A 55115-nucleotide genomic window follows, 5' to 3' on the forward strand; every position below is an offset into this window, starting at 1 on the left:
CGTCGGCCCCGTACAGGGTCTCAGGCTCTGCGGTCAACTGGTCGTACTCCCAGGTCTCGGAACCGGGGCGCCGTCCTCCGCTCCCCAGGGGGCGTCGTCGTCCGGCAGGTCGGCCTCGAGGGCCCGGACCGCCCCGGGCGGGTCGCCGGCCGGACGGCCCGCCTCCAGCACCCGGCGCAGGTCGGCGAGCAGGCCGAGCCGCTCGGCGGAGTTGTGGTCGGACTCGGCCGCGTAGATCGCCACGGTGTCGTTGCGGTGCTTGGCGTCGTACATCGCCACGTCGGCGTGGCGCATCAGGGTCGCGAAGTCCTCGCCGTGCTCGGGGAAGAGCGCGATGCCGATCGAGCCGCCCACGTCGAGCGGCAGCCCGTCCAGCGACACCGGCTCGGCCAGCGCGCGGACCACCCGGCCGGCGAGCTCACGGGCCTCGTCGACGTCGGCCAGGCCGGTCATCACGATGGCGAACTCGTCCCCGCCCAGCCGGGCGACCATGCCATCACCGACCACGCCGGTCAGCCGGGCGCTCACCTCGACCAGCAGCCGGTCCCCCACCGCGTGCCCGAGCGCGTCGTTGACGTTCTTGAACCGGTCGAGGTCGATCAGGAGCAGGGCCAGCCGGGCGTCGGGCTCGCCGCGGGCCGCCCGTTCGGCGTGCAGGTGCACCTGCTCGCCGACCTCGGCCAGCAGCGCCTTGCGGTTGGGCAGGCCGGTGAGCGGGTCCAGGGAGGCGAGCTGCTGCTGCTCGACGCTGAGCCGGGCCATCCGGTAGACGGCGAACAGCGGCACCAGCACCAGCGGGATCAGCGCCGCGCTGGCCCGCGCCGCCGCGACCAGCACCGGGGCGAGCAGCAGCAACGAGCCGGTGGAGAGCAGCTCGAAGCCCAGCCCCTGCCGCAGGCTGGGCCACCACCGGTCGCCGAAGCGCAGCCGGACGGCCGCGCTGACCAGCGCGTAGTTGACGGCGAACCAGGCCACCGTCGCGCCGCCCACCGCCAGCACGTCCGTCCCGCGCAGCCGGTCACCGTCGAAGATGGTCCCCGGCCCCAGCCAGGTGACCGCGTACGCGGCGCCCAGGGCCGCCGCGTACTGGGCGGCGTTGAAGGCGGTCCGCCACGGGGCGTGGCCCATCCGCCAGCCGGAGACGACGACGGCCACCGCCTGCACCAGGATCGCCGGGCCGAACCCCCAGCCGAGCAGGATGGCGAAGGTGAAGCAGGTGGACGGGAAGACGGCCGAGGTCTGCCGGCGTCCGGGCGGGACGAACGGGCGCGCGTCACAGCCGACGGCCAGGGCCGCCATCACCCAGAACGCCACCGGCAGTCGCGGCAGCTCGGCCGGGAGGTCGAGCAGCGGGCGTACGCAGAGCACCGCCGCCAGCGCGACCACCGACCAGACGAAGGCGAAGAACGGGCGTGCCCGGCCAGGCGGAACGGAGTTTCGCGAGTCTGCGGCCTCCATCACACCTCCCGAGGGCTCGGTCCACGGGGCGTGACCGGGTGGCACGCCGTGCCACCAATGAAACGCCCTCCGTGTCGCAATGCCCGGCACGACAGTCGCGAATCGGTCGTAGTCGTAATTAAGTTGGTATCTCGACCCGCCCCGCCGGGCCGGTGGCCGCTCCCGCCCCCGGCGTCACTCCTCGGTGCGGGCGACCTCCCGGGCGGCCTCCGGGCCCGCGTCGAGCAGCACCCGGAAGCCGTCCTCGTCGAGGATCGGCAGCTTGAGGCTGGCCGCCTTGTCGGCCTTCGAGCCGGGGTTCTCGCCCACCACGACGAAGGACGTCTTCTTGGAGACCGAGCCGCTCACCTTGCCGCCCCGGCTCTGGATCGCCTCGGACGCCTGGTCGCGGCTGAACCCCGGCAGCGTGCCGGTCACCACGACGGTGAGCCCCTCCAGGGGGCGCGGCCCCTCGTCTCCCGCCTCCTCGGCCATCCGTACGCCGGCCTCGCGCCACTTGCGGACCACCTCGCGGTGCCAGTCCACGGCGAACCACTCCCGGATGCTCGCGGCGATCGTCGGCCCGACGCCGTCGACCGAGGAGAGCTCCTCCTCGCTGGCCCGGTCGATCGCCTCGATGGAGCGGAAGTGCCGGGCGAGCGCCTGCGCGGCGGTGGGGCCGACGTGCCGGATGGACAGGCCCACCAGCACCCGCCACAGGTCGCGCTCCCTGGCCACGGCCAGGTTGTCGAGCAGCTTGGCGGCGTTGCTGCCGAGGGTGCCGTCCTTGTTGACGAAGAAGGGCGACCGGGCGAGCTGCTTCTCGTCCAACGAGAACAGGTCGCCCTCGTCGGTGATGACCTGGGCGTCGAGCAGCGCCGCCGCGCCCTTGTGGCCGAGCGCCTCGATGTCGAACACCTTGCGGCCGGCGAGGTGGAAGACCCGCTCCCGCAGCTGCCCGGGGCAGGTGCGGGAGTTGGGGCAGCGGATGTCGACGTCGCCCTCCTTGGCCGGCGCGAGCGGCGTGCCGCAGGCCGGGCAGGTGGTGGGCATGACGAACGGCCGGGCGTCGGCGGGGCGCAGGTCGACCACCGGGCCGAGCACCTCGGGGATCACGTCGCCGGCCTTGCGCAGCACCACGGTGTCGCCGATCAGGACACCCTTGCGTTCGACCTCCCGGGCGTTGTGCAGGGTGGCGTAGGCGACGGTGGAGCCGGCCACCTTGACCGGCTGGAGGACGGCCCGCGGCGTGACCCGGCCGGTGCGGCCGACCTCGACGTCGATGTCGAGCAGCTTCGTGTTCACTTCCTCCGGCGGATATTTGAAGGCGATCGCCCAGCGCGGGGCCCGGCTGGTCGAGCCGAGCCGCCCCTGGATGGAGACCGGGTCCACCTTGACCACCACGCCGTCGATCTCATGCTCGACGTCGTGCCGGTGCTCGGCGTAGTAAGCGATGTATTCCGCGACACCGGCCAGGTCGGGCACCACCCGCCAGCGGTCGCTGGTCGGCAGCCCCCACGCCTTCAGGGCCGCGTAGGACTCGGACTGCGTGACCGGCTGGAAGCCGCGGCGGGCCCCGATGCCGTGCACCACCAGCCGCAGCGGCCGGGACGCGGTGATCCGCGGGTCCTTCTGGCGCAGGCTGCCGGCGGCGGCGTTGCGCGGGTTGGCGAACGGGGGCTTGCCCTGCTCGACCAGCCCGGCGTTGAGGTCGGCGAAGGCGGCCACCGGGAAGTAGATCTCGCCGCGGACCTCGACGAACTCCGGCACGTCCCCGAACTCGGCCGACGTGGCGAGCTGGCTCGGCACGTCGGCGATGCTGCGCACGTTGGCGGTGACGTCCTCGCCGGTGCGGCCGTCGCCCCGGGTCGCCGCCCGGACCAGCCGCCCGCGCTCGTAGGTGAGGTTGATGGCGAGCCCGTCGACCTTCAGCTCGCAGAGGTAGGGCACCGGCCCGCCCGCGTCCCGCTCGACCCGCTCGGCCCAGGCCGCCAGCTCCTCGTCGGCGAAGGCGTTGTCGAGGGAGAGCATCCGCTCGGCGTGGGCGACCGGGGTGAAGTCGGTGGAGAAGGTGCCGCCGACGCGCTGGGTCGGCGACTCGGGGGTGCGCAGCGCCGGGAACTGCTCCTCCAGCGCCTCCAGGTCCCGCAGCAGCCGGTCGAACTCGGCGTCGGGGATGAGCGGCGCGTCCAGCACGTAGTAGCGGTACTGGTGATCCGTCAGCTCCTGGCTGAGCGTGGCGTGCCGTTCCCGGACGTCGGGGGTCGGTTCGGCGCCCGCCGCCGCCTCCTGTGCCGGAGTGACCTGCTGGGCAATGGCTTCCTCGGACACCGTGCGACCTCCCGTGATTCCGCTACCTCGGAACCGTATCGGGCCGGTGGGACAATCCGCCGGCCGCCCGCCGCGCCCGAGCGGCGACGGGGCCGCCGGCGTGCGAGGATCGCCGGACGGCGGGGCCGCGCGGGCAGGTCCGCCCCGCCGTCGAACCCGCGGCGTCCGCGCCGCGCCCACTGACCAGGCGGGGGTACGGATGCCGGATTGGCTGCTCTGGGCGGCGGGGATCGTGCTGGCCGTGGCCGCCGGCTGGGCGTGGGACGCCCGGCGGCGGGACGACCGCGACGCCGCCGGACGTCCGCCCCGGCGGCCGCGTGCCCGCCCCGGCCGCAGGACGCCGCCGGGCGGTCCCGGCCGGTCCACCGCGCCGCCCCGACCGCGTACCGCCGAGCGGGCTCCCGCCGGGGCGCCGCGTCCCGGCGACATCTGGTGGGCCGACGTCCCGTACGCCGACGGCACCGGCTCGAAGGTGCGGCCCTGCCTCGTGCTGCGGGCCGACAGCGGGGGCGCCGACGTCCTGAAGATCACCAGTCAGGACAAGAGCGCCCGGGACGACCACGTCCGCATCCCGACCCGGGAGTGGGATCCCGACGCCGGGCACGACAGCTTCGTCGACCTGGCCGAGCCGGTCCACGTCCCGCTCGCCGACTTCTCCCGCCGCGCCGGCGCCTGCGATCCCGCCCTGTGGCGCCGCATCCGCCGCCTCCCCCACCTGCCCGGCGCCTGACCGCACCCGTCAGGGCCGACCGCACCCGCGGGCCGACGGATTCCACCCGTCCGACCGGGCCGGACGGGTGCCGGCCTGGTCGGAGCGCGGGGTCAGTCCCAGGCCAGGGCGAGGGTGGTGAGCTGGTCGGCGTACTCGATGCGGGCGGCCCACGGGGCGGGCCAGGCCGCCATGCCCAGCGCGGCGCCGACGAAGGCGCCGGCCAGCGCGGCGATCGAGTCGGAGTCGCCGGCGGTCGTGGCGCCCCGGGCCAGTGCGGCCACCGGGTCGTCGGCGTGCCGGATCGCGCAGAACAGGGCCGTGGCCAACGCCTCCTCGGCGATCCACCCCTCGCCGGTGTGCCGGCACGGGTCGCCGCCGTCGTCCGGGCCGGCGAGAGCGGCGTCGAGGCGGCCCAGGACCGCGAGGCACTCGTCCCAGCCCCGGGCGATGAAGTCCTCCGGTGCGTCCACGCCGGGGCGCTGCCAGAGGTCGCCGAGCCAGTCCGCGCGGTAGACCCGCCGCTGGTCGCGGGCCCGGTCGACGAGCAGCAGGGGCAGCTCCGCCAGCGCCGCGCCGTCGCGCAGCAGCCGCACCGCGTACGCGGTCAGCTCGCTGGCCGCGAGGCCGGTCGGGTGGCCGTGGGTCAGCCCCGCCTGGAGTTGGGCCAGCCCGGCGAGGGTGTCCAGGTCGACGTCGACCAGGCCGACCGGGGTGACCCGCATGTTGGCCCCGCAGCCCTTCGAGCCGGCCACCGTCGCCTCCTGCCAGCGCATCCCGCGCTCGAGTTCGGCGCAGGCGCGCAGGCACGTCATGCCCGGCGCCCGGTTGTTCTCCGGGCTCGCCGCCCAGTCGAGGAAGCGCCGCCGCAGCAGCGGCTCGACCGCCTCCGGAGTCGGCGCCGGCGCGTCGTGCAGCGCCCAGCCGACCGCCAGCGCCATCTGGGTGTCGTCGGTCACCAGCGCCGGGTCGCCGGCGAGGTCGCGTGGGCCGGCCGGCCCGTAGCGGCGAACGATCTCGGCGACGGTCAGGAACTCGGTCGGCTTGCCCAGCGCGTCACCGTAGGCGAGGCCGAAGAGGGAGCCGGCGGCCCGCCGGAGCGGAGTGTCGATCATTCCCGCGATCATGCCGCCCGCAGGCAACCCGCACCACCCGGCGGCCTCGCCGGCCCCCGCTCGCGACCGCGCGGTGGCGAGCGGGGTGTCGGCCCGGGCCCCGGTGCGGGACGCGCCCGGCAGCGCCGCTCGACCGGCTCGACGGTTCGACGGCCGGACGGCTCGGCTCAGGCGGGGAAGACCAGGCAGAACGGGTGACCGGCCGGGTCGGCGTAGACCCGGAAGTCGTCGCCCTCGCCGGGCAGCCGCCGGGCGCCGAGCTCCAGCACCCGCTTCTCGGCCGCCGCCACGTCCGGCACCTGCACGTCCAGGTGGAACTGCTGGGGGCGCTCCGGGTCGGGCCACGCCGGCGGGCGCAGGTGGGGAGCGGCCTGGAAGGCGAGCCGGTGCCCCGAGCCGGCGATCACGACCCAGTCGTCGTCGCTGGCGTCGGCGTCGACGGGCAGGCCCAACAGCTCGGAGTAGAAACCGGCCAGGGCCCGCGGGTCGGGGCAGTCGATGACCACGGTGCGCAGTTGTCCGATCATGTCGGCCTTCCTGCCCCGCCCGTACGACGGGAAACCTCAGTCCTCGGCGAGCCGCCGTCCCGCGTCCCGGCAGGCGGCGAGCACCGCGCGCGCGTACGGCTCGGTGGCGTGGGCCAGCCCGCAGGCGGGGGTCACCACGACCTGCTCGGCGAGCTGCCGGCGGGGGAACCCGAGGCGGTCCCAGAGCTGGCGTACCCGGTCGGCGACCTGCGCCGAGGTCGGCGCGCGACCGGCGGCCGACGGCCCGGTGGGCGCGGCGCCGGCCAGCAGCCCGAGCCCGGCGTCGATCGCCTCGCCCAGCGGGTCCAGGTCGGTGACGAGGCCGAGGTCGAGCGCCACGCCGACGGCGCCGGTCGAGCGGATCAGCTCCAGCGGCACGTCCGGCGCGCAGCAGTGCACCACGGTCGGCACCCCGGCCGCCTCGACGACCGTGCGCAGCAGCGACGCGGCGTCGGCCGGCTCCACGGCCCGGTACGCGCCGAGCCCGCTCTCGGTGGGCACCCGCCCGGCGAGCACCGTCGGCAGGGACGGCTCGTCGAGCTGGAGCAGCACGGTGGCGCGCGGCAGCCGGCGGGCGACCGCCGCGACGTGCCCGCGCAGCCCCTCGGCGAGCGAGCCGGTGAGATCCCGGACCGCGCCGGGGTCGCGCAGCATCCGGCCGCCGATCGGCAGCTCCAGGGACGCGGCCAGGGTCAACGGCCCGCCGGCCTGGATCTTGACCGGCCCCGCGTACTCCTCGGCCTGCTCGGCGAGCTGGTCGAGGTCGCGTTCCATGAGGTCGCGGGCGCGGCGCAGTTCCCGTCCCGGGCGCGGCGCGATCCGCCAGCGGGCGGCGTACAGCTCCACCGGCAGCTCGACCAGCAGGCCGGCGGTCCTGCCGATCAGGTCGGCGCCGGGGCCCCGGGCCGGCAGCTCCGGCAGGTGGGGCAGGGCGGGAAGCTCACCGAGGACGATCCGCTGCGCCTCGGCGATGTCGGTGCCGGGAAGCGAACCGATGCCGGTCGCCGCGCCGGCTGGCCAGGGCCACACCTGATCTGTCACGGCCGAAGACTATCCGGTCCGCGGATCGGCGGATGAGTCGTCAGCCGGCGATGGTGGCGGAGCCGAGCACGACGTCGCCGGCCGGGTCCGGCCGGTACGCCACGATCGCCTGCCCGGCGGCGACCCCGCGGACGGGGCGGCGCAGCTCGGCGCGCAAGCCGTCGGCGGTCAGCTCGACCGTCGCCGGCACCACGTCCCCGTGCGCCCGCAGCTGCACCTCGCACTCCAGCGGCGCGTCGGGGCGCGGCCCGCCCGTCCAGACCGGACGCTCGGCGCGCACCCGGGAGACCTCCAGCGCCTCGGCCGGGCCCACCGTCACGGTGTTGGTCTTCGGCGTGATGGAGAGCACGTAGCGCGGCCGGCCGTCCGGCGCCGGGCGGTCCAGGTGCAGGCCGCGCCGCTGCCCGACCGTGTACGCGTACGCGCCGGTGTGGCTGCCCACCACGGCGCCGGTGGTGGCGTCCACCACCTCGCCGGGCGCCTCGCCGAGCCGCTCGGCGAGGAAGCCGCGGGTGTCCCCGTCGGCGATGAAGCAGATGTCGTGCGAGTCCGGCTTGTCGGCCACCGCCAGCCCCCGTCGGGCGGCCTCCTCGCGGACCTGCGCCTTCGTCGAGTCGCCGAGCGGGAAGATCGACCGGTCCAGCTGCGCGCGGGTGAGCACCGCCAGCACGTACGACTGGTCCTTGGGCAGGTCGACGCTGCGCCGCAGCAGGCCGTCCGCGCCGAGCCGGGCGTGGTGGCCGGTGACCACGGCGTCGAAGCCCAGGGCCACGGCCCGGTCCAGCACCGCCGCGAACTTGATCTTCTCGTTGCAGCGCAGGCAGGGGTTGGGCGTACGGCCGGCCGCGTACTCCGCGACGAAGTCGTCCACCACCTCGGAATGGAAGCGGTCGGCCATGTCCCAGACGTAGAACGGGATGCCGATGACGTCGGCGGCCCGCCGGGCGTCCCGGGAGTCCTCCAGCGTGCAGCAGCCGCGCGCCCCGGTGCGGTAGGTCTGCGGGTTGCGGGCCAGCGCCAGGTGCACGCCGGTCACGTCGTGCCCCGCCTCCACGGCCCGCGCCGCCGCGACCGCCGAGTCGACCCCGCCCGACATCGCCGCCAACACCCTCACCGGCCACTCCCTTCGCCCCACCGACCCTATCCCCACCCCCCGCACCCCCCGCTGACCCGGCCCCACCCCCTGCTGCCGCCGATCATGCAGTTGCGGTGGGGGACGAATGCCGCGCAGGGCCGAGATTCGGGCACCACGACTGCATGATCGCCGGACGGTTGGGGGCGGGGCGGGCAGCGGGGGTCGGGGCGGGGTGGGTCAGCGGGGGGTGCGGGGGGTGGCGGCGCGGCGGGCGCGCTCGACGGCGGCCGGGAGGGCGGCGATGAGGGCGTCGACGTCGGCGGAGGTGCTGGTGTGGCCGAGGGTGAAGCGCAGCGAGGAGCGGGCGCGGTCGTCGTCGGCGCCCATGGCGAGCAGCACGTGCGAGGGCTGGGCCACCCCGGCGGAGCAGGCGGAGCCCGTCGAGCAGGCGATGCCCTGGGCGTCCAGCAGGAGCAGCAGGGCGTCGCCCTCGCAGCCGGGGAAGGAGAAGTGCGCGTTGCCCGGCAGCCGGTCGGTCGGGTCGCCGTTGAAGACGACCTCGGGCACCGCGTGGCGGACCCGCTCGACCAGGTCGTCGCGGAGCGCGGCGATCCGGGCCGCGTACTCCTGCTGGCCCTTGACCGCCGCCTCCACGGCGACCGCGAAGGCCACGATGCCGGCGGTGTCGAGGGTGCCGGAGCGCACGTCGCGCTCCTGGCCGCCGCCGTGCAGCACCGGGGTGGCCGACACGTCGCGGGCGAGCAGCAGGGCGCCCACCCCGGTGGGCCCGCCGAGCTTGTGCCCGGTGACGGTCAGCGCGGCGACCCCGCCGACGGAGAAGTCGACCGGCACCTGCCCTATCGCCTGGATCGCGTCGGTGTGGAACGGCACCCCGTGCTCGGCGGCGACCGCGGCCAGCTCGGCGACCGGCTGCACGGTGCCGACCTCGTTGTTGGCCCACATCGCGGTCACCACCGCGACCCGGTCGCCGTGCGCGGCCAGCTCGTCGCGCAGCTCGTCGGGGCTGAGCCGGCCGGCCGCGTCGACGGAGAGCCAGCCCACGCCGGCGCCCTCGTGGTCGGCCAGCCAGTCCACCGCGTCGAGCACCGCGTGGTGCTCGACCGCGCTGGAGACCACCCGGTCCCGCCGGGGGTCGGCGGAGCGGCGGGCCCAGAAGATGCCCTTCACCGCGAGGTTGTCGCTCTCGGTCCCGCCGCCGGTGAAGACGACCTCGGAGGGCCGGGCGCCCAGCGCGGCGGCCACCCGTTCCCGGGACTCCTCCACCCGCCGGCGGGCACGGCGGCCCGCCGCGTGCAGTGAGGACGCGTTGCCGACCTCGCGGGCGGTGGCGACGTACGCCTCCAGTGCCTCGTCGAGCATCGGAGTGGTCGCCGCGTGATCCAGGTAAGCCATCACGGTCCAGCCTACGACCGGCGCCCGACCCGCCGGAGGCCGGAGTACGCCGTGCGGGGCTCGGGGTGCGGTCAGGCCGGCACGGCGGTGACCACGATGTTGTCGCGGTACCGGCGCGCCTCGGCGTCGAACGGCCCGCCGCAGGTGATCAGGGTCAGCCGGGGCCTGCCATCCCGGGCGAAGTAGCGGTCCAGCGGGATCTTCGTCTTCCGGTACTCCTCCCGGGCGACGACCCGGTACTCCCTGCGGACGCCGTCGCCGCCGGTGGCGGTGAGGGTGTCGCCGCGGTCCAGCTCGCGGAGCCGGAAGAAGGCCCCCTCGCCCTGGGTGGCGCTGTCCACGTGGCCGGCGACGACCACCGACCCGGCCCGCGCCTCCAGCCCGGGGCCGTGGCGGTACCAGCCGATCCGGTCCACGCTGGGCGGCACCGCGAACTCGCCGGTCGCGCGGTCGATGCCCACCGCGTCGACCGTGGCGGTCACGCCGATGGCCGGGATGACCAGCCGTACGGGCGGGACGGTCCGCGTACCTGCGGGCAGCTCGCCCCGGGTCACCGGCACAGACGGGCCGGCGGCCGGCGGTGCCGGGGCGGTGCCCGCCAGGTCGGCGGCCTCCGCGGCGCCGACGTCCCCGGCCGGCCGGGAGCCGCAGGCGACCACGGTGGCGACGGTGAGCGCGGCGACGCCGGCGGCCATCGCCGCCAGCGCCCCGCGGTGGCGCACCGTCACCTGCGGGCCGTCCGGGCCGTGGCCACCCGCACCCCGCCGCCGACCAGGAGCAGCGCGCCGGCGCCGGTCAGCACGTACCACCAGGTGTCCACGCCGGTCCCGGCCCGGCCGCCGTCGCCGCTGGGCACCCCGGCCGGGGCCGAGTGCAGGCCGGTGATGGTCTGCGCCACGACGCCGAGGTTCTTCGCCTCGGCCGAACCGATGGCGTAGACGATCGTCGCGGTGCCCTCCTTGAGGTCGAGGTCCGCCGGCCCGATCGCCACGGTGTCGGTGCCGGCGAGCACCACGTCCGCCTTGACGGCGCCCGCGTCGACGTCGCCCTTGGCCTCGTTCGGGTTGGTGAGGTCCTCGAAGACCGGGGTGCCGCCGGCGCGCACGTCCACCGCCGGGGCGGCGGCGGTGTGCCGGACGATCAGCCGGGCCTTGCCGGCGTCGACCTTGCCGGTGTCGTTGACGAACGGCGTGATCTTCGGCTTGCCGGCGGCGTCGAGGTGGGCGGCGAGGCTGATGTTCGCCCCGCCCGGCACCGCGGCGTCGTCGACGCTGAGGATGGCCTGGGCGATCGGCTCGCCGGGCTTGGTGAGGGCGATGTCGTACGCGCCCTCCGCCAGGTCCAGCGGGCCGGCCACGTCGCCGGGCTTGAAGTTGTCCAGCGTCTTCTTGCCGTTGACGTACACGTCGACCGGGGTGTCCGGGATGCCGTGCACGACGGAGACCTTGGCCGAGGCGGCGTACGCGGGGGTGGCGGTGAGGGCGCCGGCTCCGGCGAACGTCAGCGCGGCGACCGCGCCCCCCGCGGCGACCCGACGGAAGTACGAGAGCTGCATGTCTGCCTCCTGGTGGTTGGTGCTGATTCGTCAGGCCTGGTGTGCAAATCGAGTTACGCCCGGCCCACCGCCGCCGGATGCGGCCGGGAGCAACTTCTTTTCGTCCGTCGAAGCCGCATCCGTCCGCCGCCCGCGGAGCGAAGAGCTGCTGAGACAAGACCGACCGGAGAGGTGGGGCGATGGCTGTGGGAGCTACAGTCGGGCATGCCCCCTGGAAGGCGAGCCGCCCTGTGACAGCGGCACGGCAGGAGCCGGACCCACCCGAGGACGACCTGGCCGCCCGCTTCCGCGGCGGCGACGAGTCGGCGCTGCGGGAGGCGTACGACCGGTACGGCCGGGCGGTCCTGCACCTGGCCGCCAGCACGTTGGCCAACCGCAGCGACGCGGAGGACGTGACCCAGACCACCTTCGTCGCCGCCTGGCTGGGGCGCGACACCTTCGACCCGGCCAAGGGCTCGCTGGTCGGCTGGCTGCTCGGCATCGGCCGACGCAAGGTGATCGACCGGCTGCGGGCCTCCGCCCGGGAGACCCGGGTGGTCGAGACGGTCCGGCAGTTGCCGGAGGCGGCGCGCACGGCCCCGGGTCCCGACACGGTGGTCGACCGGCTGGTGGTCGCCGACGAGCTGGCCCGGCTCCCCGACGACCAGCGGCGCATGCTGGAGTTGGCGTTCTTCGACGACCTGACCCACCAGCAGATAGCGACGGTGACCGGGGTGCCGCTCGGCACGGTCAAGAGCCACATCCGGCGCGGCATGGCGAGCTTGAAACGCAGATGGGAGGTGGACGGTGCCACACCTGGAGCACGACCGGCTGATCTTCCTGGCGCTCGGTGAGACCGAGGCGGACGCCGGAGAGAGCACCCACCTCGACACCTGCGCGCACTGCCGGACCGAGATGGACGCCCTCCGGCACGTGGCCGGCCTCGGCGCCGGCGCCCAGGGCCTGCACGCCCTGCCCGACCCGCCGGAGCACGTCTGGCAGGGCATCGTCGCGGAGATCCGGGCGGCGGAGGCCCTCCCGGCGCTGCCCGGGCCGCGCGCCGAGCGCGCCCTCGACGAGCGCCCCTCCGACGGGCAGCCGTCGGAGGGGCCGGGCAACGCAGACGGCGTGGGCGGAGTGGTCCTCGCGCCGCCGCGCGGTCGCTGGTCGCGCTGGGCGGTGACCGCCGCCACCGCGGCGGCCGCCGCCGTGCTCGGCGTCGTCGGCACCGTCGCCGTGCTCGACGCGACCGAGCCGACGCCGGAGCCCGCCCCGCAGCGGGTGGTGCTGGCCAGCGCGCCGCTCAAGGCGTACGGCGCGACGCCGCCGGACGCCAACGGCGAGGCCCGGGTGTTCGACAACGGCAGACTGCACCTGCACGTGGCGAATCTCCCGGACGTCCCGGGGTACTACGAGGTCTGGCTCATCAACCCGCAGAACATGAAGATGTTCTCGGTCGGCGTGCTCGGCGACGCGGCGGACGAGCTGCTGCCGTTGCCACCGAACGTCGACCTTGAGGCATACTCGGTTGTCGACGTCTCCGCCGAGGCGTACGACAACAACACCGCCCACTCCGGCAAGAGCCTGTTGAGGGGCACCCTGACGGGCTGATCGGCGGGCCGGCTCAGCTCCCCGGCCCGCCGATCAGCTCCCATCGCCGCCCCGCGCAGCTCCCATCGCCGCCCCGCCCGCCGGCTCCCGCCGCTCAGCCGAGCCGGCGGCCGAACCGGCCGAACCGCTTGTCGAGCGCGACGATGGCGGAGACCACGACGGCGATGCCCAGGATCCGCAGCCACGCCTGCCCGTCGATGGGTGCCGTGCGGAACAGGTCGTTCATCACCGGCAGGTAGGTCAGGGCGAGCTGGCCGAGGGCCTGCACCAGCACCCCGACGATCAGCCAGCGGTTGCTGAACAGGCCCAGCCGCCACGGGGAGCGGGTCAGCGAGCGGCAGCTGAACAGGTAGAACGCCATCACGGTGACGAAGAGGTTCACCGCGGCGGTCCGCGCCTGCGCCAGGTCGGCCCCGCCGGAGCGTTCCCACTCGAACAGCCACCAGGCGCCCACCACCAGCAGCGCGGAGACCAGCAGGACCCGGACCACCAGCGCGACGGTCAGCAGGGGCTGGCCGGGGTCGCGGGGCGGCCGGTCCATGATCCCGGGCTCCCTCGGCTCGAAGGCGAGCGTCAGGCCGAGGAACACCGCCGTGGTCATGTTGATCCAGAGGATCTGGCTCGGCAGGATCGGCAGCGCCGAGCCGAGCACGATCGCGACGAGGATGACCAGTCCCTCCGCCGCGTTGGTGGGCAGCGTCCAGGTGATGAACTTGGTCAGGTTGGCGAAGACGCCCCGCCCCTCCGCGACGGCCGTCTCGATGGTGGCGAAGTCGTCGTCGGTGAGCACGACGTCGGCGGCCTCCTTGGCCACCTCGGTGCCGCTGCGCCCCATGGCCACCCCGATGTTGGCCTGGCGCAGGGCCGGGGCGTCGTTGACCCCGTCACCGGTCATCGCGACCACCTGGCCATCGGCCTGCAACGCCTCCACCAGCCGCAGCTTCTGCTCGGGCGAGACCCGGGCGAAGACCGACGCCCGCCGTACCGCCGCGGGCAGTTCCCCGGCGGGCAGCGCCGCCAGGTCGGCGCCGGTCAGCACGTCGCCCGGGCCGGGCTCGGTACGCAGCAGCCCGAGCCGGCGCGCGATGGCGCTGGCGGTGGCCAGGTGGTCCCCCGTGATCATCTTCACCTCGATGCCCGCGCGGTGGCAGGACCGCACGGCCGCCGCGGCGGCGGCCCGGGGCGGGTCGAGCATCGCGTGCAGCCCGGTGAAGACCAGGCTGCCGGCCAGGTCCTCCTCCACGAGCCCGTCCGCCGGGCCGACGGGCCGCATCGCGGTGGCGAGCACCCGCAGCCCCTCGGCGGCCAGCTCGTGGGCGGCGGCCAGCACGACCGGGGCGTCGAGCGGTCCCGTCGCGCCGTCGGGGCGCGCCGCCGAGCCGGACCACTCGACCACCCGCTCCACCGCCCCCTTGACGAGCACGATCCGCCCGCCGTCGGGACGGTCGTGCAGGGTCGCCATGAACTGCCGCTCCGAGGTGAACGGGACGGCGGCCACCCGGGGCAGCTCGGCGGCGACCTCGTGCGCGTGCAGCCCCACCTTGGCGCCCGCCACCAGCATCGCCCCCTCGGTGGGGTCCCCCAGCACGACCCACCGGCCGTCCTGCTCGTCCAGCCGGGCGTCGTTGCAGGCCACGCCGGCCAGCAGCGACCAGCGCAGCGCGCCCTCCCCGGTCGGGGCCGGACCGCCCCCGGGGTCGCGGATCTCGCCGGTCGGGGCGTAGCCCGTCCCGCCGACGTCGTAGCGGCCCTGCGGCGTCCAGAGGACCTGAACGGTCATCTGGTTCTCGGTGAGGGTGCCGGTCTTGTCGGTGCAGATCACCGTGGTGCTGCCCAGCGTCTCCACCGCCGGCAGCCGCCGGATCACCGCCCGGCGCCGGGCCATCCGGGACACGCCGATCGCCAGGGTGATCGTCACGGCGGCGGGCAGCCCCTCCGGGATCGCGCCGACGGCCAGCGCCACGGCGGCGGTGAACGTCTCCCCCGCGTCCTGCCCCCGCACCACGCCGACGCCGAAGGTCACTGCGGCGAGCAGCAGGATCGCCACGGTGAGCAGCCGGCTGAACCGGGCGAGCTTCACCGTCAGCGGCGTGTCCAGCACCCGCGCCCCGCCGACCAGGCGGTGGATCCGGCCCAGTTCCGTCTCCGCCCCGGTGGCCACCGCGACGCCGACCGCCGTGCCGCCGGTGAGCAGGGTGCCGGAGTAGAGCAGGTTGCGGCGGTCGGCCACCGGCGTCTCGACCGGCACCACCAGCTCGTCCTTGCGTACGGGCAGCGACTCGCCGGTCAGCGCCGACTCGTCGGCCCGCAGCTCGGCGGCGCGGACCAGCCGCAGGTCGGCGGGCACCTTCTCCCCCGCCTCCACCAGCACCAGGTCCCCGGGGACCACGACGTCGGACGGCACGTGGCGCTGCCGGCCGCCGCGCAGCACCCGGGCCTGCGTACGCACCATGGCCCGCAGCGCGTCGAGGGCCGCCTCGGCACGGGACTCCTGGAGGAAGCCGACGACGGCGTTGACGAGCACCACCCCGAAGATCACCGCCGAGTCGACGTACTCGGCGAGCACCAGGGTGACCACGCCGGCGGCGACCAGCACATAGATCAGCGGGTTGTGGAACTGCCGCAGCAGGCGGCGCAGGGCTCCGCCCTCGGCCGCGGTGGGCAGCACGTTGGGCCCGTACCGCTGGAGCCGGGCCGCCGCCTCCTCGTCGGTCAGCCCGTGCTCGGTGTCGGTCCCGAGCAACAGCACGACCTCGTGCACGGCGAGCGCGTGGTGATCGCCCTCGGGCGTCCTGGCCGGCATCGGCACACTCCTGTTCCGCACGGGGGCGGGCGCACCCGGTCACCCGGGGAGAGCGTCTCCATCGTCGCAGGCCGGCAGGGGGGCCGTGGGTCGTTCGGGCCGCGACCGGAGAACCGGCGGGGGCCGGGAACCGCCGAGGCGGCGAGGGCCGGGAACCGCTGAGGCGGCGAGGGCCGGGAACTCCGGAAACGGCGAGGGCCGGGAACCGCGTCGCGGTTCCCGGCCCTCGCTCGGACGGGCGTCAGCTCACTTGCGCTTGCGGATCTCGTCCGCGGCCTGCGGGACGATCTTGAACAGGTCGCCCACCACGCCGAAGTCGGCCAGCTCGAAGATCGGCGCCTCGCCGTCCTTGTTGACCGCGACGATGGTCTTCGAGGTCTGCATGCCGGCCCGGTGCTGGATGGCGCCGGAGATGCCGAGGGCGACGTAGAGCTGCGGGGAGACCGTCTTGCCGGTCTGTCCCACCTGGAACTGGTGCGGGTAGTAGCCGGAGTCGACGGCCGCGCGGGACGCGCCCACGGCGCCGCCGAGCAGGTCGGCCAGCTCCTCGACCAGCTTGAAGTTGTCGGCGTTGCCGACGCCGCGACCGCCGGAGACGACCACGCCGGCCTCGGTGAGCTCCGGGCGGGAGCCCTTCTGCTCGGCGACCCGGTCGACGACCCGGGCCAGCTTGTCGGTGTCGGTGACCGCGACGGTGAGCTGCTCGACGGCCGGGGTGGCCGCCGCCGGGGTCGGGTTGACCGAGTTCGGCCGGAGGGTGACCAGCGGCAGGCCGCGGGTGACCTTGGACTTGACGATCGTGGAGCCGGCGAAGGCCACCTGGGTGGCGGTGCCGTCGGCGGCCAGGCCGACCACGTCGGTCAGGATGCCGTTGTCCAGCTTGACGGCCAGCCGGGCGGCGATCTCCTTGCCCTCCTGGGACGAGGCCAGCAGCACGGCGGCCGGCTGCACCCGCGAGACCAGTTCGGCCACGACGGTCGCCTTGGGCGCCACCAGGTAGCCGTCGATCTCCTCGCTCTCGGCCGCGTAGATCTTCTCCGCGCCGTACTCGCCCAGCTTGGCGCTCAACGCCTCGGCGGCGCCGGGGCCACCGAGCACGACCGCGCTCGGGGTGCCCAGCTCGCGGGCGAGGGTGAGCATCTCCAGGGTGACCTTCTTGACGCCGAATTCCCGGGTGGCTTCGACGACGACGAGAACCTCAGACATGTCCAGACCTCTCACACGAACTTCTCGGTGGCGAGGAACTCGACCAGCTTGACGCCGCCGTCGCCCTCGTCGGTGATCTTCGCGCCGCCGGAGCGCGGCGGACGCTTGGTGTGCTCCAGCACGGCGCTGGTCGCGCCCTCGAAGCCCACCTCGGCCGGGGCGACACCGAGGTCACCCAGGGAGAACGTCTGCACCGGCTTCTTCTTGGCGGCCATGATGCCCTTGAAGGACGGGTAGCGCGGCTCGTTGATGGTGTCCCAGACGGAGACCACGGCGGGGGTCGAGGCGGTGACCACCTCGTAGCCCTCCTCGGTCTGCCGCTCGACGGTCAGGGTCGCGCCGTCGACGGTGAGCTTGCGGGCGCCGGTCAGCGCCGCGATGCCCAGCCGCTCGGCGATCATGTGCGGCATGACCTGCACCCGGCCGTCGGTCGACTCGCTGCCGCAGAGCACCAGGTCGGCGTTCAGCTGGCCGAGCGCGGCGGCGAGCACCTTCGAGGTGGCGACGGCGCAGGAGCCGTGCAGGGCGTCGTCCACGACGTGCACGGCCTTGTCCGGGCCCATGGAGAGCGCCTTGCGGATCGACTCGGTCGCCCGGTCCGGACCCATGGTCAGGACGGTCACCTCGCCGCCGTGCGCCTCCTTGATCTTCAACGCCTCCTCGATGGCGTACTCGTCCATCTCGTTGATGACGTTGTTCGCCGAACCGCGGTCGACGGTGTTGTCGTCAGTGCGCAGGTTGCGGTCCGCGCCCGAATCGGGCACCTGCTTGACGAGTACGACGATGTTCATCGCGCTTCGACGACCCTCCTGTTGGTGTTGCGATCGCTCGCCCGGTCTGGGGCGCAGCCTCGCGCGTCCGTTGACGCCGGTCAACCGCGCGGTGCTGTGCAGTTGCCCACGGCGCAATGTTACCTGCCAGTAGCATTCGCCTCCGGCGACCTCAGGGTGACACAGCTCACCGAGAGCCCCGCAGGCGGGTAATCTGACGAATCGGGAGGTGTCACGAAATGTCAGAAAACCCCAGTAGCGGCCATCCCGACGTCCCGCGGCACCTCTGTCGCCGGACGCGACCCGAGGCGTACCGGTGCGCCTGCGGCCGGCTCCGCGACCGGTGCGTCCGGGCCACCGTCCGGGCGCTCTGGTCGCCGGCCCGGCGGGCCCACGGCGAGACCGCCCGTCCCGACGCGCCCCGCGCCGTCGCGCCCGAGGGCGGCCACCGGCACCGGGCCGCCGGCACGGCTCACGCCGGCTGATCCAGCGCGCCCCTGATCCGCTCGATGACCGCCGCCTCGGCCGGGGCCACCCCCCGGTGCGCGCCGGCCACCCGCTCGGCCGCGGAGAGCACCACCTCGCGGTAGCCCGCCACGTCCCGGGGCGACTTCTCGCGCAGGATCCGCATGGAGCGGCCCAGCGCCGGCAGCACCACCGACTCGATCTCCAGCGCCGAGTCCCGGGGCAGCTTCGGCAGCGGGCCGCTGGTCAGCGCCTCCTTCACCACCCCGCTGCTGTCGGCCATCGCACCGGAGGCGGCGAAGCTCTCCCGGAACAGCGCGAGCATCCCCGGGTCGGCGTTGGCCACCAGGAACACCGCCCCGAACGCGCCCGTCTTGAGGGTCAACCGTTCCTCGGCCGTCAACCGCTGCTCCATGATCACGGAGTGTAGACGTAGGCGGTGGCCGTGGTGACCGCTACGAGCCCCAGCCGCTCCAGGATCGGCCGGCTGTCCGGCGAGCAGTCCACCTGGAGCAGCGTCCTGCCGCGCTGCTGGGCCAGGCGCGCCCGGTACGCGACCAGCGCCCGGTAGACGCCACGCCGCCGCCACCGGGGCAGGGTCGAGCCGCCCCAGAGGGTGGCGAAGCTGCTGTTCGCCTGGTAGCGCACCCAGCCCGCGCTCACCACCTCGTCGCCCGCCTCGGCCACCACCACGGTGATCGACTGCGGGTCGGCCTCGATCTCCTTCGCCAGGCCGGTCGCCAGGTGGCCGCGGTCGTCGTGCCAGACCGCCTCCTCCATCGCGGCGATCCGCCCCAGGTCCTCCCGGGCGCTGACCTCGCGCAGGCGTACCCCCTCGGGCAGGACGGGGACGGCGGCGGCCAGCGCCGCGACCGGACCGACCACGACGGTCTCCTCGTCCTCCGCGACGAACCCGGCGGCCCGCAGCCGGTCGGGCAGGTCGGCCGGCTGGTCGTGGCCGTTGAGCTTCCACTCCACCGCCTCGCCGCGCCGGCGGAAGAACTCCACCTGCCGGGCGATCAACGCGTCCAGCTCGGCGCCGGCGAGCCCGTCCAGCGTGCGGTACGTGAGGAAGCCGCGCCGGTCGAGGCCGAGGACGCGGACCAGCGGGCCGTCCCGTTCCACGGTGACCCCGGCCGGCAACGGGTCCGGGATCTCCGGGCGGACCTGGGCGTCGTAGGCGTCCCGCAGCGTGCGGGCGTCAAGATCGGTCATCACCTCAGGCTACGGCCGGAAGGAAGCGGATAATCGGCGGCATGTGGCAGGTGATCAGGCGGTGGTTCGACCCGCGGGAGCTGCGCGCGGTCGGCAGCACCCCCGACTACCGCTTCTCGCTGGCCAACGAGCGGACCTTCCTGGCCTGGCTGCGTACCGGGCTGGCGCTGGTCGCCGGCGGGCTGGCCGCCGCGCAGTTCCTGCCGCCGCTGCCGCTGGCGCACCTGCGCGAGGTGATCGCCGTCGCGCTGCTGCTGCTCGGCGGCACGGTCGCCGTGCGGGCGGTCGACCACTGGGCGCGTACCGAGCGGGCCATCCGGCTCGGCGAGGAGCTGCCCGCCTCCCGTTTCCCGGCGGTGCTCGCCCTCGCCGTCGGCCTCGGCGCGCTGCTGCTGGTGGTGGCGGTGCTGGCCCGGGCGGTCGGCGGCGCGTGAGCCACGGGGCGGAGCCGCCACGGCGGGAACGGCCGGCGCGCGACCCCGGGCTGCAACCCGAGCGGACCCGGCTGGCCTGGCGGCGGACGGCGCTGGCGCTCACCGTGATCATGGTGTTGACCGTGCGGCTCGCGCTCACCGGCCCGCCGGCCGGCGGGCCGCTCGGCGCGCTGGTCGCCGGGGCCGCCGTGCTGGGCTGGGGCGCGGCGCTGGCGGTCTGCTGGCGGCGGGCCACCGGCGTCCGCCCGAGCCCCGGCTACGGGCGGTCGCTGCCCCTGGTCGCCCTCGCCACCGCCGGCTTCGCGCTGCTCGGCACCCTCCTGGCGGCGCGCGGACTGGGTTGACGGGAGCCGGTGCGCCATGATTGACCCATGGCCCGGCTCTACGTCCTCCTCTTCGTGGTGCAGATCGTGCTAGCCGTCTGCGCGCTGATCAGCTGCCTCTCCGCCGAGGAGGGCGAGATCAGGGCCCTGCCCCGGATCGCCTGGGTGCTGATCATCCTGTTCTTTCCGCTGCTCGGCTCCCTCGCCTGGTTCGCCGCGGGGCGCGAGCGCGTCCCCGGGCGAACCACGGGCCAGACGCCAAAGGAGCGGATCCTGCCGTCCCGGGGGCGGCCCCGCCCGGTCGCCCCCGACGACGACCCCGAGTTCCTCCGCTCGCTCGGCGAGCGCTCCCACCGCGAGGACCAGGAGCTGTTCCGTCGCTGGGAGGAGGACCTGCGCCGCCGCGAGGACGACATGCGGCGGCGCGACGGCGAGCCACCGCGCGAGGAGGACCGCCCCGAGGGGTCCACGCCGGGCGCCTGAGTCCGCCGCCGTCGCCGGCCTCCCGGCGACGGCGGCGGGTCCGGCTCAGGCCAGGTTCGACGAGCGGGGGTACGCGTCGGCCGGGTCGGTGAGCACGTTGACCAGGTACGGCACGCGGGCGTCGAACGCCCGCCGCAGGGCCGGCCCGAGGTCGCCGGCCTTCGCCACCGTCTCGCCGGCCCCGCCGAGGGCGCTCACCACGTGGTCGTAGCGCAGCTCCGGCTGGAGGTCGGCGGCGACGTCGTAGCCGTACATGGCGCGCATGGGGTGCTTCTCCAGGCCCCAGATGCCGTTGTTGCCGACCACGATCACCACCGGCAGCTTCTGCCGGGCGAGGGACTCGACGTCCATCAGCGAGAAGCCGGCCGCGCCGTCGCCCATGAGGACGCAGATCTGCCGGTCGGGGTGGCTGACCCGGGCGCCCATCGCGTAGCCCATGCCGGTGCCGAGGCAGCCGTACGGGCCGGGGTCGAGCCAGGTGCCGGGCTGCGCGGGCTCCAGGTAGCGGCCGGCGTACGAGACGAAGTCGCCGCCGTCGCCGATGGTGATGGCGTCGCGGGCCAGGACCTTGCGCAGCTCGCCGTAGACCCGGGCGGGCCGGATCGGGTCCGTCTCGGCGGACATCTCCTCGGCGTCGCGCGCCTTCGCGGCGTCCTCGGCGGTACGCAGGTCGGCGATCCAGTCGGCGTGGTCGGCCCGGTCGCCGCGGTGGTCGGCCAGCGCGGTGAGGATCAGCCGGAGGTCCCCGGCGGGGGCGGCGGCCGGCTGGACGTGCCCGGCCCGCTGGCTGGGCGCGTCGACGATGTGCACCACCGTGGCGTCGCCGAAGTCGCCGAAGCTGAGCCGGAAGTCGAGCGGGGTGCCGATCACCACGACCACGTCGGCGCCCTTCAGCGCCACGCGACGGGCCTTGGCGAAGGCGAGCGGGTGCTCCGGCGGCAGCGCGCCCCGGCCCATCCCGTTGGTGAAGACCGGCACCTCGAGCGCCTCGGCGGCCGCCCGCAGTGCGTCGACCGCGTCGCCGGCGTAGACGTCGGAGCCGGCGATGATCACCGGACGGCGGGCGGCGGCGATCAGGCCGGCCGCCTTCGTCACCTCGTCGGGGTCGGGTTCGACCGGCGCGATGCCCGGCAGCACGGGCAGCTCGGCGTCGGCGACCGAGAAGACCGCCTCCAGGGGGAAGTCGAGGAAGACCGGGCCCCGGTGCGGGGTGAGCGCGGTGGTCAGCGCCGCGGTCACCGCGCGCGGGATGTCGTCGGGGCTGAACACCGTCTCGGCGTGCTTGGTGACCGGGGCGACCAGGGGCAGGTGGTCCATCTCCTGGAGGCTGCCCGAGCCCCAGCGGAACTGCGGGGCCCGGCCGCCCAGCACCAGCACCGGCGAGGCGTTGAAGTACGCGCTGGTCAGCCCGGAGACGCCGTTGGTGACGCCGGGGCCGGCGGTGAGCACGGCGAGGCCGGGGCGGCGCTGGAGCTTGGCCACCGCCTCGGCGGCGAAGACCGCCGACTGCTCGTGCCGCACGTCGTAGATGGGGAAGCCGGTCTTGTGCGCGGCGTCGTAGAGCGGGAAGACGTGCCCGCCGGAGAGGGTGAACATCTCCCGCACCCCGTACGCGCGCAGCGCCGCGAGCGCGAGCTCCCCGCCGTGACCTTCGATCCGCTCCGTCATCGCCGCTTTCCCTTCGTCCAACATGGCCGGAGTCACACGCTACTCACCGGTAGGCGGAATGTGAACAGTTCTCGACTCGGCGCGCCTGAGGGCCGGCGGGGCGGCCCGCCGGCCCGGGCCGCTCAGCGGCCGGTGAAGTCCGGCTTGCGCTTCGCCACGAACGCCGCCATGCCCTCGCGCCGGTCGTCGGTGGCGAACAGCGCCGCGAACAGCTGGCTCTCCCAGGCCAGGCCGGAGTTCAGGTCCATGTCCAGGCCACCGTCGACGGCCAGCTTGGCGGCGCGCAGGGCCTGCACCGGGCCGGTCAGGTACGGGCGGACCAGCTCGACCGCGGTGTCGTAGACCTCGGCCGCCGGGGCGACCCGGTCGGCCAGGCCGATCCGCAGGGCTTCCTGGGCGTCGACCATCCGGCCGGACATGATCAGGTCCTTGGCGCGGGCCGGGCCGACCAGGCGGGCCAGCCGCTGGGTGCCGCCCGCGCCGGGGATGATGCCGAGCTTGATCTCCGGCTGCCCGAGCTTGGCGTCCTCGGCCACCACCCGCCAGTCGCACGCCAGCGCCAGCTCGCAGCCGCCGCCGAGGGCGTAGCCGGTGATCGCGGCGACGACCGGCTTCGGGATCCGGGCGATCGCGCCGAGGGCACTGGACAGGTCGGCCGCCCGGTCCGCCATGTCCACGTAGGACATGTCGGCCATCTCCTTGATGTCCGCGCCGGCCGCGAAGACCTTCTCCCCGCCGTACACGATGACGGCGCGGACGCCCGGGTCGGCGGTGGCCGCCGCGGCGGCGGCGCGCAACTCCTCCTGCACCTGGGTGTTCAGGGCGTTCATCGGCGGCCGCTCCAGCCGGATGGTGCCGATGCCGTCCTTGGTCTCCAACCGCACGAACTCGCCCACGCTGGCCCTCACTTCCTCGTCGAAGTCGCGTGCCAACCTTACGGCCCGGATCGTTGGGGTAAGTAGTGTGGTGTCAGGCCCGCCACCGGGAGTACCGCCATGATCACGTACTACGACGACAGGTCCGTGCAGGTCACCTCGACAGCCGTCCGCGTGGACGGCCGAACCTTCCGGCTGGCCGACATCAGCATGGTCTGGCACCAACGTGGCAGCCGGTCCTGGCGGGTGCTCGCGGGACGCGGCGCGATCGGCGCGGCGCTCGCCGGCCCTCTGGTCGCCGCCGCCCTCGGCATCGCGCTCGCGCTCTGGCTGGACCGTTCCCTCACCGTCACCATCGCCATCGTCGGCGCCTCGGTGCTGGTCGGGCTCGCGGTCGGCCCGGTCGCCGACTTCCTCTTCGAGCACCTCGACCGCTCGTACGCCCGGGGCAGCCGGCAGCTGGAGATCTGGGCCCGCTGGCGTGGCCAGCCGGTGCGGCTGCTGTGCACCGGCGACGCGCTGCGCTTCGGCCAGATCTACCGGGCGGTGCAGCGGGCCGTCGAGGCGGGGCAGCCGGTGTCGCCCCGCCGCCGCTAGAACTCGATCGGCTCGTCGGGCAGCATGCCCAGGCCACGCAGCAGGCCGAACAGGTCCTGCTCGCCCCAGAACTGCACGATCCGGCCGCCGGCCAGCCGGTACATCTTGCACGCGCTCTGCACCGCCGTCGCGCCGGTGGCGTCCCGCCGGTAGGTCTGCGCCAGCGACACCACCACGCGGTCGTCGGCGGCGAAGATCTCGACGATCTCCTGGTCGAGCACGGTCAGCCCCGGCGAGGCCACGGCCCCCTCGACGTGATGCCGCCCCCGGACCCCGGCCCCGGAGCCGTAGATCTGCACGTCCTCGTCGACCACCGCGCGCAACTCCACCAGGTCCTTGGTGACGAAGGTCCGCAGGTAGCGGCGGACCACCTCGACGTTGCGCTCCTGCTCCCTCATGGCGGTCACGCTAGCCATCCCGCCCGTCCCGCGCTGCCCTAACCGCCGGACCCGGCACCGCCCGAACCGTCTCGCCCGGCGCCGCGCCTGTGGGCGCAGTCGCCTCGCGCGCGCTGTCGAGCTGCCCCCATGGACGGGGCAGGGCGGCCGTCCCGGACTCCCGGTGGCGCGGCGGCACCCGGCGGTGACGATTGGTCTCATCGACGGGGCAGCTCGACAGCGCGGACACGGCCACTCCGCGCTCCGGGCCCTGGCCTCACCAGACCTCGCACCCCGGTTCCTCCGGCTGCCGCCCGCCGCTTCCCCAAAGCCGACACCCGCCCCGTCCGGGACCGGCGGCGTTTGCCCACCAGTGGTTAGGCTTAGTGATGACCATCTATTACCGGGACGACGCGGTGCAGGTGACCTCGGAGTCGATCCGGATGGGCGGCCACGCCGTGGCGATCGCCGACGTGACGTACGTCTGGCACGCGCAGGGACCGAAGACGCTGGCGGTACGGGGGCGCGTGCTCGGTCGCGGCGTCCTGGTCCTGCTCCTCTCGCTGCCCCCGCTGATCGCGGTGGTCTGCGTGCTGTCGCTGGCCTGGTCGGCGCAGGACCGGGGCGAGTGGCAACTGGCGCTGATCATCCTCGCCGCGTGCGCGGTCGGCGCGCTGGCCCTGACCCCCTTCCTGGAGATCCCGCTCGGCTGGCTCGACCGCTCCTACGAGCGGGGCAGCAAGGTGCACGAGCTCTGGGTCCAGCACCACGGCCGGGAGGTGCTGCTGCTGCGCACGCCGGACGCGCTGCGGTTCGGGCAGATCTACCGTGCGGTGCAGCGCGCGGTCGAGCAGCACACGGACTCCTGACCTCGGGGCCCGCCGCGCTGTCCGGCGGTGCGGGCGCGGGCGACGCACACTTGGTGCCATGGTGATTCCCCTCCCCCGGCCCGCCGCGGTCGTCGGTCTGACCCGCTCCGCCCTCGACCAGGCCCTCGGCTCGGCCGCCTCGTTCGCCGCCGTGCCGGCCCGCGCGTTCGCCGTGCTGGACTCGGTGGAGGCCCTGCTGCACCGGGTCGACGGCATGGTGGACCGGATCGGCGGCGTGGTGGACCGGATCGAGCAGACCCTCGACCGCACCGACCGGGTGCTCACCGACGCCGAGGGCGCGGTCCGGGAGGTGGCCGTCATCAGCGCCGCCGCGACCACCGCGATCGAGACCGCCACCGAGGTGGCCGCCGCCGCGGCCGTCGTGGTCGGGGAGGCGGAGAAGGTGGCCCGCACCGCCGGTGCGGTGGTCGCCGAGGCCGACGCGGTGGCCGGCCGGGCCGCCGGCACCGTGGGCACCGCGGCGGAGGCGGCGGCCACCGCCGCCGAGCTGCTGACGGCGTACGAGCCGGCGCTGCGCCGGGCCGCCCCGATGGCGACCCGGTTCGTCGAGCAGCTCAGCCACGAGGAGGTGACCGCGGCGATCCGCCTCGTCGACGAGCTGCCCAAGCTCAAGCAGCACCTGACGGCGGACATCCTGCCGATCCTGGCCACCCTGGACCGGGTCGGCCCGGACCTGCACGACCTGCTCGACGTCACCCGCGACCTGAAGCTCGCCGTCGCCGGCATCCCCGGGCTGGGCATGCTCCGCCGCCGGGGCGAGAAGCTCACCGACGACGTCGAGGCGTGACCGGCGACACCGAGGCGTGACCGCAGCGCGCCCCGGCGGGCATCAGGGAAGCGGCCGGGCGCGGCCGAGTCGGGTCAGGCGGGGACGTACAGCTCGTCGATCTCGGCCCGGCTGGGCAGCGCCACGGAGGCGCCGAGCCGGCGGGCGCAGGCCGCCCCGGCCGCCGCCGCCCAGCGCACCGCGTCGACCACGTCCCGGCCCTCGCCCCAGGCCACCGCGAGCGCGGCGGTGAAGGCGTCCCCGGCGGCCGTGGAGTCCACCACGTCGACCTTGACCGCCGGCACGTGCACGGCGGTGCCGTCGCGGTCGCCGTACCAGGCGCCCTCCGCGCCGAGGGTCAGCACGGCCCGGGGCGCCAGGTCGAGCAGGGCCGACGGCTCGTCCCGGCCGCGCCCGGTCAGCGCCTGCGCCTCGGTCTCGTTGACCACCAGCAGGTCCGTCGCCGCCAGCAGCTCCGGCGGCACCGGCACCGCCGGGGCGGCGTTGAGCACCACCCGGGTGCCGGCCGCCCGGGCGACGACGGCCGCCTCGGTCACCGTCCCGACCGGGATCTCCAGCTGCGCGAGCAGCACGTCCGCCCCGCGTACGGCGGTCAGCTCGGCCTCGGTCAGCCCGCTCATCGAACCGTTGGCGCCCGGGCTGACCAGAATCGCGTTCTCGCCCTCGGCGTTGACCATCACCAGCGCCACCCCCGACGTGCCGTACGTCGTGCGCAGCTGCTCGGTGTCGACCCCGGCGGCGGTGATCCGCGCCCGCAGGGTGACGCCGAACGAGTCGGAACCGATCGCCCCGAGGAAGGCGCAGGAGGCACCGGCCTTGGCCGCGGCGATGGCCTGGTTGGCACCCTTGCCACCGGGCACCATGACGAAGTCGGTGCCGAGCAGGGTCTCCCCCGGCCGGGGCAGGGCGGGGGCGGTGCCCACCAGATCCATGTTGGCGCTGCCCACCACGACGACCCGGGTCTGCCGCATCGCCACCTCCTCGCCGCCGGACACTGCGGCGAAGTCTAGGACCCCGCCGGCGGCCGGCGCCCGGCCCGGGGAGGCCGGGTCAGGCGGCGCGGGCGGTGAAGCGGTCGCCGGAGCGCTGCACGACCAGCGGCAGCCCGAAGGTCTTGGAGAGGTTGTCCCCGGTCAGCGTGTCGTCGAGGAGCCCCTGCGCCACCACCCCGCCCTCGCGCAGCAGCAGCGCGTGGGTGAAGCCGGGCGGGATCTCCTCCACGTGGTGGGTCACCAGCACCAGCGCGGGGGCGTCCGGGTCGTACGCCAGCTCGGCCAGCCGGGCGACCAGGTCCTCCCGGCCGCCCAGGTCGAGCCCGGCGGCGGGCTCGTCGAGCAGCAGCAGCTCCGGGTCGGTCATCAGCGCACGGGCGATCTGCACGCGCTTGCGCTCCCCCTCGGAGAGGGTGCCGTAGGTGCGCTCGGCGAGGCCGCCGATGCCGAGCTGGCCCAGCAGGGCGCGGGCCCGGGCCTCGTCGCTGCTGTCGTAGCTCTCCCGCCAGCGCCCGAGCACCGACCAGGCGGCCGTGACGACGACGTCGCTGACCCGCTCCTCGGCGGGCACCCGCTCGGCGAGCGCGGCGGTGGAGAGCCCGATGCGGGTGCGCAGCTCGTTGACGTCGGTGCGGCCGATCCGCTCCCCGAGCACGTGGGCGGTGCCGGTGGTCGGGTGCAGCCGCCCGGCGGCGAGGTTGAGCAGGGTCGTCTTCCCGGCGCCGTTGGGCCCGAGCACCACCCAGCGCTCGTCCAGCTCGACCCGCCAGTCGACGTCGTGCAGCAGTGCCGTGCCAGCCCGGCGTACGCCGACGCCGTCGAGGCTGACCACCAGATCCTCGTCCCCAGTCACCCGCCCATCCAACCACGCAACGCCGGGGCGCCCCCCACGGGCGGCGTCCCGGCCATAGGGTGGGGCGCCGTGTCGTTGGTCACCACAACCGGAGGACGATCCATGCCCGGTCGGAGCACGGAGCCGCGCGGATGAGCGGGGTCATCGAGATCGAGGGTCTGCGCAAGACCTTCCACAGCGTGCGGCAGGGCCGCCGGGTGGCGGTCGACGGCTTCGACCTGCTGGTCGAGGCCGGCCAGATCCACGGTTTCCTCGGCCCCAACGGGTCGGGCAAGACCACCACGCTGCGCGCCCTGCTCGGGCTGGTGCGGGCCGACGCGGGCCGGATGACGGTGCTGGGCGTCCCCTCGCCGGACGGGCTGCCCCTGGCGGCCGGGCGGGTCGGGGCGATCGTGGAGAGCCCGCAGTTCTTCGGCAACTTCACCGGCCACCGCACGCTGCGCCTGCTCGCCCGGGCCGGCGGCGTGCCGACCGCCCGGGTCGACGAGGTGCTGGAGCAGGTGGGCCTGCGGGACCGGGGCGACGAGCGGGTGAAGGGCTACTCGCTGGGCATGAAGCAGCGGCTGGCCGTGGCCTCCGCCCTGCTCAAGGACCCGGAGCTGCTGATCCTGGACGAGCCGGCGAACGGGCTGGACCCGGCCGGCATCCGGGAGATGCGGGACCTGATGCGCTCGCTGTCGGAGGCCGGCGTGACCGTGCTGGTCTCCAGCCACATCCTCGCCGAGATCCAGCTGATCTGCGACCACGTCACGATCATCTCGCGGGGCCGGCGGGTGGCGGCCGGGCGCGTCGACGAGGTGCTGGCCGGCTTCGACCGGCACGAGCTGCTGGTGCGGGTGGACGACCCGGCGCGGGCCGTGGAGCTGCTGACGGCGGCCGGGCTGGCGGCGACCGGGCACGACGACCACCTGGTGGTGGGCGACGTGGACGACGCGACCGCGGTCAGCCGCACGCTGGGCGAGGCCGGCCTCTGGGTACGCGAGCTGACCCCGCTGCGGCCCGACCTGGAGAGCGTCTTCCTCGAACTGACCGGCGCGGCGGGGCACCCGACGCTGCCCCGGCAGGTGGACGACTCGGTGCTGCCCGACGGCGGGCCCCGGGAACCGGTGATCGACCTCGACGTGCGGGGAGTGGACGCGTGAACCTGGTCCGTGCCGAGCTGGAGCGTCTCGGCGCCCGGCGCTTCGTGCAGCTCATGCTCGCCCTGCTGGTGCTCGCCTTCGGGGTCACCGCGGCGACCACCCTGGCGAGTTCCCACCGGCCCTCCGCCGAGGAGCTCTTCGAGGCCCAGAACGCCGCCGCCGCGGCGCGCGCCGACCTGGAGCGCACCCACCAGCTCTGCCTGGACCGGCAGCGCGGCGCCGTGCTGGCGGACGACGTCGAGGAGTACGTCCCCGAGGACTGCGGCGAGGTCGACCCGGCCCAGATGGAGCGGGCGCCCGTAGCGGCCGACTTCCTCCACGGGGTGTTCACCTTCGCCGATGAGGCCGGCCCGCTGCTCTACTTCCTCATCGCCTTCCTCGCGCTCTTCGGGTTCCTGGTCGGCGCCTCCTACATCGGCGCCGACCTGAACTCGGGCGGCGTGGTCAACCTGCTGCTCTGGCGCCCCCGGCGGATGACCGTGCTCGGCACCAAGCTCGGCACCCTGCTCGGCGGGATGGCGCTGCTGTCGGTGGCCGCCTCGGCGGCGTACCTCGGTGCGTTCTGGCTGATCGGCCGGGCCGCCGGGCGGCCGGGGCGGCTCGACGGGGAGTTCTGGGGCTCGCTGGGCGCGACCTGGGGGCGCGGTCTGCTGCTGGTGCTGCTGCTCACCGCGGTCGGGTTCGCCGTCGCCACCCTGGGCCGGCACACCTCGGCGGCGCTCGGCGCGGTCGCCGGATACCTGGTGGTGTGGGAGCTGGGCGCCCGGCTGGTGATGGAGATCCTGGACGTCGTCAAGGTGGACCGGTACATGCTCTCCAGCTACGCGGCCGCCTGGCTGAACGGCCGGGTCGAGTTCTGGGACTACCGGGCGTGCGGCAACCCGATGGCCGTCTCCTGCGACGGCCGCTACGTCATCACCTGGCAGTCCTCGCTGGTCCTGCTGCTCGGGCTGGCCGGCGCGCTGACCGCCGCCGCCTTCGTGGCGTTCCGCCGCCGCGACCTGATGTGACGGCCGGCCGGGGTGCGGCAAGACCTTGCAGCACCCCGGGCAACGGTGAAATATTCCTTCACATGACGCCCGCCCGCCGCCGACCCCGCCGCCGCGGGGCGGCGGTCGGCGCGCGGCCCGCACCGGCGGCCGGCCGGCACCGGTCAGCCGACCGTCGAGCCGAAGACCTCGTCGCGGACGGCGTCCAGCGCGGTGCGCAGCGCGCCCCGCAGGATCGGCTCCTCGGGCAGCCCCGTGGGCACCACCCGGGGGCGGACCAGCGTGATCGCCGCGACCTCGTGCTGCACGCGCTCGGCCAGCGCCGCCCCGCCGGCCTGGCCGACCTCGCCGGCGAGCACCACCAGCGGCGGGTCCAGCACCACGCAGGTGCTCGCCACGCCCAGCGCCAACCGGCGCGCCACCTCGTCGAGCATGGGACCGCCGGCCGTGCCGTCGGCCACCGCCGCGCGCACCGCGTCGGCGCCGCTGTCGTCCGGGTAGCCGTGCGCGCGGGCCAGCTCACGGACCGCGTCCGCGCCGACCAGCTGCTGGAACGCCGGTTTCGCCCGGCGGGACACGTCACGCGGGATGGGCGCGCCGGGCACCGGCAGGTAGCCGATCTCGCCGGCGGCGCCGCTGCTGCCGTGGTGCAGCCGGCCGCCCAGCACGATCGCCAGGCCGACGCCGGCGCCGACCCAGACCAGCACGAAGTCGGTCAGCCCCTGGGCCGCGCCCGACTGCGCCTCGGCGACGGCGGCCAGGTTGACGTCGTTCTCGAAGACCACCGGGGTGTGCAGGTCGTCCCGGAGCGCGGCGAGCAGACCGGTGTGCCAGCGGGGCAGGTTGAAGGCGAACGTGATGTCGCCGGTGCCGGGGTCGACGAGGCCGGGGGTGCCCAGCACGATCCGCCGTACGCTCGACAGCTGGGCCCCGGCGCTGCTCGCGGCCTGCACCACCGCGTTGTGCACGACCCCGACGGGGTCGTCGGTGTCGCGGGTCGACTGCTCGACGCGGCCGATGACCGTCCCGGTGATGTCCGCGCAGGCGGCGACCACCCGGTCGGCGCCCACGTCCACCCCCACCACGTGCGCGCTGCCGGGCCGCACGGCGTAGAGCTGGGCGTTCGGCCCTCGCCCGCCGGCCTGCTCGCCGACCCGGGCGACCAGCCCCCGCTCCTCCAGCCGCTCGACGAGCTGGGAGGCGGTGACCTTGGACAGCCCGGTCAGCTCGCCGAGCCGGGCCCGGGTCAGCGGCCCCTGCTCCAGCAGCAGCTCCAGCGCCGCGCGGTCGTTGAGCGCCCGCAACAGGCGGGGGGTGCCAGGCAGCCGGGTCGCACTCATGCCACGTCCTCTAGTTTTGGTAAACCTTGCTAACTGTAAACCGACCTGCGAGCGGGTAGCCGACAGCGTATCGGCCACCCGGGAGCGGGGTGCTCGGCCGACCCGGTACGTCACCGACCCCCGCCGGTACGAATTCGTGCCGGCGGGGACGAAAGGGGAAGATCACGTGGGGCTGGATCCAGGACTGCGCCGGCTCGCGCTCGGCACGCTGCTCGCCGCGTACCCGGGGCCGGTTCCCCCGGGCTGGGCGGTCGACCTGGTCGCCGAGGGGCTCGCGGGGCACACCCTGTTCGGCACCAACGTCCACGACCCGGGGCAGGTGGCGGCCAGCACCGCCGCCCTGCGGGCCGGCCGCCCGGACGTGCTGGTCGCGATCGACGAGGAGGGCGGCGACGTCACCCGGCTGGCGCACGCCACCGGCAGCCCGTACCCGGGCAACGCGGCGCTCGGCGCGATCGACGAGGTGGCGCTGACCCGCCGGGTCTACGAGGCCATCGGCGCGGAGCTGGCCGCCCTCGGCGTCACCGTCAACCTCGCGCCGACGGTGGACGTAAACACCGCCGACGAGAACCCGGTGATCGGCACCCGCTCGTTCGGCGCCGACCCCGCCCGCGTCGCCGCGCACTCCGCCGCCGCCGTGGCCGGCCTCCAGGCCGCCGGGGTCGCCGCCTGCGCCAAGCACTTCCCGGGGCACGGCGCGACGGTCGCCGACTCCCACCACGAGCTGCCCACCGTGGACGTGCCGCTCGACGTGCTGCGCCGGCGCGACCTGCCGCCGTTCGCCGCGGTCGTCGCGGCCGGCGCGCGGGCCGTGATGACCGCGCACATCCGGGTGCCGGCGCTGACCGGCGACGGCCCCGCCACGTTCAGCCGGGCGGTCCTGGTCGACCTGCTCCGCGGCGAGTACGGCTTCACCGGCACCGTCATCACCGACGCGCTGGAGATGAAGGGCGCCGCGGTGGCGGCCGGCGGGATCGGCCCGGCCGCCGTCCGGGCCCTCGCCGCCGGGGCCGACCTGCTCTGCATCGGCGCCGAGGTCGACGCCGCACTGGTCGAGCGGGTGGTCGCGGAGATCGTCGGGGCGCTGGCCGACGGCCGCCTGGACCGGGCACGGGTGGAGGAGGCGGCCGGCCGCGCCGCCGCGCTCGCCGCCTGGACCCGGACCGCCGGCACGACGGCCGCCGCCTGCACCCCCGACGGGCTCGGGTACGCCGCGGCACGGCGCGCCGTACGGGTGGAGGGGGAACTGACCGGCCTGGACCGCCCGCTGGTCGTCCAGCTGCACGCCACGTCGACCCTCGCCGAGGGGCGGGTGCCGTGGGGCCTCGGCCCGCACCTGGACGGCGCGGAGGAGCTGCGCGTGGTCGCCACCGAGACCGGGCCGGCCGCCCTGCACCAGCTCGCCGGGGACCGGCCGATCGTGCTGGTCGGCCGCCACCTGCACCGGTTGCCGGGCGGCGCCGACCTGGTGACCGCCCTGGCCGCCGCGCATCCGGTGACCGTGGTCGAGATGGGCTGGCCCTCCCGGTGGCGGCCGGCGGGCGTACGGGCGTTCGTCACCACGTACGGCGCGAGCCACGCCTGCGGGCGCGCGGCCGCCGAGGTGCTCGGCCTGGCCGGCTGACCCGGGCGCCCGCCGCGGGCGGCGGTTCGCCCCCGGCCGGCTTCGATCGGGCCCGGCCGGGGTATGCGACAGCATGACCGCCATCCACCCGTGGCACCGGGCCCTGGCCGACCTCGTGTCCCGGTCCCACCGGCTGCCCCCGGACGAGCTCGCGGCCGTGGTCGGCGCCGTGCTCCGGCCGCTGGGCGTGGCGGCGACCGTGTACCTGGTCGACGCCGAGCAGCGCGGCCTGCGCCCGCTGCCGGGGTCGGGCCGGCCCGCGCCGGACGTGCTGCCGATCGACACCAGCCTGGCCGGCCGCGCCTTCACCCAGATCGAGGTGCACGCGGGCCAGGGGCCACCGCCCCGGCTGTGGGTGCCGATCGTCAACGGCACCGACCGGCTGGGGCTGCTGGAGGTGTTCCCGCCGGCCGACGCCGACCTCGCCGACGAGGCGCTCCGCGACGGCTGCCGGCTCATCGCCGGGCTGGTCGGCCACCTGGTCACCAGCAAGCGGGACTACGGCGACGTCCTGCACCGGGCGCGCCGGAGCCGGCCCATGGGGGTCTCCGCCGAGCTGCTCTGGCACCTGCTTCCGCCGCTGACCTTCGCCACCGGGGAGGCGGCGGTCAGCGCCCTGCTCGAACCCTGCTACGAGGTCGGCGGGGACGCCTTCGACTACGCGGTGCACGAGGGGACCCTGACGCTGGCGATCCTCGACGGGGTCGGTCACGGCCTGCCGGCGGTGCTCACCACCTCGGTGGCGTTGGCCGCGCTGCGGGCGGCCCGGCGCGCCGGCTCGGACCTGCCCGGCCTGGGGCGGGCGGTGGACGCCGCGATCGTCGCCCAGTGGCGGGACGCGCGGTTCGTCACCGCGGTGCTCGCCGAGCTCGACACCGGCTCCGGGCTGTTGCGGTACGTCAACGCCGGGCACCCGCCGCCGGTGCTGCTGCGCCGGGGCCGGGCCGTGCAGGAGCTGGCCGGGGGCCGCCGGCTCCCGCTCGGCCTGCCGGACGACGGCCGAGAGGTCGCCCAGGCCCGGCTGGAGCCTGGCGACCGGCTGCTGCTGCACACGGACGGGGTGACCGAGGCACGCGACCCGGCGGGCGGGATGTTCGGGCTGTCCCGGCTGGCCGACCTCGCCGAGCGGCACATCGGGTCCGGGCTGCCGGCCGCGGAGACGCTGCGCCGGCTCAGTCACGCGGTGACCGAGCACCAGGGCGGGGCGCACCAGGACGACGCGACCCTGATGCTGGTCGAGTGGTCCGCGGCCGCGTCGGCGAACGCGGAGCCCTGAGCCGGGTCAGTCCAGCCCGCGCCACCCCCGCGCGACGGGCCGGCCGGTGGCCTCGTCCGCGAACCCGAGCAGGGCGTCGACCCCGGTGATCCGCAGGACCCGCGCCACCCCCGGCTGCGGGCCGGTCACCCGCAGCGTCACGTCGCCCTCGCGGCCCACGGCGACGCCGTGCACCAGGACGCGTACGCCGCTGGAGTCCAGGAAGCGCACGTCGGCGAGGTCGACGACGACCTCCCGGACGCCGGGCCGGCGCAGCGCCTCGGTGAGCACCGCCTCGAACTCGCCGGCGGTGGCCATGTCGATCTCACCGGCCGGGCGCAGGACCACCCGCCCCGGCTCCGTGTCCCACGTACCCCGGTCCATGGCCCGCCTCATCGTCGAAAGGACGCGCCCGGCAGCGGCGCGCCTCGACCATACCGACCCCCGGCCGGCCGGGCCACGCCGCCGGCCGCGAGGGCGGACTTGAACGCGTTCAAGAAGTCACCTACGCTGAGGCCACAACATTTGAACATGTTCAAGAAGGGCGTCGGCGATGGACACGAAGGTCTGGATGTACCTGGTCTACCTGGCGATCAGCATCGGGCTGACCGTCTGGGTGGCCCGGGCGCTGTCGCGCAACGGGTTGGTCTTCCTGGAGGAGGTGTTCGCCGACGAGCGGCTGGCGAGGGCCGTGAACAGCCTGCTCGTCGTCGGCTTCTACCTGCTCAACCTCGGCTACGTCACGGTGGCGATGAAGCACCCCGACCCGGTCGGCTCGACCGCCCAGGCCATGGAGGAGCTCTCCCTCAAGATCGGCCTGGTGCTGCTGGTGCTCGGCGCGCTGCACTTCTTCAACGTCTTCGCCCTCGGCCGGTACCGCCGCGGCCGGCTGCGCCAGTTCGCCACCCACCCGCCGCTCGCCCCGGTCGGCCGGCTGCCCATGCCGCCCGCGCCGCGCGGCCCGCACCCCAACCCCGCCGGCCCGCACCCCAACCCCGCCGGCCCGATGACCACCGGCCCGCACCCCGTCGGCCCGCACCCCAATCCCGCCGGCCCGCACCCCGCCGGCGTCAACCCCGCCGGCCCCGGGACGGGGACCGGGCCGGCCGGCGGCCCGCCGGCCCGATGACCACCGGGCACTCGGGCGGGCCGGACGGCCTCCCGGACGCCGCCGCGCACGGGGGCGGTGGCGTCCGGGGGTTCACCGTCCTCTACGACGCGCACTGCCCACTCTGCCGGTCCGCGCGGCGCTGGCTGGCGTCCCGCACCCAGCTCGTACCCCTGGAGTTCGTACCGGCCGGCTCGGCCGAGGCCCGGCGGCGCTTCCCCGGCCTGGACCACGACGCCACGCTGCGCGACCTCACCGTGGTCGCGGACACCGGCGAGGTGTACGTGGGGGACGGCGCCTGGCTCGCCTGCCTCTGGGCCCTGGCCGGCCACCGGGCCACCGCCGAGCGACTGGCCCAACCCCACCTGCTCCCGCTCGCCCGACGGGTGGTCGCCGCCGCCTCCTCGGTGCGCGAACGCGTCCGCGACCCGTGGGCGGAGCCGGCCGACGACCTGGCGGGATACGGTGGCCCCGATGACCGAGCAGACTGCGCCGACGACCGCTGCGGGTGAGCCGGCGACCGCGCGCGGCGAGCAGACCCGGCAGCTCATCCTGGACACCGCCATGCGGCTGTTCCGCGAGCGCGGGTACGCCCGGACCACCATGCGCGCCGTCGCCCAGGAGGCCGGGGTGGCGGTGGGCAACGCCTACTACTACTTCGGCTCCAAGGAACACCTGATCCAGGAGTTCTACGCCCGCGCCCAGGCGGAGCACCGGGCGGCGGCCGGGCCGGTGCTCGACCGGGAGCCCGACTTCGCCGCCCGGCTGGCCGGGGTGCTGCACGCCGGGATCGACGTGCTCACCCCGTCGCACTCCTTCGCCGCCAGCTTCTTCAAGACGGCGGCGGAGCCCACCTCCCCGCTGAGCCCCTTCTCGGCCGAGTCGTCCGGCCCCCGCGAGGCGGCGATCGCCCTCTTCGCCGAGGTGCTGGACGGCTCCACCGCCCGGGTCGACCCGGAGTTGCGCCCGCACCTGCCGGAGCTGCTCTGGCTGGCGTACATGGGGGTGGTGCTCTACTGGGTCTACGACCGCTCGCCCGGCCAGGCCCGCACCCGGCAGCTGATCGACGGCGCGGTGCCGTTGGTCGACCGGCTGGTGGGGCTGTCCCGGTTGCGCGTGCTGCGCCCGGTGACCCGGCAGGTGCTCGACCTCATTCGCACGCTGCGTCACTGACCCCCGCGCCGCCATCCTCCGAATAGCCGCAGGTCAGGTCCGTCATTTGACACCCGGATCGGACCCGCGACCCCTTGCCTTCGCCTCCACGGCTACGTAGCGTGATCGGTGCGCATACCACCCGCGGGCCCTGGGGGGACAGCGGACCGTGGATCCGGCCCGGGAACCACGGTCCGCGCCCCACCGCCCACGGGCGCGCTCAGGGCGGCGGACGCGCTCAGGGCGGCGGACGCGCTCAGGGCGGGTAGACGCCGAAGGACCGCCAGCCCCGGTCGGGGAAGCCGGCGGCGGCCGCCACCCGGGCGGAGGCGGTGTTGGCGGGGTCGTGCAGGTACGTCGGGACGGCCCCCTCGTCGAGCACCCGGCGCGCCGCCTGGGCGACCAGCCGCCGGGCCAGCCCCCGCCCCCGGGCCGCCGGCACGGTGCCGACCGCCAGCTCGTGGCCGTACGCGTCGTGCCGCTTGATCCCGACCCCGGACAGGTAGCGCCCCCGGGCGTCGCGCGCCACCAGCACCGGCCGGTCGAACAGGCGCAGCCAGGACGGCAGCCCGGCGGCGGTCGGGGCCGTCCACTCCCCCGCGTCCGGCAGCGGGGCCGGCGCCACGCTCCACCGGAACACGTCGTCGTGCACCGCCCAGCCGGGTCGTCCGACCGCGGCGGGCAACGCCGCGAGCGGCGGCCCGTCCGGCCGCCGGGCCAGCTCTCGGACCGCCGCGACCCGGTCGGGGGCCACGGAGAGCACGGTGCTCGCGCCGGCGGTCACCGCGACGGCCGGCCGGAGCCGGCCGTCCCAGGCCGGTCGGGCGCGCCGGTGCGAGCCGACCACGTGCAGCCCGGGCCCGGCCGGCCACTGGCCGAGCCAGCTCGCCAGGTGCAGGTGCAGCCGCCGGTCGAGCATCGCGCTCACCTCCCCGCGGCCGTCGGTGGTCACCCGGCGGCCAGGCCGCCGACGCCCGGCCCGCCTCGCCGACGATCACCGTACGCGGGCGCTTCGGCCGCGCGCGACGGAACCCGTCGGGACGGGCCGCCGACGGTCCCGTGGCCGCCGGCGGCCGGCCGCGTCGGGTCCGGGCCGGCGCGAGGGTTGGGCGGCGGGGCGGGCGGGTAGACCTACCGGCACGCCGATGGCCGTGGATTCGTGGGGAGACGGCCGATCACGGGAACCAGACGCATCGATCGGTCGTCATATTCACTTTCATACATGGACAACTTTGTTTGGGACGGTATGGTCATGCCGAATCAGCCGAACGACCGGTACCACCAGGACCCCGAGCGACTCTGGCGGGCCACCGAGGCCGCCGGGCGGTTCCCGGCCCAGTCGGCGTACCGGGGTCACCGCGCCGGGACCGAGGCGCCCTCGTGGAGCGAGGTGGACAAGCAGCCCGCCGGCGCCGCCTCGCGCGGCGGCCTGAACACCCGCTGACCGCCCCGCGCGCGGCCGGGCGACTCCGCGACACACCCGGGCGGTCCACCGGCGGCTTTCGCACACCTGTCGGGTAATTTCTTCTGGTCCGGCATCCCGGCCTACGACAGGAGAAGCTCCGCGCATGGGCAAGAAGACGATCCACGTCTCCGACTTCAGCGGCACGGTCATCCAGCCCGACGACGAGGTGGTCCGCGTCGTCGTCCTGGAGCACCCTGACCTGGTCGCGGGGCCCGTGCGGCTGGACGCCACCCCGGTCGAGGTGGAGGGCATCGACGACGCCGCGCTGGACGTCGCGGTGGTCGAGATCCACGACCGGCACGGCGACGGCGAGCCGCGCCGGGTGGTGCTCACCGCGAGCGAGTTCGACGCGATGGCGACCGACGTGCCGATGGCGCAGCTGCTGAAGACGGCCGAGCGGGTCCGCCCGCCGAAGGCCCGCAAGGGCCCGGAGCGGGTCGACTACGGCACGATCGAGCACGCCGGCCGGCCGCACCGGGGCCGGGTCACCGAGGAGGAGGCCCGGTTGGTGCGCGAGCGGCTCGACGAGGTCAACAAGCGACTCGCCGACGCCGGGATCCGCCAGGTCGACCCGACGGATCCCGAGCACGCCGCCCGCTACGGCTTCCCCACCGCGCCCTGAGGCGGGTCATTCCCGCAGCTGGACGGCCCGCAGCGCCGCCGCCACCCACTCCTCGGTCGCGGCCTTGGTCACGCCGAGCCCGCTGAGGGCCCCGGCCCCGTTCTCGTGCTCCAGGAGCGCGAGCAGGATGTGCTCGGTGCCGATGTAGTTGTGCCCGAGCCGCAGGGCCTCGCGGAAGGTCAGCTCCAGCGCCTTCTTGCCCTGGGCGTCGTACGGGATCAGGTCGGGCACCTCGGCGGCCGAGGGCGGCAGCGCGGCCGTCGCCGCCTCGCGTACCCGCTCCAGCGACACGCCCTGGGCGACGATCGCCTTCGCGGCCAGCGCCTCCGGCTCGCTGAGCAGCCCCAGCACCAGGTGCTCGGGGCGGATCTCGGCGTGCCCGGTGGCGCGGGCCTCGTTCTGCGAGGCCATCACCACGTTGCGGGCGCGGGGGGTGAAGCGGTTGAAGCCCTGCTGCGGATCGAGCGGCGGATCGTCGGCCTTCGGCACGAAGCGCTTCTGCGCCGCCTGCTTGCTGACGCCCATGCTGCGGCCGATCTCGGTCCAGGACGCGCCGGAGCGGCGGGCCTGGTCGACGAAGTGGCCGATCAGGTGGTCGGCGACCTCGCCGAGATGGTCGGCGGCGATGACCGCGTCGGTGAGCTGGTCGAGCGCGTCGGGGCGCGCCCTCTTGATCGCCCGGATGAGGTCGTCCAGACGTACCGGGTTGTTCATCTGCACTGGTTCCGTCATGCGTCAACCATAGGTTGACGAGCCGCTCGCGTCAACCAGAAGTTGACGCGGCGCCCGTGGCGCGCCCGCCCGCCGCCCACCCCGAACCGGCGGCCCCGGCGGGCGGCGCGTAGGAAAGTTTCACCATTGCCCCGTCCCGCATAGAAGATTTACGATCCGATCTTCATTGTCGAACCGCCCTTGCGGGACGGACATCGGAGGCAACAGATGTGTGACGCACCGGAGACAGCCAGCCTGATCCACGCGCCGGCCCGGCGCCGCAGCCTCCTCACGGCGCTCGGCGTCGGCGTGGGGATCGGGGTCGTCGGCCTGCCCAGCCCCGCGCAGGCCGCCACCGGCAGCTGGAGCAACCCGACGCGCGGCACGCTGACCTCCGGTTACAAGAGCCCCAGCCGGCCCGGGCACCTGGGTTGGGACGTGGCCAACAGCCAGGGCACCCCGGTCTACGCCACGGCCGCCGGAACCGTCCGGGACATCAGGACCAACTCGTACCCGGGCGACACGACGAGCGGGCCCCTGGCCGGGCGCACCGGCAACAGCGTCCACATCGACCACGCCGACAACTACTTCTCCTACTACGGCCACCTCTACCGCGTGCTGGTCAGCGACGGCCAGCAGATCAGCTGCGGCCAGCTGATCGGCCTGATGGGAACCACCGGCAACTCGACCGGCCCCCACCTGCACTTCGAGATCCACCACCCCCGGCTGACCACACTCGACCCCCGGGTCTTCCTGGCCAACCGGGGCGTCACCCTCGGCTCGACGGCTCCTGTCGGCAGCACCGGCTACCCGAGCGTCAGCCAGGGCGCCTCGGGGTGGGTGCCCCGGGTGATCCAGTACCTGGTGCGGGCGCGCGGCATCTCCGTCGTGGTGGACGGCGCCTACGGGGCCGGAACCACCAGCGCCGTGCGCAGCTTCCAGAGTAGCCGGGGCCTCTACGCCGACGGCATGGTCGGCCCGATCACCTGGACCGCGCTCATCCTGCCCCTGCGGGAGGGCAACTCCGGCGACCTGGTGCGCGGCCTCCAGACCGCCCTCAACGCCCGGGGCGCCAGCCTCCTCGTCGACGGCGGTTTCGGTTCGGTCACCGCCAGCGCGGTGCGCAGCTTCCAGAGCCGCAACGGCCTCGTCGCCGACGGTCTCGTCGGTCCGGTGACCTGGAGCGTGCTCATCTGAGCGGTGCCGTCAGAGCCAGCCGTTGTCCCGGGCGGTACGGAAGGCCTCCGCCCGGTTGGCGACGCCGAGCTTGCTGACCGCCGCGGAGAGGTGGTTGCGGACCGTGCCGGCGGAGAGGTGGGTACGCCGGGCCACCTCCGCCACCGGCGTGTCGTACTCGGCCAGCCGGAGCACGTCCAGCTCGCGCGGCGTCAGCGGGCACTCCGGCGCGGTCAGCGCGTCCGCGGCCAGCGCCGGGTCGACGTACCGGCCGCCGGCGTGCACCCGGCGGATGACGTCGGCGAGCGTGCCGCCCGGTGCCCCCTTGGGCAGGAACCCCTTCGCCCCGGCGGCCAGCGCGCGTTGCAGGTGCGGCGGCCGGCCGTGCCCGGTCAGGATCACCACCTTGCAGGCGGGCAGGACGCGCGCCAGCTCCGCCGTCACCTCCAACCCGTCCAGGGCCGGCATCTGGAGGTCCACCACGGCGACGTCCGGCCGGTGGGCGAGCGCGGCGGTCACGGCGGCCCGCCCGTCCGGCGCCTCGGTCACCACCTCCAGGTCGGACTCCAGACCGAGCAGGGCGGCCAGCGCCGCCCGGATCAGGTCCTCGTCGTCGGCGAGCAGCACCCTGATCACGGGCGGGTCCGTACCGTCACGTCGAGGCGGAACACCCCGTCGTCGATCCGGTGGCGCAGCGTCCCCCCGGCCTCGGCCAGCCGCTCGGCCAGCCCGCGCAGCCCGAAGCTGTGCCGGTCCGGCGTCGCCCCCTCGGCGCCATCGTTCGTCATGGTCATCCGTACCTCGTCCTCGTCCTGGCTGATCTCGATGGTGCACCAGGTGGCCCGGCTGTGCCGCAGCACGTTGGTGCTGGCCTCACGCAGCACCGCGACGAACTGCCGGGCGATGTCCGACGGCACGGCGTCCGGGGGCAGCGCGACCGCGCAGCGGATGCCGGAGGAACGCAGCACCTGCTCCACCGCGGCGATCTGGTCCCCGAGGTCCACCGCACGATACCCGTGCACCACCTCGCGCAGTTCGACGAGCGCCGACGCCGCCAGCCGCTGCACCTCGGCCGCCTCCCGGCTGGCCCGCCCGGCGTCCGTGGCCGCCAGCCGGGACGCCAGCTCCGCCTTGAGCGCGATGACCGAGAGGCTGTGCCCGAGCAGGTCGTGCACGTCGCGGGCGAACCGCAGCCGCTCCTCGGTGGCGGCGAGGCGCCCCTGGGCCGCCCGCCCCCGCTGCGCCTCGACGAGGAGCCCCCACAGCCAGAGCTGGAGGGCGTTCCACGCGGCCATGGAGAGGCCGGCGACCATCACGATGGTGACCTGGCCGCGGACCGGGGCCCCGTTCCAGGCCGCCACCCCGGCGGCCGTCGCCACGGACAGCAGCACCGCCGGGCCGGCGACCCACCACTGCCGCAGCAGGGACACCGAGCCGATCACCGACGCCCCCAGGAACCCCCAGGTCGCCCACTCCGGCCCGCCCACGGGCCCGACCAGCGGTACGGAGAGCACGGCGGCCCAGACGAACCCGGCGAGCAGGCGCCGCCGCGTCGACTCGGCCAGCCACGGGGTGATCGCCCCGTACAGCGCTCCGCTCTGCGCGACGACGAACAGGACGACCCCCACCGTTCCGGCCACCGCCCAGCGGGGGTCCTCCTCCCGCGACAGTCCGACGGCGGCCAGCAGCAACGTGCCGAGGACGCCGCTGCCGACGGTGCTCAACGTGACGGCACGGGCGCGGCGCAGGCCGACGTCGCGCTCGACCTGCGCCCGCTCCATCCGCACGCTCCCGATGCCAGGTGGTGCGATGACCTCGATCATCCGTGCCGGGGCTCCCATCGGAAGTACCGGCCGGCCAGGAACAGCGACACCACCAGCCAGACCAGCAGCACACCGAAGGAGGGCAGCGTCTCGACGATCGTCCCGGCGAAGCTCAGGGCCTGGCCCTCGTCGGTGCGGGCGAGCCAGCCGACGCGCATGACCTCGGTGAACGGCCCGTTCGGCAGGAACCAGAGCACCCGTTCCAGCGACTCCGGCAGCGCGCCGAGCGGCAGCAGCGCGCCGGGCGTGGCCAGGAAGATCACCACGGTCGGCAGGGTGGTCAGCATGGCCGCCTCGGAGCTGCGGGTGATGGCGGAGAGCGCCGCCGAGAACGCCGCCATGATCGCGGAGCCGAACAGCAGCGCCACCGCCATCACCAGCGGGTTCTTCGGCATCGGCAGGCCGAGCACCAGCATGGCGTACCCGGCCAGCACGACGAACTGGGCGAGGAAAATCGCCACGGTGCTGCTGGCCGTGCCGAGCAGGATGGTGCGGTCCGAGGCGAGCCCGGCCCGCAGCCGCTTGAGCACCAGCTCCTGGCGGCGCGACGCGTACACGGTGGTCAGGTGGTGGTGCACCAGGAAGACCATGATCAGGGTGGTGATGCTGACGACCCGACGGACGCCGGCGACCGCCTCGCCCCCGTACTCGCTGACGAGCAGGATGGCGATCATCAGCGGGGTCACCACGGACATGGCGGTGGCCGTCCAGTTGCGACGCAGCGCCAGCAGCTCCATCTTGAGCATCGCGGCCATCTGCCAGAACGGCTTGGTCGCCCGGTCACCCGAGGCGGTGGTGGTGGTGGGGCTCTGCGTCGTCATCGTCCCGCTCATCGGGCGGCCTCCGGTTCCGCGTGCTGGTCGGTCAGGTCGTGGTCGGCGGCGATGTCCAGGAAGACATCCTCCAGGGTGGCCGGTCGGGCCGACAGGGCGGCCAGCCGGATGTCGCCCGCGTTGGCCCATTCGAGCAGCCGGGTGAGATCGGTCTGGAGCTGGCGGGACTCGTACGTGACCCGGTCGCCCTCGACCAGGCGGGCCGCGTGCGGCAGGTCGGGCAGCGCGTCCGTCGCCGGCAGCCGGAAGCTGATCCGGGCGGGCAGGGTGCGCACGACGTCCTCCGGGGCCCCGGTCGCGACGATGCTGCCGCCCCGCATGATCGCCACCCGGTCGGCGAGGACCTCGGCCTCCTCCAGGTAGTGCGTGGTGAGCAGGACGGTGGTCCCGCCCTTCTGGAGCTCGCGGACGACGTCCCAGGTGCGCCGCCGGGACGCCGGGTCCATGCCGGTGGTCGGCTCGTCGAGGAAGAGCACCTCCGGCCGGCCGAGCACGGCGAGCGCCAGCTCCAGCCGCCGGCCCTCGCCGCCGGAGAGCTGCTCGACCGCCACGTTCATCCGGTCGGCGAGGTCGACGAGTTCCAGCACCTCCCTGACGGTCTGCGGCCGGACGGTGAGGGACCGCCAGATCTCCACCGTCTCCCGGACGGTCAGCGCGCCGGTGAACCCCCCGTGCTGGAGCATCACCCCCGTCCGGGGACGCACCGCGGCCCGGTCCCGCACCGGATCCAGCCCGAGCACCCGGACCCGGCCGGAGGTGGCCGGTTGCAGCCCCTCCAGCACCTCGATGGTGGTGGTCTTGCCGGCACCGTTGGTGCCCAGCAGGGCGAACAGCTCGCCCCGGCGGATCCGCAGGGAGATCCCCCGCACCGCCTCGAACTCCCCGTAGCTGCGGCGCAGCCCGTCCACTTCGATCACGACGTCATCCATGCTTCTCAGGCTGCCGGCGACCGGCGTCGGATCCAACCCCCGCCGCGTCACGTTCCGACCGTGTCGTACGCATGCCTCACCCGTGCGTCCCCCACGCCCGCGGCACGCGCGAGGCGGCGGCGCGGTCGCGCCCGGGCGGCCGACCCCGCGCGGGCCGGGCCGGGGCGACGCGCCGCCACACCCGCTACCGGGCGACCGCCCGCGCCGGCACGCGGGCCGTCATCCGCGCGGGCACCGGGCCCGCCGGGCGGAGCGTCAGCAGGGGCGTGAGCGTCAGCTCGTGGCCGGTCGTGTCCACCCGGAAGCGCGTCAGCAACGCCTTCAGCACCACCGTCGCCTCCTGCACCGCGAACCGCATGCCGACGCACGCCCGGACCCCGCCGCCGAAGGGGAGGTACGCGCAGCGCGGCCGGTCGTGCGTGCCGACGAACCGGGACGGGTCGAAGCGGTGGGGGTCCGGCCAGAACTCCGGGTGCCGGTGGGTGACCCACGGGGAGACGAGGATCTGGGTGCCGGCCGGCACGGGATGGCCCGCGATCTCGGTGTCCACCAGGGTCACCCGCTCGGTGGTGTGCGCGGGCGGGTACAACCGCATGCCCTCCATGACGCTGGCCCGCACGAGCGCGTCGGCGTCCTCCCCGGCGGCGGCGATCCGGTCCTGGATGTCCGGTCGCCTGCCCAGCTCGTGCAGCGTGAAGGTCAACGCGCCCGCCGTCGTCTCGTGGCCGGCGAGCAGGAACCCGAGCACCTCGTCGCGGACCTCCTGATCGGACAGCCGCGCGCCGGTCTGCTCGTCGCGCGCGCCGCGCAGCCGGGTGAGCAGGTTCCCGGCGGCCGGGTCGGTGTCGCGCCCGCAGCCGTCGAGGACCGCGTCGGCGATCGCGAACAGGCGCCGGCGCACGTCGCGCAGCGTGCGGTTGCGCGGCGTGGGCAGGGACAGCGGCAGCCGGAACAGCTGGAGGCGGCGCGCGGTCGAGGTCTCCCCGAGCAACCCCACCAGCTCCTGCAACTCGCCCACCACGCCGTCGATGTCGTCGCCGAACAGCGCCCTGCCGACGACTCGCAGCGTGTACCGCTGCATGAGGTCGTGCAGGTCCACGACGTCCCCGTGCACGGCGGTGTCGGCGACGGTCCGGTCCGCCTCCGCCGCCATGAGCGCGCCGTACCCGGCGACCCGCCGGGCGGTGAACAGCTGCTGCACGATCCGGCGGTGCCTGCGCCACGTCTCGCCGGTCAGCGTGAGCAGGCCGTCGCCGATGCTCTCGCGGATCACCGTGAACCCGACGGTGTCGCGGCCGAACACCGCGCTGTCGTTCAGGGCCCGCCCGACGTCGTCGGGGTGGTACGCGGCCACCGCGGTGAAGCCGAGCCGGCCCGGCCACGCCGGACCGAAGCGGTAGGCCACGCAGTCGCCGTACGCCGCGAAGGACTCCTCGAGGGCGCCCAGCATGTCGCGCTCGAACGCCGGCACGACGCCGAGCAGCGAGTGACCCGGCGGCCCCGGGATGGCGCCCATCAGTCAGGCGCGGCGGCGAACGGCGGCACGTCCACCGGAAGTTCCGGCAGCACCCCGGCGAGAGCCTCGACCTTCGTCCACGTCATGGTCACCTGGTCGAGGTCCCCGTCCCCCAGCGGGACGCCCAGCTCGCCGAACGCCCGGGCCAGCCGCTCCCGCCGCACCGGGTCGACGCCGTCGGTGGGCGCCTCGGGGGCGCAGACGGGCGCGAGGTCCGTCACGACGTCCAGCTTCGGCTCGCGCTCGTGCCAGCCCGTGCGCCGCTGGTAGACGTCGGCGACGGCGGCCAGCTCGAAGTCGCGGCCGGGGGCCGCGGCCAGTTGCAGCGACAGCGGCAGCCCGTCGCCGTCGGCCCCCATCGGCAGCGCCAGCGCGGGGAACCCGACCGCGCTCCAGATGCTGGGCAGGAAGGAGATCGTCTGGAGGCTGGCCTGGTCGTCGTAGCGGGGGGCGGCGGACGGCCAGGCGGGCGTGGCGATGACGTCGACGTCGCGCAACCGCGCCCGCAGTGCGTCGGCGCCCCAGCCACGTACCCGCTGGGCCCGCAGGTACGTCTCCGCCGGCAGCACGCCGCCGAGCGCGACGTTCCACCGGAACGGCCGGCCGTAGTCGCTCCAGCGCGCCCGGAACTGCGCCCCGTGCACCTCGAACGCCTCCACCAGCATCGTGACGAGCTGCGCGGCGAAGAGCGGGAACGCCTCGTCGAACGGCACGTCGACGACCTCCGCCCCGGCGGCGCGCAGCTCGTCGAGCGCGGCGTCGAAGGCGGCGGCGGTGTCGTCGGTCAGCGCGGCGGCGTACCGCACGAGGTCGCCCGGGACGCCGATGCGTACGCCCGCGAGGTCGGCGAGCGGCGGCCGGGACAGCTCCGCGGGCCGGTCCGCCATCACGGCGAGCAGCCGTGCGCACTCCCAGGCCGTACGCGCCAGCGGGCCCGCCGTCTCGACCGACCGCGCCAGCGGGCGGACGCCGGCGGCCGGCAGCAGACCCTGTGTGGGCTTCAGCCCGGTCACGCCGCACAGCGCGGCCGGGATCCGGATGCTGCCGTTGCTGTCGGTGCCGACGCCCGCGTCGAAGAACCCGGCGGGGATGCCGTTGGCGCTGCCGCAGCTCGACCCGCCGGTCCACCGGTGGGGGTCCCACGGGTTGCGGGGCAGCGGGAACGTCGCGTCCGGGTCCGGCCGGGACAGCGCGTGCTCGGCCATCGTGGTCTTGCCCACGATCACCGCGCCGGCCGCGCGCAGCCGCGCCACCAGGGTCGCGTCGCGGTCGGCCCACCAGCTCGCGTCGTGCACGACGCTCTGGCAGGTGCTCGGCGCGCCGGCGACGGCGACAACGTCCTTGACGCCGATCAGCGTGCCGCGCAGCGGCCCGTCGGTGCCCGCATCGTCGATCGGGAAGCGGTGCAGGAAGGTGCCGAGCATCGGCCCGAGCCGGTCGGCCCGCTCGGCGGCGGCGAGGCGGTCCATGTCAGCTCACCACCGGGTGCTCGTGCCGGCCGGTCGCGACGGCCCGCGGCGGGGCCGGTGGCGCGGCACGATTACCGGCCAATTCCGGTTCCGTTCCCGTTCCGGTGGCCCGGAAAAAGTCGCTGTGCGGAAAGGCGAACAGCTCAGCCGTGATGTCGTCACGGACCATGACGTCCGTCTTCCCGTCGCCGTTCGACGAATGACGGTCACCGTTCCGCTTCTGGCGTGCCACGAACACCTCCCCGCACGGGCCGCGGATTTGCGCAGCCCAGGACCACGACAGGTCCGACGATGGCGCGTACGGCCGTCGCGGGGTAACCCCTACGGTCACCCCTCACCACCCCGGAATAAGGCGCCTCGGACGCCAATTCTCACGGCGGCGGCCCCGGAATTCCTGGCTCCCTACCGCGCGGCGCTGCTAAATACTATTCGCATGCCCGCACCGATCTAAATGGGGAAATCAATGAGCAACGCAATCGCGAACCTCGTGGCCACACCCACGCTCGGTGCGGTGGATCCACAGGCGATCGACCTGTCGGACGTGCACAAGAGATACGGCGACGTGCGGGCCGTCAACGGCATCGACCTGCGGATCGCCCCCGGCGAGGTGGTCGCGTTGCTCGGGCCCAACGGCGCGGGCAAGTCCACGCTCGTCGACATGATCCTCGGGCTCACCCGCCCCGACCGCGGCGAGATCCGCGTCTTCGGGCACACCCCCCGGGAGGCCATCACCCGGGGCGTCATCGGGGCGACGCTCCAGGACGGCGCACTACTCGACGACGTGTCGATCCGCGAACTGCTCGCGATGGTGGCGTCGCTGCACGCCGCCCCGCTCCCGATCGCCGAGGTGCTGCGCCGCACCGACCTCACCGACATCGCCGACCGCCGGGGCCGGCTCTCCGGCGGCCAGCGCCAGCGGCTGCGACTGGCGATGACCCTCGTGTCCGACCCGAAGCTGCTGGTGCTCGACGAGCCGACGGTGGCGATGGACGTCGAGTCCCGCCACGTGTTCTGGGCCGCCATGCGGGAGTTCACCGACTCCGGACGCACCGTGGTGTTCGCCTCCCACTACCTGGAGGAGGCCGAGGAGTTCGCCGACCGGGTGGTGCTCGTCCAGGCCGGGAAGGTCATCGCCGACGGCACGGTCGCCGAGATCCGCTCCGTGGTGGCGGGGCGCTCGCTGTCGGCCACGGTCCCGGACGCGACGGTGGAGCAGCTGCGCCTGCTGCCCGGCGTGCAGAGTGTCGAATCCCGCGGCCAGCGCTTCGAACTCGTCTGCTCCGACTCCGACGCCGCCGCCCGGGAGCTGTTCGCGCGCCATCCGGGGGCGTACGACGTCGAGATCGGCGCCCTCGGCCTGGAACAGGCGTTCCTGGCCCTCACCTCCACGAAGGGCGGGGCCGCCTGATGAGCACGGGCTTCCTCAAGATCGAAGTGAAGCGGGTGATCCGGGCCCGCAAGTTCTGGATCGTCGCGTTCCTGTTCCCGACGCTGCTCTACCTGATGCAGGCCAACCTGTTCCGCGGCGAGGTCGTCGAGCGCACCGGCATCGACTTCAGCGAGCACCTGCTGGGCGGTCTCGCCGCCTTCGGCGCGCTCTTCGTCGCGCTGAACGTCGGCACCCGGGTGGCGATCGAGCGGTCGACGGGGTGGCAGCGTCAACTGCGCATCACCCCGCTGTCGCCGACGTCCTACCTGACCGCGAAGCTGGCCGCGGCGATGGTGGTGGCGCTGCCGGCGATCACGGCGGTCGCGCTCACCGGCGCGCTGTTGCAGGGCGTCCAACTGCCGCTGGCCGGCTGGCTCCAGCTGGTGCTCGGAGTCTGGCTCGGCACGCTGCCGTTCGCGCTGCTGGGCGTCTTCATCGGCCAGATCGCCACGGCCGAGAGCGTGCAGGTCCTCACCTCCGTCTCGCACATGCTGCTCGGCGTGCTCGGCGGCGCGCTGTTCCCGTCGGTCGCGTTCCCCGAGTGGCTCCAGAAGGTGTCCGCTGTCATGCCGAGCCACTGGCTGGCCGAGGTCGGCCACAGCCCGTTCGAGGACGACTCCCGGCTCGGGCTCGCGGCCCTGGTGCTCGTCGGGTGGACCGTCGTGCTCGGCGGCGCCGTGACCCTGCGGTACCTGCGGGACAGCGCCCGCGTCTGACCGCCCGCGACCGGGAGCGGACGGCCGCCCGAGCACCTGCACGACGAACGTACGCATCGCTACGACGAGGGATTGCATCGTGAAGAAGAACTCCTGGCAGATACTGCGCAAGGGCGGGCAGGGCGGCCTCACGCTCACCGTCGACTTCACCAGCACCGGCCGCACCCAGGCGTGCTTCCGCGACCTGGTCCCCCTGTTGAGCGCGCCCGGCGAGATCTGGGAGACCGTGGCACCCGCCTCCGGCGCCGAGGACACGATGTCCGGCGCCGACTACGTCGAGCGGTGGGCGAAGGCCGTCCGCCGGCGGGAGCGCACCGTCGACACCGTGATCGGCTACTGCGTGGGCGCGGTCTTCGCCGCCCCCCTCGCGTCCCGGCTGGCCGAGTCGCAGGACGAGGCGCCCAGGCTGGTCCTGCTGGACCCGGAGCTGCCGAACATCGTCGGGCTCTACCGGGACTTCCACGCCGCCGCCGACGCGCTGCGGACCATCCTCTCCCCGGAGGAGATCGCCGCGTTCCACGCCGACGGCCAGGCAGTCCAGGAGAAGTACGGGCTGGAGGACCTCACCCTCATCGGTCCCGCGCTCGCCGGGATCTTCCGCGACGCGATCGACGTGGCGGGCCGCCGGCTCGGGCTGGACGACGACGTCCGGGGCGAACTGGGCGGCAGCTTCGCGTCGTTCGTCGGCTACCTGCGGGCGGCGGCGGAGATCGACCCGACCCCGCAGTGGGCCACGGCGACGGCGATCACCTCCGCGCACTCCACCCAGCGGGGACAGGTCTTCGGGCGCACCATCCCGCTCGACGTCGACCACGACCAGATGCTGCGCCACCCCGACGTCGCCGCGGCGGTCTCCGGCCTGATGACCGGCGCGGACTCCGGTCTGCGGATGGCGGGGTAGCGCGATGGCACCGGGCCGGGCGGGCCGCGAGCCCGCGCTCTTCACCGACCTGTTCGCGGAGCAGGTGCGGCGCACCCCGGACGCCACCGCCGTCGTGTGGGGCGAGCACCGCAGGACGTACGCCGAACTGGACGCCGAGGCGAACCGGCTCGCGCACCGGCTGGTGTCGCTCGGCGCGGGCCCGGAGCGGCTCGTCGCGATCGGGATCTCCTCCGCGCACCTGGTGGTGGCCGCGCTCGCCACCCTCAAGGCCGGGGCGGCCTACCTGCCGCTGGACCTGAGCTACCCGCCGCAGCGGCTGGAGCACATGCTCACCGACGCGCGGCCCATGCTGCTGCTGACCACCGGCGACGACCAGCACGCGCTGCCGGCGTCCGACACGCCGCGGGTCCTCCTCGACGAGCCGGCCGCGTACGCCGGCCAGCCGGACACCGACGTCACCGACGCCGACCGGCTCGCCCCGCTGCGGCCCGCCAACACGGCGTACGTCATCTACACCTCCGGCTCCACCGGCAGCCCGAAGGGCGTGGTGATCGAGCACCGCCAGCTCGGCACGTACCTGCGCCACGTCGTGGCGGCCTACCCGGGCGTACGCGGCCGGGCGCTGCTGCACTCCTCGTTCGCGTTCGACCTGACGGTCACCGCGTTCTACGCGCCGCTGATGACGGGCGGCTGCGTGCACGTCGGCGCCCTGGAGGAGATGGGCACCCCCGCCGCGGGACCGTCCGGGCAGCAGCGGCCCACGTTCGTGAAGGTGACGCCGTCGCACATCCCGCTGCTCACCGCGCTGCCCGCCGAGGCGTCCCCGACCGGGGAGCTGATGGCCGGTGGCGAGCTGCTGCTCGGCGAGACCGTCGACGCCTGGCGCCGCCGGCACCCCGGCGCGCGGGTGGTCAACGAGTACGGCCCGACGGAGACGACGGTCGGGTGCAGCACGGTGGTCATCGAGCCCGACCAGCCGGTGCCGCCGGGGCCGCTGCCCATCGGCCAGCCCATGCCCGACGTGCGCTTCCACGTGCTGGACGAGGAGCTGCGCCCGGTCACGCCCGGCGAGATCGGCGAACTGCACATCGCGGGTGCCCAGCTGGCCCGGGGCTACCTGGGCAGGCCGGCGCTGACCGCCGAGCGCTTCCTGCCCGACCCGTTCGGCCCGCCCGGCTCGCGCATGTACCGCTCGGGCGACCGGGTCCGGCCCACCGAGGACGGCGAGTACGAGTTCTGCGGGCGGGTCGACACCCAGGCCAAGATCCGCGGCTACCGCATCGAGCTCGGGGAGATCGAGGCGGCGCTGCTGCGCCGCCCGGAGGTGCGGCACGCGGCGGTGGTCATCCGCACGGACACCCCGGAGGTCAAGCAGCTCGTCGCGTACGTGGTGCCCGGGGCGGACGGGAAGGTCGATCCGCAGCAGGTGCGCAAGGACCTCGCGGAGACCCTGCCCGACTACATGGTGCCGAGCGCCGTGGTGAGCCTCGCGGCGCTGCCGCTGACCGTGAACGGCAAGCTCGACACGGCGGCCCTGCCGGCGCCGGAGGTCGCGGCGACCCCGGGCGGGCGGGCGCCGGCCGACGAGTTGCAGGCCCTGCTGTGCGAGCTCTTCGCCACCTACACCGCCGTCTCCTCGATCGGCGTCGACGACGACTTCTTCGTCCGGGGCGGCACCAGCCTCGGCGCCGCCCAACTGGTCAACGAGGCACGCAGGCGCGGGCTCACGCTGTCGCTGCGCGACGTGCTGGAAAACCGGACCGTGGCGCGACTCGCCGAGGTCTGCGCCGACACCGACCGAGGGGACGAGTGAGCATGACCATCGCAGCCAGCAGGAAGGAAGCAGCCATGTGGCTGCTCGAGCGGCTGGTGCCGGACACCGGGGTCAACAACGTGGCGGTCGCCTTCGAGGTGGCCGGCAGGATCGACCGCGAGCTGTTCACGGCGGCGCTGCGGGCGGTCCTGGCCCGCCACGAGGTGCTGCGCACCGTGTTCCGCTCCGACGACGCGACGCTCACCCGGGAGGTGCTCGACCAGGTCGACGTGCCCCTGGTGGACGTCGCGGCGGGCGACGACGGGATGGACGCCGACCTGACCGCGTTCGCCGCCGAGCCCTTCGCGATCGACGGCCGCCCCCTGCTGCGGGCGGGCGTCCGCGCGGGAGCGGACGGCGACGTGTGCTGCGTCGTCGTGCACCACCTGATCTTCGACGCCATGTCGACCACGATCCTGCTGCGCGAGCTGCTCGCCGCGTACGAGGCCGTCGCGGCGGGACGCCGGCCGGACGACGCCCCGGTGGCCGCGCTCGCGGAACGCGCGCCGGACGAGCGCAGCGTCGCGTACTGGCGCAAGAACCTCGACGGGCTGCGGCCCGCCGAGGCGGGTCTGTGGTGCGCCCGGCCGCCCGTCGGGGCGCCGTCCCTGCGCGCCCGGACGGTCCACCACGAGCTCTCCGAGCCGGCCCGCGCCGTGGTGCGCCGCTTCCAGCGCGAACTGCGCGCCTCCGAGGCGGTCGTGCTGCTCGCGGCGTACTCGGTGCTGCTCGCCCAGCACGGCGCGGGCTCCGACGTGGTCATCGGCACCCCGGTGAACGTCCGCGACCAGCGCAGCATGAAGGCCATCGGCTACCACGCGAACCTGGTGCCGCTGCGGGTCCGGGTCGATTCGGACGCCGACTTCCGCGCCGTCGTCAAGCAGACGCGCAGCACCTTCCTGGAGGCGATCAGCCACGCCGACGTACCGCTGGAGCACGTGTCCCCCGCCGTGCTCGGCGACGCGCCGTCGTCGTGGCGCAGCTCGTTCTTCCGGCACCTGTTCAACTACGTGCCCGGCACCGTCGACGCCTCCGCCACGCTGACCGGGATGCCGGTGCGCCACGTCATGGTGGAGAACGGCTACAGCCGCTTCGACCTGGAGTTCTTCATCATGCCGGGCGCGGCGGCGACCACCGTCCGCGCGGCGTTCTGCGTCGACGCCTTCGACGCGGCCGACGTCGCGCTGCTGCTGGAGCGGTACGACGCGCTGCTCGTGCAGCTGGGCGAGGACCTGGACCGGCCGGTGGCGCAGCTGTCCCGCCGGGGCGCGAGCGACCTCGCCCTGTCGGCGCCGCCGCCGCGGGCGGCCGCCACGGCGTCCGTGCTGGACGCGGTGCACGCGACGGTCGCCGCGAACCCGGACCTCGTCGCCGTGCAGGACGGCGCGGACGCCGTCACGTACGGCCAGCTGTGGTCGGCGGCGATCGCCACCCGGGACCTGGTCGCGGCCTCGGGCGGGAGCACGGTCGCCGTGCTGGCGCCGCGCGGCGCGGAGCTGGCCGCCGCGTGGCTCGGCGTGTGGCTGGCGGGCGCGCGGTGCGTCCTGCTCGACCCGACCCAGCCGATCCCCGACCTGGCCGCGCGGCTGGCCGACTCGGGCGCCGCGCCGGTGCTGGCGGCCGAGGGCCTCCCCGTGCCCGGCGCGGTGCGCATCCCCGCCGCCGACGCGGCGCGCACCGACGCGCCGGCCGGGCCCGACCTCGACGCGGCGGCCTACCTGGCGTACCAGGTCGACGCGCCCGCGCCGCTCGCGGTGACGGTCACCCACCGGGCCCTGGCCGGCGCGGTCGCGCAGCTTGCGGACCGGGTCGCCACCGGGCCGGCCGTCACCTCCTGGCTGAGCAGCTCCGCCACCGACGCGGCGCTGACGGAGCTGCTGGTCGCGCTGACCACCGGCGGCCGGGTCGTCGTCGCCCCCGACCGGGCCCGCACCGACGGCCACGCGCTCGGCGAGCTGGTGGAGCGGCACGGGGTGGGCGTGGTGCAGGCGCCGCCGGCGGTGTGGCGCCAGGTGGTCGAGCACGCCGGTGCCCGGCTTGCGGGCCGCGCCGTCCTGGTGTCGCACGAACCGCTCCCCCGCCCGCTGGCCGCGCAGCTGCGCGCCACCGGCGGCACGCCGCACCACGGCTACACCACGCCCGGCGTCGCCGGGTACGCCGCGCTCGGCGGCGGACGGGACTCCACGGGTGTCCTCCCGGCGGCCCGCGTGTTCGTCACCGAGCCCGGCACCGGGCACGAGCTGGGCATCGGCGTACGCGGCGAGCTGTGCGTCGCGGGCGACGCCCTGGCCGCCGGCTACCACGGCCGGCCGGAGCTGACCGCCGTCCGGTTCGGCGAGCACCCGACGCACGGGCGGTTCCACCGCACCGGTGACCTCGCGCGCCTGCTGCCGGACGGCCGGGTCGAGGTCGTCGGCCCGCTGTCGGCCCAGGTACGGGTAGCCGGCCAGCGGATCCACCTCTGCGACGTCGAGTCCGTCCTCGCCGCCCACCCGGACGTGGAGGCGGTCGCCGCCGTCGGGTCCGGCGGCGACGCGCAGGACGTCACGGTCGTCGCGTTCGTCGAGTCCCGCAAGCCCGACGTGGCGGAGCGGCTGCGCGAGCACGCCCGCGCCGCCCTGCCGTGCACGCCCGAACTGGTCGTGCTGAACCAGCTGCCGGTCACCGTGGCGGGCACCGTGGACCGCGCGGCCCTCGTCGCGCTCGCCGCGGCGCGCGCGTCGGCCGAGGCCGACCCGCCGGACGAGACGACCGCCGCCCTCGTCGGGATCTGGACCGAGATGCTCGACCGGCCGGGCCTACACGCGGACTCGAACTTCTTCGCCAGCGGTGGCCACTCGCTGCTGGGCGCCCAGCTCGTGCAGCGGGTGCGGACCGAACTGGCGATGCCGGTCCAGCTCGCCGACCTGTTCGCCAACCCGACGCCACGGCAGCTCGCGGAGCACCTGCAGGACGCGTTCTGGGACGACGACGAGGACGACGACTGACCGATCGCTCCACCCCCACACCGTCTCGAACCTCAGCAGAGGAGGCTCGGCGTGACCGTAGACGTCCAGCCCACACGCAGTACCGACCGTTCGATCGTCCTGACCCCCGAGGAGAACATCGAGGTCGACACGATCGCCCGCTACCTGGCGGGCCGACCGCCGCGCCTGGTGGACTCGGCCGCCTGGCTCGGGTCGGCCCGCGAGCTGTCCAACAACCTGCCCGTACGACTGCGCCAGATGGTGCGGCGCTTCGCCTGGGATCCCGGGCCCGACGCCGTGCTGCTGGTGCGCAACCTGCCCGTGGACGCCGACGAGCTGCCCGCCACGCCCACCGTGGCCGGCTCGGCGCAGCGGGAGTCCACCGTGCCCGCCGCCGCGCAGGTGCTGCTCGGGTTGCAACTCGGGGAGCTCATCGCCTTCAAGGAGGAGAAGAGCGGCGCGCTGGTGCAGGACGTCGTGCCGGTGCCGGGGATGGAGAAGTTCCAGGGCAACGCGGGCTCGGTGATGCTCTCCATGCACGTGGAGAACGCCTTCCACGTCTACCGTCCGGACTACGTCGGGCTGCACTGCCTGCGCAACGACCACGACAACGTGGCCGGGTT

General features: G+C 75.0%; 54 protein-coding genes and 1 pseudogene (1 of these 55 running past the window's edge). 25 read left to right on the forward strand and 30 right to left on the reverse strand.

Features of this window, described 5'->3' with window-relative positions; all coding sequences use genetic code 11:
- Positions 1-156 precede the first annotated feature (156 nt).
- Positions 157-1458 (reverse strand): annotated as a pseudogene (locus AB0G08_RS22920) (GGDEF domain-containing protein); the annotation flags it as partial.
- Between the two features lie 174 nt (positions 1459-1632).
- On the reverse strand, positions 1633-3768 hold the full coding sequence (gene ligA, locus AB0G08_RS22925; RefSeq protein ID WP_358091286.1) for an NAD-dependent DNA ligase LigA: 2136 nt from the start codon (positions 3766-3768) through the stop codon (positions 1633-1635).
- A 199-nt stretch (positions 3769-3967) separates the two neighbouring features.
- Between ligA and AB0G08_RS22930 the strand changes: the two genes are divergently transcribed.
- The gene (locus AB0G08_RS22930; RefSeq protein ID WP_358091288.1) at positions 3968-4498 is read left to right on the forward strand and encodes a type II toxin-antitoxin system PemK/MazF family toxin; all 531 of its coding nucleotides are present in this window, start codon (positions 3968-3970) and stop codon (positions 4496-4498) included.
- Between the two features lie 92 nt (positions 4499-4590).
- Here the strand turns inward: AB0G08_RS22930 and AB0G08_RS22935 are convergent, their stop codons facing one another.
- The 7 genes from AB0G08_RS22935 to AB0G08_RS22965 all read right to left on the reverse strand — a co-directional run bounded on the left by AB0G08_RS22935 (position 4591) and on the right by AB0G08_RS22965 (position 11203).
- Positions 4591-5592 carry an ADP-ribosylglycohydrolase family protein gene (locus AB0G08_RS22935; protein ID WP_358091290.1) on the reverse strand — a complete coding sequence of 334 codons (1002 nt, stop codon included), beginning with the start codon at positions 5590-5592 and terminating at the stop codon, positions 4591-4593.
- A 167-nt stretch (positions 5593-5759) separates the two neighbouring features.
- Complete coding sequence (locus tag AB0G08_RS22940; RefSeq protein ID WP_358091292.1) at positions 5760-6119, reverse strand: VOC family protein; 360 nt, start codon at positions 6117-6119, stop codon at positions 5760-5762.
- 36 nt (positions 6120-6155) lie between these two features.
- Complete coding sequence (locus AB0G08_RS22945; RefSeq protein ID WP_358091294.1) at positions 6156-7160, reverse strand: methionine synthase; 1005 nt, start codon at positions 7158-7160, stop codon at positions 6156-6158.
- Between the two features lie 40 nt (positions 7161-7200).
- Complete coding sequence (gene mnmA / locus AB0G08_RS22950; protein WP_358091296.1) at positions 7201-8274, reverse strand: tRNA 2-thiouridine(34) synthase MnmA; 1074 nt, start codon at positions 8272-8274, stop codon at positions 7201-7203.
- A gap of 198 nt (positions 8275-8472) precedes the next feature.
- Positions 8473-9648, reverse strand: a complete 1176-nt coding sequence (locus tag AB0G08_RS22955; RefSeq protein WP_358091298.1) for a cysteine desulfurase family protein — start codon at positions 9646-9648, stop codon at positions 8473-8475.
- 71 nt (positions 9649-9719) lie between these two features.
- Positions 9720-10376 carry a class F sortase gene (locus tag AB0G08_RS22960; protein WP_358091300.1) on the reverse strand — a complete coding sequence of 219 codons (657 nt, stop codon included), beginning with the start codon at positions 10374-10376 and terminating at the stop codon, positions 9720-9722.
- The gene (locus AB0G08_RS22965; RefSeq protein ID WP_358091302.1) at positions 10373-11203 is read right to left on the reverse strand and encodes a DUF4397 domain-containing protein; all 831 of its coding nucleotides are present in this window, start codon (positions 11201-11203) and stop codon (positions 10373-10375) included. Before AB0G08_RS22965 ends, AB0G08_RS22960 begins: the two co-directional genes overlap by 4 nt.
- A 230-nt stretch (positions 11204-11433) precedes the next feature.
- On the opposite strand from AB0G08_RS22965, the gene AB0G08_RS22970 reads away from it, so the two are divergent.
- Together AB0G08_RS22970 and AB0G08_RS22975 are read left to right on the forward strand one after the other, a co-directional pair.
- Positions 11434-12036: a sigma-70 family RNA polymerase sigma factor gene (locus AB0G08_RS22970; protein ID WP_358091304.1), complete on the forward strand. Its 603-nt coding sequence runs from the start codon at positions 11434-11436 to the stop codon at positions 12034-12036.
- Positions 11990-12793: an anti-sigma factor gene (locus AB0G08_RS22975; RefSeq protein WP_358091306.1), complete on the forward strand. Its 804-nt coding sequence runs from the start codon at positions 11990-11992 to the stop codon at positions 12791-12793. Before AB0G08_RS22970 ends, AB0G08_RS22975 begins: the two co-directional genes overlap by 47 nt.
- A gap of 94 nt (positions 12794-12887) precedes the next feature.
- On the opposite strand, the gene AB0G08_RS22980 is transcribed toward AB0G08_RS22975, so the two are convergent.
- From AB0G08_RS22980 to AB0G08_RS23000, 5 genes are all read right to left on the reverse strand, one after another.
- A complete protein-coding gene (locus tag AB0G08_RS22980; RefSeq protein WP_358091308.1) occupies positions 12888-15596 on the reverse strand; it encodes an HAD-IC family P-type ATPase in 2709 nt (902 codons plus the stop codon).
- A 246-nt stretch (positions 15597-15842) separates the two neighbouring features.
- Positions 15843-16802 (reverse strand): electron transfer flavoprotein subunit alpha/FixB family protein, encoded by a 960-nt coding sequence (locus AB0G08_RS22985; RefSeq protein ID WP_358091310.1) that lies wholly within the window; start codon positions 16800-16802, stop codon positions 15843-15845.
- Between the two features lie 11 nt (positions 16803-16813).
- Entirely contained in the window at positions 16814-17593 is a 780-nt protein-coding gene (locus tag AB0G08_RS22990; protein ID WP_358091312.1) for an electron transfer flavoprotein subunit beta/FixA family protein, read from the reverse strand.
- A gap of 451 nt (positions 17594-18044) precedes the next feature.
- Complete coding sequence (locus AB0G08_RS22995; RefSeq protein ID WP_358091314.1) at positions 18045-18458, reverse strand: hypothetical protein; 414 nt, start codon at positions 18456-18458, stop codon at positions 18045-18047.
- Positions 18455-19252, reverse strand: coding sequence for a GNAT family N-acetyltransferase (locus AB0G08_RS23000; protein WP_358091316.1), 798 nt, complete (start codon positions 19250-19252; stop codon positions 18455-18457). Before AB0G08_RS23000 ends, AB0G08_RS22995 begins: the two co-directional genes overlap by 4 nt.
- A 41-nt stretch (positions 19253-19293) precedes the next feature.
- On the opposite strand from AB0G08_RS23000, the gene AB0G08_RS23005 reads away from it, so the two are divergent.
- The 3 genes from AB0G08_RS23005 to AB0G08_RS23015 are packed head-to-tail and all read left to right on the forward strand — an operon-like array spanning position 19294 to position 20492.
- Positions 19294-19686: a DUF202 domain-containing protein gene (locus tag AB0G08_RS23005; protein WP_358091318.1), complete on the forward strand. Its 393-nt coding sequence runs from the start codon at positions 19294-19296 to the stop codon at positions 19684-19686.
- Positions 19683-20030 carry a DUF202 domain-containing protein gene (locus tag AB0G08_RS23010; protein ID WP_358091320.1) on the forward strand — a complete coding sequence of 116 codons (348 nt, stop codon included), beginning with the start codon at positions 19683-19685 and terminating at the stop codon, positions 20028-20030. Before AB0G08_RS23005 ends, AB0G08_RS23010 begins: the two co-directional genes overlap by 4 nt.
- A 27-nt stretch (positions 20031-20057) precedes the next feature.
- On the forward strand, positions 20058-20492 hold the full coding sequence (locus AB0G08_RS23015; RefSeq protein WP_358091322.1) for a PLD nuclease N-terminal domain-containing protein: 435 nt from the start codon (positions 20058-20060) through the stop codon (positions 20490-20492).
- Between the two features lie 45 nt (positions 20493-20537).
- On the opposite strand, the gene AB0G08_RS23020 is transcribed toward AB0G08_RS23015, so the two are convergent.
- Both AB0G08_RS23020 and AB0G08_RS23025 read right to left on the reverse strand, forming a co-directional pair.
- Positions 20538-22160 carry an acetolactate synthase gene (locus AB0G08_RS23020; RefSeq protein WP_358091324.1) on the reverse strand — a complete coding sequence of 541 codons (1623 nt, stop codon included), beginning with the start codon at positions 22158-22160 and terminating at the stop codon, positions 20538-20540.
- Between the two features lie 122 nt (positions 22161-22282).
- The gene (locus tag AB0G08_RS23025; protein WP_334608695.1) at positions 22283-23056 is read right to left on the reverse strand and encodes an enoyl-CoA hydratase-related protein; all 774 of its coding nucleotides are present in this window, start codon (positions 23054-23056) and stop codon (positions 22283-22285) included.
- A gap of 99 nt (positions 23057-23155) precedes the next feature.
- Here AB0G08_RS23025 and AB0G08_RS23030 point away from each other — a divergent pair, with 99 nt between their 5' ends.
- Positions 23156-23632 carry a DUF6232 family protein gene (locus tag AB0G08_RS23030; protein WP_358091326.1) on the forward strand — a complete coding sequence of 159 codons (477 nt, stop codon included), beginning with the start codon at positions 23156-23158 and terminating at the stop codon, positions 23630-23632.
- On the opposite strand, the gene AB0G08_RS23035 is transcribed toward AB0G08_RS23030, so the two are convergent.
- Positions 23629-24030, reverse strand: a complete 402-nt coding sequence (locus AB0G08_RS23035) for a nuclear transport factor 2 family protein (protein ID WP_358091328.1) — start codon at positions 24028-24030, stop codon at positions 23629-23631. The genes AB0G08_RS23030 and AB0G08_RS23035 overlap by 4 nt on opposite strands.
- Positions 24031-24398: 368 nt before the next feature.
- Between AB0G08_RS23035 and AB0G08_RS23040 the strand changes: the two genes are divergently transcribed.
- Positions 24399-24878 carry a DUF6232 family protein gene (locus AB0G08_RS23040; RefSeq protein ID WP_358091330.1) on the forward strand — a complete coding sequence of 160 codons (480 nt, stop codon included), beginning with the start codon at positions 24399-24401 and terminating at the stop codon, positions 24876-24878.
- Between the two features lie 58 nt (positions 24879-24936).
- Positions 24937-25686, forward strand: coding sequence for a hypothetical protein (locus tag AB0G08_RS23045; RefSeq protein ID WP_358091332.1), 750 nt, complete (start codon positions 24937-24939; stop codon positions 25684-25686).
- A 74-nt stretch (positions 25687-25760) separates the two neighbouring features.
- Here the strand turns inward: AB0G08_RS23045 and AB0G08_RS23050 are convergent, their stop codons facing one another.
- Together AB0G08_RS23050 and AB0G08_RS23055 are read right to left on the reverse strand one after the other, a co-directional pair.
- Positions 25761-26657, reverse strand: coding sequence for a ribokinase (locus AB0G08_RS23050; RefSeq protein ID WP_358091386.1), 897 nt, complete (start codon positions 26655-26657; stop codon positions 25761-25763).
- Between the two features lie 79 nt (positions 26658-26736).
- Positions 26737-27531: an ABC transporter ATP-binding protein gene (locus AB0G08_RS23055; RefSeq protein ID WP_358091334.1), complete on the reverse strand. Its 795-nt coding sequence runs from the start codon at positions 27529-27531 to the stop codon at positions 26737-26739.
- 131 nt (positions 27532-27662) lie between these two features.
- On the opposite strand from AB0G08_RS23055, the gene AB0G08_RS23060 reads away from it, so the two are divergent.
- Together AB0G08_RS23060 and AB0G08_RS23065 are read left to right on the forward strand one after the other, a co-directional pair.
- A complete protein-coding gene (locus AB0G08_RS23060) occupies positions 27663-28673 on the forward strand; it encodes an ATP-binding cassette domain-containing protein (RefSeq protein WP_358091336.1) in 1011 nt (336 codons plus the stop codon).
- The gene (locus AB0G08_RS23065) at positions 28670-29683 is read left to right on the forward strand and encodes an ABC transporter permease subunit (protein WP_358091338.1); all 1014 of its coding nucleotides are present in this window, start codon (positions 28670-28672) and stop codon (positions 29681-29683) included. The genes AB0G08_RS23060 and AB0G08_RS23065 overlap by 4 nt, the downstream gene beginning before the upstream one ends.
- A gap of 143 nt (positions 29684-29826) precedes the next feature.
- On the opposite strand, the gene AB0G08_RS23070 is transcribed toward AB0G08_RS23065, so the two are convergent.
- A complete protein-coding gene (locus AB0G08_RS23070; RefSeq protein WP_357883872.1) occupies positions 29827-31002 on the reverse strand; it encodes an ROK family transcriptional regulator in 1176 nt (391 codons plus the stop codon).
- Between the two features lie 166 nt (positions 31003-31168).
- Between AB0G08_RS23070 and AB0G08_RS23075 the strand changes: the two genes are divergently transcribed.
- Together AB0G08_RS23075 and AB0G08_RS23080 are read left to right on the forward strand one after the other, a co-directional pair.
- The gene (locus AB0G08_RS23075) at positions 31169-32626 is read left to right on the forward strand and encodes a glycoside hydrolase family 3 N-terminal domain-containing protein (RefSeq protein ID WP_358091340.1); all 1458 of its coding nucleotides are present in this window, start codon (positions 31169-31171) and stop codon (positions 32624-32626) included.
- A gap of 73 nt (positions 32627-32699) precedes the next feature.
- Positions 32700-33902: a PP2C family protein-serine/threonine phosphatase gene (locus tag AB0G08_RS23080; protein ID WP_358091342.1), complete on the forward strand. Its 1203-nt coding sequence runs from the start codon at positions 32700-32702 to the stop codon at positions 33900-33902.
- A gap of 6 nt (positions 33903-33908) precedes the next feature.
- Here AB0G08_RS23080 and AB0G08_RS23085 read toward each other — a convergent pair whose 3' ends face one another.
- Complete coding sequence (locus AB0G08_RS23085; RefSeq protein ID WP_358091344.1) at positions 33909-34265, reverse strand: STAS domain-containing protein; 357 nt, start codon at positions 34263-34265, stop codon at positions 33909-33911.
- A 169-nt stretch (positions 34266-34434) separates the two neighbouring features.
- Between AB0G08_RS23085 and AB0G08_RS23090 the strand changes: the two genes are divergently transcribed.
- The 3 genes from AB0G08_RS23090 to AB0G08_RS23100 are packed head-to-tail and all read left to right on the forward strand — an operon-like array spanning position 34435 to position 36162.
- Positions 34435-35010 (forward strand): hypothetical protein, encoded by a 576-nt coding sequence (locus AB0G08_RS23090; protein WP_358091346.1) that lies wholly within the window; start codon positions 34435-34437, stop codon positions 35008-35010.
- Positions 35007-35501 carry a DCC1-like thiol-disulfide oxidoreductase family protein gene (locus tag AB0G08_RS23095; protein ID WP_358091348.1) on the forward strand — a complete coding sequence of 165 codons (495 nt, stop codon included), beginning with the start codon at positions 35007-35009 and terminating at the stop codon, positions 35499-35501. Before AB0G08_RS23090 ends, AB0G08_RS23095 begins: the two co-directional genes overlap by 4 nt.
- Positions 35464-36162 (forward strand): TetR family transcriptional regulator, encoded by a 699-nt coding sequence (locus tag AB0G08_RS23100; RefSeq protein WP_358091350.1) that lies wholly within the window; start codon positions 35464-35466, stop codon positions 36160-36162. Before AB0G08_RS23095 ends, AB0G08_RS23100 begins: the two co-directional genes overlap by 38 nt.
- Positions 36163-36397: 235 nt before the next feature.
- On the opposite strand, the gene AB0G08_RS23105 is transcribed toward AB0G08_RS23100, so the two are convergent.
- Entirely contained in the window at positions 36398-37060 is a 663-nt protein-coding gene (locus tag AB0G08_RS23105) for a GNAT family N-acetyltransferase (RefSeq protein WP_358091352.1), read from the reverse strand.
- 333 nt (positions 37061-37393) lie between these two features.
- Here AB0G08_RS23105 and AB0G08_RS23110 point away from each other — a divergent pair, with 333 nt between their 5' ends.
- Positions 37394-37585 (forward strand): DNA repair protein, encoded by a 192-nt coding sequence (locus AB0G08_RS23110; RefSeq protein WP_358091354.1) that lies wholly within the window; start codon positions 37394-37396, stop codon positions 37583-37585.
- A 124-nt stretch (positions 37586-37709) separates the two neighbouring features.
- Complete coding sequence (locus AB0G08_RS23115; protein WP_358091356.1) at positions 37710-38228, forward strand: hypothetical protein; 519 nt, start codon at positions 37710-37712, stop codon at positions 38226-38228.
- Positions 38229-38234: 6 nt separating this feature from the next.
- On the opposite strand, the gene AB0G08_RS23120 is transcribed toward AB0G08_RS23115, so the two are convergent.
- Complete coding sequence (locus AB0G08_RS23120; RefSeq protein ID WP_358091358.1) at positions 38235-38960, reverse strand: Clp protease N-terminal domain-containing protein; 726 nt, start codon at positions 38958-38960, stop codon at positions 38235-38237.
- Between the two features lie 207 nt (positions 38961-39167).
- On the opposite strand from AB0G08_RS23120, the gene AB0G08_RS23125 reads away from it, so the two are divergent.
- Complete coding sequence (locus AB0G08_RS23125; RefSeq protein WP_358091360.1) at positions 39168-40136, forward strand: peptidoglycan-binding protein; 969 nt, start codon at positions 39168-39170, stop codon at positions 40134-40136.
- Positions 40137-40145: 9 nt separating this feature from the next.
- Here AB0G08_RS23125 and AB0G08_RS23130 read toward each other — a convergent pair whose 3' ends face one another.
- The 7 genes from AB0G08_RS23130 to AB0G08_RS23160 all read right to left on the reverse strand — a co-directional run bounded on the left by AB0G08_RS23130 (position 40146) and on the right by AB0G08_RS23160 (position 46917).
- Positions 40146-40751 (reverse strand): response regulator transcription factor, encoded by a 606-nt coding sequence (locus tag AB0G08_RS23130; protein WP_101411373.1) that lies wholly within the window; start codon positions 40749-40751, stop codon positions 40146-40148.
- Complete coding sequence (locus AB0G08_RS23135; protein ID WP_358091362.1) at positions 40748-41938, reverse strand: histidine kinase; 1191 nt, start codon at positions 41936-41938, stop codon at positions 40748-40750. Before AB0G08_RS23135 ends, AB0G08_RS23130 begins: the two co-directional genes overlap by 4 nt.
- Positions 41935-42759, reverse strand: coding sequence for an ABC transporter permease (locus AB0G08_RS23140; protein ID WP_358091364.1), 825 nt, complete (start codon positions 42757-42759; stop codon positions 41935-41937). The genes AB0G08_RS23135 and AB0G08_RS23140 overlap by 4 nt, the downstream gene beginning before the upstream one ends.
- 8 nt (positions 42760-42767) lie before the next feature.
- Entirely contained in the window at positions 42768-43700 is a 933-nt protein-coding gene (locus tag AB0G08_RS23145; RefSeq protein WP_358091366.1) for an ABC transporter ATP-binding protein, read from the reverse strand.
- Between the two features lie 184 nt (positions 43701-43884).
- Entirely contained in the window at positions 43885-45216 is a 1332-nt protein-coding gene (locus AB0G08_RS23150; RefSeq protein WP_358091368.1) for a cytochrome P450, read from the reverse strand.
- Positions 45216-46685, reverse strand: coding sequence for an amidase (locus tag AB0G08_RS23155; protein WP_358091370.1), 1470 nt, complete (start codon positions 46683-46685; stop codon positions 45216-45218). Before AB0G08_RS23155 ends, AB0G08_RS23150 begins: the two co-directional genes overlap by 1 nt.
- Before the next feature lies 1 nt (position 46686).
- On the reverse strand, positions 46687-46917 hold the full coding sequence (locus AB0G08_RS23160) for a hypothetical protein (RefSeq protein WP_358091372.1): 231 nt from the start codon (positions 46915-46917) through the stop codon (positions 46687-46689).
- 231 nt (positions 46918-47148) lie between these two features.
- On the opposite strand from AB0G08_RS23160, the gene AB0G08_RS23165 reads away from it, so the two are divergent.
- The 6 genes from AB0G08_RS23165 to AB0G08_RS23190 all read left to right on the forward strand — a co-directional run.
- Positions 47149-48093, forward strand: a complete 945-nt coding sequence (locus tag AB0G08_RS23165) for an ABC transporter ATP-binding protein (RefSeq protein ID WP_358091374.1) — start codon at positions 47149-47151, stop codon at positions 48091-48093.
- On the forward strand, positions 48093-48830 hold the full coding sequence (locus AB0G08_RS23170; RefSeq protein ID WP_358091376.1) for an ABC transporter permease: 738 nt from the start codon (positions 48093-48095) through the stop codon (positions 48828-48830). Before AB0G08_RS23165 ends, AB0G08_RS23170 begins: the two co-directional genes overlap by 1 nt.
- Positions 48831-48909: 79 nt before the next feature.
- The gene (locus tag AB0G08_RS23175; RefSeq protein ID WP_358091378.1) at positions 48910-49731 is read left to right on the forward strand and encodes a hypothetical protein; all 822 of its coding nucleotides are present in this window, start codon (positions 48910-48912) and stop codon (positions 49729-49731) included.
- 4 nt (positions 49732-49735) lie between these two features.
- Entirely contained in the window at positions 49736-51526 is a 1791-nt protein-coding gene (locus tag AB0G08_RS23180) for a non-ribosomal peptide synthetase (RefSeq protein ID WP_358091380.1), read from the forward strand.
- 2 nt (positions 51527-51528) lie between these two features.
- The gene (locus AB0G08_RS23185; protein ID WP_358091382.1) at positions 51529-54513 is read left to right on the forward strand and encodes a condensation domain-containing protein; all 2985 of its coding nucleotides are present in this window, start codon (positions 51529-51531) and stop codon (positions 54511-54513) included.
- 51 nt (positions 54514-54564) lie between these two features.
- Positions 54565-55115: the 5' portion of a TauD/TfdA family dioxygenase gene (locus AB0G08_RS23190; protein WP_358091384.1), read on the forward strand. 445 nt of this gene lie beyond the right edge of the window; the window shows 551 of its 996 coding nt (coding positions 1-551); it begins with the start codon at positions 54565-54567; the stop codon falls past the right edge of the window.

This window comes from Micromonospora sp. NPDC023644, from assembly GCF_040640115.1.
Lineage (GTDB): Bacteria > Actinomycetota > Actinomycetes > Mycobacteriales > Micromonosporaceae > Micromonospora.

Excerpts from the sequence above, each read along its gene's own strand:
- AB0G08_RS22930 (WP_358091288.1), top strand. The coding sequence starts at position 3,968 with ATGCCGGATTGGCTGCTCTGGGCGGCGGGGATCGTGCTGGCCGTGGCC.
- AB0G08_RS22935 (WP_358091290.1), bottom strand. The coding sequence starts at position 5,592 with ATGATCGACACTCCGCTCCGGCGGGCCGCCGGCTCCCTCTTCGGCCTC.
- AB0G08_RS22940 (WP_358091292.1), bottom strand. The coding sequence starts at position 6,119 with ATGATCGGACAACTGCGCACCGTGGTCATCGACTGCCCCGACCCGCGG.
- AB0G08_RS22955 (WP_358091298.1), bottom strand. The coding sequence starts at position 9,648 with ATGGCTTACCTGGATCACGCGGCGACCACTCCGATGCTCGACGAGGCA.
- AB0G08_RS22965 (WP_358091302.1), bottom strand. The coding sequence starts at position 11,203 with ATGCAGCTCTCGTACTTCCGTCGGGTCGCCGCGGGGGGCGCGGTCGCC.
- AB0G08_RS22980 (WP_358091308.1), bottom strand. The coding sequence starts at position 15,596 with ATGCCGGCCAGGACGCCCGAGGGCGATCACCACGCGCTCGCCGTGCAC.
- AB0G08_RS22985 (WP_358091310.1), bottom strand. The coding sequence starts at position 16,802 with ATGTCTGAGGTTCTCGTCGTCGTCGAAGCCACCCGGGAATTCGGCGTC.
- AB0G08_RS22990 (WP_358091312.1), bottom strand. The coding sequence starts at position 17,593 with ATGAACATCGTCGTACTCGTCAAGCAGGTGCCCGATTCGGGCGCGGAC.
- AB0G08_RS23000 (WP_358091316.1), bottom strand. The coding sequence starts at position 19,252 with ATGACCGATCTTGACGCCCGCACGCTGCGGGACGCCTACGACGCCCAG.
- AB0G08_RS23005 (WP_358091318.1), top strand. The coding sequence starts at position 19,294 with ATGTGGCAGGTGATCAGGCGGTGGTTCGACCCGCGGGAGCTGCGCGCG.
- AB0G08_RS23015 (WP_358091322.1), top strand. The coding sequence starts at position 20,058 with ATGGCCCGGCTCTACGTCCTCCTCTTCGTGGTGCAGATCGTGCTAGCC.
- AB0G08_RS23020 (WP_358091324.1), bottom strand. The coding sequence starts at position 22,160 with ATGACGGAGCGGATCGAAGGTCACGGCGGGGAGCTCGCGCTCGCGGCG.
- AB0G08_RS23030 (WP_358091326.1), top strand. The coding sequence starts at position 23,156 with ATGATCACGTACTACGACGACAGGTCCGTGCAGGTCACCTCGACAGCC.
- AB0G08_RS23035 (WP_358091328.1), bottom strand. The coding sequence starts at position 24,030 with ATGAGGGAGCAGGAGCGCAACGTCGAGGTGGTCCGCCGCTACCTGCGG.
- AB0G08_RS23040 (WP_358091330.1), top strand. The coding sequence starts at position 24,399 with ATGACCATCTATTACCGGGACGACGCGGTGCAGGTGACCTCGGAGTCG.
- AB0G08_RS23045 (WP_358091332.1), top strand. The coding sequence starts at position 24,937 with ATGGTGATTCCCCTCCCCCGGCCCGCCGCGGTCGTCGGTCTGACCCGC.
- AB0G08_RS23050 (WP_358091386.1), bottom strand. The coding sequence starts at position 26,657 with ATGCGGCAGACCCGGGTCGTCGTGGTGGGCAGCGCCAACATGGATCTG.
- AB0G08_RS23060 (WP_358091336.1), top strand. The coding sequence starts at position 27,663 with ATGAGCGGGGTCATCGAGATCGAGGGTCTGCGCAAGACCTTCCACAGC.
- AB0G08_RS23070 (WP_357883872.1), bottom strand. The coding sequence starts at position 31,002 with ATGAGTGCGACCCGGCTGCCTGGCACCCCCCGCCTGTTGCGGGCGCTC.
- AB0G08_RS23080 (WP_358091342.1), top strand. The coding sequence starts at position 32,700 with ATGACCGCCATCCACCCGTGGCACCGGGCCCTGGCCGACCTCGTGTCC.
- AB0G08_RS23085 (WP_358091344.1), bottom strand. The coding sequence starts at position 34,265 with ATGGACCGGGGTACGTGGGACACGGAGCCGGGGCGGGTGGTCCTGCGC.
- AB0G08_RS23090 (WP_358091346.1), top strand. The coding sequence starts at position 34,435 with ATGGACACGAAGGTCTGGATGTACCTGGTCTACCTGGCGATCAGCATC.
- AB0G08_RS23095 (WP_358091348.1), top strand. The coding sequence starts at position 35,007 with ATGACCACCGGGCACTCGGGCGGGCCGGACGGCCTCCCGGACGCCGCC.
- AB0G08_RS23100 (WP_358091350.1), top strand. The coding sequence starts at position 35,464 with ATGACCGAGCAGACTGCGCCGACGACCGCTGCGGGTGAGCCGGCGACC.
- AB0G08_RS23105 (WP_358091352.1), bottom strand. The coding sequence starts at position 37,060 with ATGCTCGACCGGCGGCTGCACCTGCACCTGGCGAGCTGGCTCGGCCAG.
- AB0G08_RS23110 (WP_358091354.1), top strand. The coding sequence starts at position 37,394 with ATGCCGAATCAGCCGAACGACCGGTACCACCAGGACCCCGAGCGACTC.
- AB0G08_RS23115 (WP_358091356.1), top strand. The coding sequence starts at position 37,710 with ATGGGCAAGAAGACGATCCACGTCTCCGACTTCAGCGGCACGGTCATC.
- AB0G08_RS23120 (WP_358091358.1), bottom strand. The coding sequence starts at position 38,960 with ATGACGGAACCAGTGCAGATGAACAACCCGGTACGTCTGGACGACCTC.
- AB0G08_RS23125 (WP_358091360.1), top strand. The coding sequence starts at position 39,168 with ATGTGTGACGCACCGGAGACAGCCAGCCTGATCCACGCGCCGGCCCGG.
- AB0G08_RS23135 (WP_358091362.1), bottom strand. The coding sequence starts at position 41,938 with ATGATCGAGGTCATCGCACCACCTGGCATCGGGAGCGTGCGGATGGAG.
- AB0G08_RS23140 (WP_358091364.1), bottom strand. The coding sequence starts at position 42,759 with ATGACGACGCAGAGCCCCACCACCACCACCGCCTCGGGTGACCGGGCG.
- AB0G08_RS23145 (WP_358091366.1), bottom strand. The coding sequence starts at position 43,700 with ATGGATGACGTCGTGATCGAAGTGGACGGGCTGCGCCGCAGCTACGGG.
- AB0G08_RS23150 (WP_358091368.1), bottom strand. The coding sequence starts at position 45,216 with ATGGGCGCCATCCCGGGGCCGCCGGGTCACTCGCTGCTCGGCGTCGTG.
- AB0G08_RS23155 (WP_358091370.1), bottom strand. The coding sequence starts at position 46,685 with ATGGACCGCCTCGCCGCCGCCGAGCGGGCCGACCGGCTCGGGCCGATG.
- AB0G08_RS23165 (WP_358091374.1), top strand. The coding sequence starts at position 47,149 with ATGAGCAACGCAATCGCGAACCTCGTGGCCACACCCACGCTCGGTGCG.
- AB0G08_RS23170 (WP_358091376.1), top strand. The coding sequence starts at position 48,093 with ATGAGCACGGGCTTCCTCAAGATCGAAGTGAAGCGGGTGATCCGGGCC.
- AB0G08_RS23180 (WP_358091380.1), top strand. The coding sequence starts at position 49,736 with ATGGCACCGGGCCGGGCGGGCCGCGAGCCCGCGCTCTTCACCGACCTG.
- AB0G08_RS23185 (WP_358091382.1), top strand. The coding sequence starts at position 51,529 with ATGACCATCGCAGCCAGCAGGAAGGAAGCAGCCATGTGGCTGCTCGAG.